This is a genomic window from Pantoea phytostimulans, from assembly GCF_046118715.1.
In the GTDB taxonomy this organism is placed as follows: Bacteria; Pseudomonadota; Gammaproteobacteria; order Enterobacterales; family Enterobacteriaceae; genus Pantoea; species Pantoea phytostimulans.
The window spans coordinates 1-57,671 of the sequence record NZ_CP173701.1 but is presented as its reverse complement, the minus strand read 5'-3'; the positions used below and the strand labels follow the sequence as shown (position 1 = coordinate 57,671).

55 protein-coding genes and 1 pseudogene (1 of these 56 running past the window's edge) are annotated in these 57,671 nt (G+C 46.7%); 33 read left to right on the top strand and 23 right to left on the bottom strand.

Annotated elements, in window-relative coordinates:
* Nucleotides 1–328 (top strand): annotated as a pseudogene (locus ACF2G4_RS22690) (Glu/Leu/Phe/Val family dehydrogenase); it begins 945 nt to the left of the window's first position.
* Nucleotides 329–384: 56 nt separating this feature from the next.
* Here ACF2G4_RS22690 and ACF2G4_RS22685 read toward each other — a convergent pair.
* Nucleotides 385–1,284 carry a LysR family transcriptional regulator gene (locus tag ACF2G4_RS22685; RefSeq protein WP_409076618.1) on the bottom strand — a complete coding sequence of 300 codons (900 nt, stop codon included), beginning with the start codon at nt 1,282–1,284 and terminating at the stop codon, nt 385–387.
* A 92-nt stretch (nt 1,285–1,376) separates the two neighbouring features.
* Between ACF2G4_RS22685 and ACF2G4_RS22680 the strand changes: the two genes are divergently transcribed.
* Entirely contained in the window at nt 1,377–2,636 is a 1,260-nt protein-coding gene (locus tag ACF2G4_RS22680) for an MFS transporter (protein ID WP_409076575.1), read from the top strand.
* Nucleotides 2,637–2,677: 41 nt separating this feature from the next.
* Here ACF2G4_RS22680 and ACF2G4_RS22675 read toward each other — a convergent pair whose 3' ends face one another.
* Nucleotides 2,678–3,004: a gamma-glutamylcyclotransferase family protein gene (locus tag ACF2G4_RS22675; RefSeq protein ID WP_409076574.1), complete on the bottom strand. Its 327-nt coding sequence runs from the start codon at nt 3,002–3,004 to the stop codon at nt 2,678–2,680.
* Between the two features lie 115 nt (nt 3,005–3,119).
* On the bottom strand, nt 3,120–4,028 hold the full coding sequence (locus ACF2G4_RS22670) for a LysR family transcriptional regulator (protein ID WP_409076573.1): 909 nt from the start codon (nt 4,026–4,028) through the stop codon (nt 3,120–3,122).
* 106 nt (nt 4,029–4,134) lie between these two features.
* Between ACF2G4_RS22670 and ACF2G4_RS22665 the strand changes: the two genes are divergently transcribed.
* The 4 genes from ACF2G4_RS22665 to ACF2G4_RS22650 are packed head-to-tail and all read left to right on the top strand — an operon-like array spanning nt 4,135 to nt 7,301.
* Complete coding sequence (locus ACF2G4_RS22665; RefSeq protein ID WP_409076572.1) at nt 4,135–4,806, top strand: RraA family protein; 672 nt, start codon at nt 4,135–4,137, stop codon at nt 4,804–4,806.
* On the top strand, nt 4,799–5,461 hold the full coding sequence (locus ACF2G4_RS22660; protein WP_409076571.1) for an RraA family protein: 663 nt from the start codon (nt 4,799–4,801) through the stop codon (nt 5,459–5,461). Before ACF2G4_RS22665 ends, ACF2G4_RS22660 begins: the two co-directional genes overlap by 8 nt.
* Nucleotides 5,461–6,090 (top strand): RraA family protein, encoded by a 630-nt coding sequence (locus ACF2G4_RS22655; protein WP_409076570.1) that lies wholly within the window; start codon nt 5,461–5,463, stop codon nt 6,088–6,090. The genes ACF2G4_RS22660 and ACF2G4_RS22655 overlap by 1 nt, the downstream gene beginning before the upstream one ends.
* The gene (locus ACF2G4_RS22650; RefSeq protein ID WP_409076569.1) at nt 6,087–7,301 is read left to right on the top strand and encodes a pyridoxal phosphate-dependent aminotransferase; all 1,215 of its coding nucleotides are present in this window, start codon (nt 6,087–6,089) and stop codon (nt 7,299–7,301) included. The genes ACF2G4_RS22655 and ACF2G4_RS22650 overlap by 4 nt, the downstream gene beginning before the upstream one ends.
* Nucleotides 7,302–7,374: 73 nt before the next feature.
* On the opposite strand, the gene ACF2G4_RS22645 is transcribed toward ACF2G4_RS22650, so the two are convergent.
* The 10 genes from ACF2G4_RS22645 to ACF2G4_RS22600 all read right to left on the bottom strand — a co-directional run bounded on the left by ACF2G4_RS22645 (nt 7,375) and on the right by ACF2G4_RS22600 (nt 16,567).
* A complete protein-coding gene (locus tag ACF2G4_RS22645; RefSeq protein WP_409076568.1) occupies nt 7,375–7,797 on the bottom strand; it encodes a hypothetical protein in 423 nt (140 codons plus the stop codon).
* Nucleotides 7,794–9,161 carry an acetyl-CoA carboxylase biotin carboxylase subunit gene (gene accC / locus ACF2G4_RS22640; RefSeq protein WP_409076617.1) on the bottom strand — a complete coding sequence of 456 codons (1,368 nt, stop codon included), beginning with the start codon at nt 9,159–9,161 and terminating at the stop codon, nt 7,794–7,796. Before accC (ACF2G4_RS22640) ends, ACF2G4_RS22645 begins: the two co-directional genes overlap by 4 nt.
* Nucleotides 9,161–9,628 (bottom strand): acetyl-CoA carboxylase biotin carboxyl carrier protein, encoded by a 468-nt coding sequence (locus ACF2G4_RS22635; protein WP_409076567.1) that lies wholly within the window; start codon nt 9,626–9,628, stop codon nt 9,161–9,163. Before ACF2G4_RS22635 ends, accC (ACF2G4_RS22640) begins: the two co-directional genes overlap by 1 nt.
* Nucleotides 9,629–9,630: 2 nt before the next feature.
* Entirely contained in the window at nt 9,631–10,410 is a 780-nt protein-coding gene (locus ACF2G4_RS22630; RefSeq protein ID WP_409076566.1) for a LamB/YcsF family protein, read from the bottom strand.
* 20 nt (nt 10,411–10,430) lie between these two features.
* Nucleotides 10,431–11,396 carry a biotin-dependent carboxyltransferase family protein gene (locus ACF2G4_RS22625; RefSeq protein ID WP_409076565.1) on the bottom strand — a complete coding sequence of 322 codons (966 nt, stop codon included), beginning with the start codon at nt 11,394–11,396 and terminating at the stop codon, nt 10,431–10,433.
* Nucleotides 11,393–12,103 (bottom strand): 5-oxoprolinase subunit PxpB, encoded by a 711-nt coding sequence (pxpB, locus tag ACF2G4_RS22620; protein WP_409076564.1) that lies wholly within the window; start codon nt 12,101–12,103, stop codon nt 11,393–11,395. The genes ACF2G4_RS22625 and pxpB overlap by 4 nt, the downstream gene beginning before the upstream one ends.
* 19 nt (nt 12,104–12,122) lie before the next feature.
* Nucleotides 12,123–13,442, bottom strand: a complete 1,320-nt coding sequence (locus tag ACF2G4_RS22615) for an MFS transporter (protein WP_409076563.1) — start codon at nt 13,440–13,442, stop codon at nt 12,123–12,125.
* A complete protein-coding gene (locus ACF2G4_RS22610) occupies nt 13,442–14,095 on the bottom strand; it encodes a hypothetical protein (RefSeq protein ID WP_409076562.1) in 654 nt (217 codons plus the stop codon). The genes ACF2G4_RS22615 and ACF2G4_RS22610 overlap by 1 nt, the downstream gene beginning before the upstream one ends.
* Before the next feature lie 365 nt (nt 14,096–14,460).
* Complete coding sequence (locus ACF2G4_RS22605; protein WP_409076561.1) at nt 14,461–15,372, bottom strand: LysR family transcriptional regulator; 912 nt, start codon at nt 15,370–15,372, stop codon at nt 14,461–14,463.
* Nucleotides 15,373–15,511: 139 nt separating this feature from the next.
* Nucleotides 15,512–16,567, bottom strand: a complete 1,056-nt coding sequence (locus ACF2G4_RS22600) for an AraC family transcriptional regulator ligand-binding domain-containing protein (RefSeq protein WP_409076560.1) — start codon at nt 16,565–16,567, stop codon at nt 15,512–15,514.
* 163 nt (nt 16,568–16,730) lie between these two features.
* Here ACF2G4_RS22600 and ACF2G4_RS22595 point away from each other — a divergent pair, with 163 nt between their 5' ends.
* From ACF2G4_RS22595 to ACF2G4_RS22580, 4 genes are all read left to right on the top strand, one after another.
* Complete coding sequence (locus ACF2G4_RS22595) at nt 16,731–17,465, top strand: acetoacetate decarboxylase (RefSeq protein WP_409076559.1); 735 nt, start codon at nt 16,731–16,733, stop codon at nt 17,463–17,465.
* Between the two features lie 14 nt (nt 17,466–17,479).
* Nucleotides 17,480–18,415 carry a 3-hydroxyacyl-CoA dehydrogenase NAD-binding domain-containing protein gene (locus ACF2G4_RS22590; protein WP_409076558.1) on the top strand — a complete coding sequence of 312 codons (936 nt, stop codon included), beginning with the start codon at nt 17,480–17,482 and terminating at the stop codon, nt 18,413–18,415.
* 309 nt (nt 18,416–18,724) lie between these two features.
* Nucleotides 18,725–19,246, top strand: a complete 522-nt coding sequence (locus tag ACF2G4_RS22585) for a LysR substrate-binding domain-containing protein (RefSeq protein ID WP_409076557.1) — start codon at nt 18,725–18,727, stop codon at nt 19,244–19,246.
* Nucleotides 19,247–19,445: 199 nt separating this feature from the next.
* Nucleotides 19,446–19,829 carry a YbfB/YjiJ family MFS transporter gene (locus ACF2G4_RS22580; protein WP_409076556.1) on the top strand — a complete coding sequence of 128 codons (384 nt, stop codon included), beginning with the start codon at nt 19,446–19,448 and terminating at the stop codon, nt 19,827–19,829.
* Between the two features lie 215 nt (nt 19,830–20,044).
* Here ACF2G4_RS22580 and ACF2G4_RS22575 read toward each other — a convergent pair whose 3' ends face one another.
* Entirely contained in the window at nt 20,045–21,274 is a 1,230-nt protein-coding gene (locus ACF2G4_RS22575; RefSeq protein ID WP_409076555.1) for a LysR substrate-binding domain-containing protein, read from the bottom strand.
* Nucleotides 21,275–21,759: 485 nt separating this feature from the next.
* Between ACF2G4_RS22575 and ACF2G4_RS22570 the strand changes: the two genes are divergently transcribed.
* The 17 genes from ACF2G4_RS22570 to ACF2G4_RS22490 all read left to right on the top strand — a co-directional run bounded on the left by ACF2G4_RS22570 (nt 21,760) and on the right by ACF2G4_RS22490 (nt 39,144).
* Nucleotides 21,760–22,515, top strand: a complete 756-nt coding sequence (locus ACF2G4_RS22570; RefSeq protein WP_409076554.1) for a 5-oxoprolinase subunit B family protein — start codon at nt 21,760–21,762, stop codon at nt 22,513–22,515.
* Nucleotides 22,512–23,504 carry a biotin-dependent carboxyltransferase family protein gene (locus ACF2G4_RS22565; RefSeq protein WP_409076553.1) on the top strand — a complete coding sequence of 331 codons (993 nt, stop codon included), beginning with the start codon at nt 22,512–22,514 and terminating at the stop codon, nt 23,502–23,504. The genes ACF2G4_RS22570 and ACF2G4_RS22565 overlap by 4 nt, the downstream gene beginning before the upstream one ends.
* A 62-nt stretch (nt 23,505–23,566) precedes the next feature.
* Nucleotides 23,567–24,334, top strand: a complete 768-nt coding sequence (locus tag ACF2G4_RS22560; RefSeq protein ID WP_409076552.1) for a LamB/YcsF family protein — start codon at nt 23,567–23,569, stop codon at nt 24,332–24,334.
* 31 nt (nt 24,335–24,365) lie between these two features.
* Entirely contained in the window at nt 24,366–25,316 is a 951-nt protein-coding gene (locus ACF2G4_RS22555) for an ABC transporter permease (RefSeq protein WP_409076551.1), read from the top strand.
* Nucleotides 25,313–26,107, top strand: coding sequence for an ABC transporter permease (locus tag ACF2G4_RS22550; RefSeq protein WP_409076550.1), 795 nt, complete (start codon nt 25,313–25,315; stop codon nt 26,105–26,107). Before ACF2G4_RS22555 ends, ACF2G4_RS22550 begins: the two co-directional genes overlap by 4 nt.
* A 49-nt stretch (nt 26,108–26,156) precedes the next feature.
* Nucleotides 26,157–27,257: an extracellular solute-binding protein gene (locus ACF2G4_RS22545; protein ID WP_409076549.1), complete on the top strand. Its 1,101-nt coding sequence runs from the start codon at nt 26,157–26,159 to the stop codon at nt 27,255–27,257.
* Nucleotides 27,258–27,265: 8 nt separating this feature from the next.
* On the top strand, nt 27,266–28,360 hold the full coding sequence (locus ACF2G4_RS22540) for an ABC transporter ATP-binding protein (RefSeq protein WP_409076548.1): 1,095 nt from the start codon (nt 27,266–27,268) through the stop codon (nt 28,358–28,360).
* A gap of 56 nt (nt 28,361–28,416) precedes the next feature.
* Complete coding sequence (locus tag ACF2G4_RS22535; protein WP_409076547.1) at nt 28,417–30,831, top strand: MFS transporter; 2,415 nt, start codon at nt 28,417–28,419, stop codon at nt 30,829–30,831.
* Nucleotides 30,832–30,918: 87 nt separating this feature from the next.
* The gene (accB, locus tag ACF2G4_RS22530) at nt 30,919–31,392 is read left to right on the top strand and encodes an acetyl-CoA carboxylase biotin carboxyl carrier protein (RefSeq protein ID WP_409076546.1); all 474 of its coding nucleotides are present in this window, start codon (nt 30,919–30,921) and stop codon (nt 31,390–31,392) included.
* Between the two features lie 14 nt (nt 31,393–31,406).
* Nucleotides 31,407–32,750: an acetyl-CoA carboxylase biotin carboxylase subunit gene (gene accC / locus ACF2G4_RS22525; RefSeq protein ID WP_409076545.1), complete on the top strand. Its 1,344-nt coding sequence runs from the start codon at nt 31,407–31,409 to the stop codon at nt 32,748–32,750.
* 209 nt (nt 32,751–32,959) lie between these two features.
* Nucleotides 32,960–34,162, top strand: a complete 1,203-nt coding sequence (locus ACF2G4_RS22520) for an aminotransferase class I/II-fold pyridoxal phosphate-dependent enzyme (RefSeq protein WP_409076544.1) — start codon at nt 32,960–32,962, stop codon at nt 34,160–34,162.
* A gap of 221 nt (nt 34,163–34,383) precedes the next feature.
* Nucleotides 34,384–35,463: a porin gene (locus ACF2G4_RS22515; RefSeq protein WP_409076543.1), complete on the top strand. Its 1,080-nt coding sequence runs from the start codon at nt 34,384–34,386 to the stop codon at nt 35,461–35,463.
* Nucleotides 35,464–35,896: 433 nt separating this feature from the next.
* On the top strand, nt 35,897–36,766 hold the full coding sequence (locus ACF2G4_RS22510) for a transporter substrate-binding domain-containing protein (protein WP_409076542.1): 870 nt from the start codon (nt 35,897–35,899) through the stop codon (nt 36,764–36,766).
* 108 nt (nt 36,767–36,874) lie between these two features.
* Nucleotides 36,875–37,573, top strand: a complete 699-nt coding sequence (locus tag ACF2G4_RS22505) for an amino acid ABC transporter permease (RefSeq protein WP_409076541.1) — start codon at nt 36,875–36,877, stop codon at nt 37,571–37,573.
* Nucleotides 37,570–38,271, top strand: a complete 702-nt coding sequence (locus ACF2G4_RS22500; protein ID WP_409076540.1) for an amino acid ABC transporter permease — start codon at nt 37,570–37,572, stop codon at nt 38,269–38,271. The genes ACF2G4_RS22505 and ACF2G4_RS22500 overlap by 4 nt, the downstream gene beginning before the upstream one ends.
* Nucleotides 38,272–38,280: 9 nt before the next feature.
* The gene (locus tag ACF2G4_RS22495) at nt 38,281–39,006 is read left to right on the top strand and encodes an amino acid ABC transporter ATP-binding protein (RefSeq protein WP_409076539.1); all 726 of its coding nucleotides are present in this window, start codon (nt 38,281–38,283) and stop codon (nt 39,004–39,006) included.
* Between the two features lie 12 nt (nt 39,007–39,018).
* Complete coding sequence (locus ACF2G4_RS22490) at nt 39,019–39,144, top strand: hypothetical protein (protein WP_409076538.1); 126 nt, start codon at nt 39,019–39,021, stop codon at nt 39,142–39,144.
* Nucleotides 39,145–39,531: 387 nt separating this feature from the next.
* Here the strand turns inward: ACF2G4_RS22490 and ACF2G4_RS22485 are convergent, their stop codons facing one another.
* The 6 genes from ACF2G4_RS22485 to xylF all read right to left on the bottom strand — a co-directional run bounded on the left by ACF2G4_RS22485 (nt 39,532) and on the right by xylF (nt 46,665).
* Complete coding sequence (locus tag ACF2G4_RS22485; RefSeq protein WP_409076537.1) at nt 39,532–40,470, bottom strand: methyl-accepting chemotaxis protein; 939 nt, start codon at nt 40,468–40,470, stop codon at nt 39,532–39,534.
* 26 nt (nt 40,471–40,496) lie between these two features.
* Nucleotides 40,497–41,213 (bottom strand): MCP four helix bundle domain-containing protein, encoded by a 717-nt coding sequence (locus ACF2G4_RS22480; protein ID WP_409076536.1) that lies wholly within the window; start codon nt 41,211–41,213, stop codon nt 40,497–40,499.
* Nucleotides 41,214–41,664: 451 nt separating this feature from the next.
* On the bottom strand, nt 41,665–42,843 hold the full coding sequence (xylR, locus tag ACF2G4_RS22475; protein WP_215845198.1) for a D-xylose utilization transcriptional activator XylR: 1,179 nt from the start codon (nt 42,841–42,843) through the stop codon (nt 41,665–41,667).
* A gap of 83 nt (nt 42,844–42,926) precedes the next feature.
* Complete coding sequence (gene xylH, locus ACF2G4_RS22470; RefSeq protein ID WP_215845074.1) at nt 42,927–44,102, bottom strand: xylose ABC transporter permease XylH; 1,176 nt, start codon at nt 44,100–44,102, stop codon at nt 42,927–42,929.
* Nucleotides 44,095–45,621, bottom strand: coding sequence for a xylose ABC transporter ATP-binding protein (locus ACF2G4_RS22465; protein ID WP_409076535.1), 1,527 nt, complete (start codon nt 45,619–45,621; stop codon nt 44,095–44,097). The genes xylH and ACF2G4_RS22465 overlap by 8 nt, the downstream gene beginning before the upstream one ends.
* Before the next feature lie 57 nt (nt 45,622–45,678).
* Nucleotides 45,679–46,665 carry a D-xylose ABC transporter substrate-binding protein gene (gene xylF / locus ACF2G4_RS22460; RefSeq protein WP_332625065.1) on the bottom strand — a complete coding sequence of 329 codons (987 nt, stop codon included), beginning with the start codon at nt 46,663–46,665 and terminating at the stop codon, nt 45,679–45,681.
* A gap of 379 nt (nt 46,666–47,044) precedes the next feature.
* Here xylF and xylA point away from each other — a divergent pair, with 379 nt between their 5' ends.
* The 6 genes from xylA (at nt 47,045) to ACF2G4_RS22430 (ending at nt 53,820) form a co-directional block, all read left to right on the top strand.
* Complete coding sequence (gene xylA, locus ACF2G4_RS22455) at nt 47,045–48,367, top strand: xylose isomerase (RefSeq protein WP_215845072.1); 1,323 nt, start codon at nt 47,045–47,047, stop codon at nt 48,365–48,367.
* 13 nt (nt 48,368–48,380) lie between these two features.
* Entirely contained in the window at nt 48,381–49,841 is a 1,461-nt protein-coding gene (gene xylB, locus ACF2G4_RS22450) for a xylulokinase (RefSeq protein WP_409076534.1), read from the top strand.
* 39 nt (nt 49,842–49,880) lie between these two features.
* On the top strand, nt 49,881–50,168 hold the full coding sequence (locus ACF2G4_RS22445; protein WP_409076533.1) for a hypothetical protein: 288 nt from the start codon (nt 49,881–49,883) through the stop codon (nt 50,166–50,168).
* Nucleotides 50,169–51,100: 932 nt separating this feature from the next.
* Nucleotides 51,101–52,129, top strand: a complete 1,029-nt coding sequence (locus ACF2G4_RS22440; RefSeq protein WP_409076532.1) for a tyrosine-type recombinase/integrase — start codon at nt 51,101–51,103, stop codon at nt 52,127–52,129.
* 296 nt (nt 52,130–52,425) lie between these two features.
* Nucleotides 52,426–52,857, top strand: a complete 432-nt coding sequence (locus ACF2G4_RS22435; protein ID WP_215845061.1) for a DUF2382 domain-containing protein — start codon at nt 52,426–52,428, stop codon at nt 52,855–52,857.
* Nucleotides 52,858–52,860: 3 nt separating this feature from the next.
* Nucleotides 52,861–53,820, top strand: a complete 960-nt coding sequence (locus tag ACF2G4_RS22430; RefSeq protein WP_409076531.1) for a YsnF/AvaK domain-containing protein — start codon at nt 52,861–52,863, stop codon at nt 53,818–53,820.
* A gap of 245 nt (nt 53,821–54,065) precedes the next feature.
* Here the strand turns inward: ACF2G4_RS22430 and ACF2G4_RS22425 are convergent, their stop codons facing one another.
* The 3 genes from ACF2G4_RS22425 to ACF2G4_RS22415 all read right to left on the bottom strand — a co-directional run bounded on the left by ACF2G4_RS22425 (nt 54,066) and on the right by ACF2G4_RS22415 (nt 57,605).
* Nucleotides 54,066–55,214, bottom strand: a complete 1,149-nt coding sequence (locus tag ACF2G4_RS22425; protein ID WP_409076530.1) for a Fic family protein — start codon at nt 55,212–55,214, stop codon at nt 54,066–54,068.
* A 500-nt stretch (nt 55,215–55,714) separates the two neighbouring features.
* Complete coding sequence (locus ACF2G4_RS22420) at nt 55,715–56,455, bottom strand: SDR family oxidoreductase (protein ID WP_215845059.1); 741 nt, start codon at nt 56,453–56,455, stop codon at nt 55,715–55,717.
* 19 nt (nt 56,456–56,474) lie between these two features.
* Nucleotides 56,475–57,605, bottom strand: coding sequence for an alkene reductase (locus tag ACF2G4_RS22415; protein ID WP_409076529.1), 1,131 nt, complete (start codon nt 57,603–57,605; stop codon nt 56,475–56,477).
* Nucleotides 57,606–57,671 lie beyond the last annotated feature (66 nt).

Sequence of the window (57,671 nt, the reverse complement as noted above, 5' to 3'; positions counted from 1 at the left end):
CAAACTGATTCTGGAGGGTGCAAATGGTCCTACTTATCCCGATGCAGATGATATATTAAAACGCCGTGAAATCACTGTTGTACCGGACGTGATCTGTAATGCAGGAGGGGTAACTGTCAGTTACTTTGAGTGGGTTCAGGACATTGCCAGCTATTTCTGGACAGAAGATGAGATTAACAGCCGCCTCGATCATATAATGCGGCAGGCTATCCGCTCTGTGTGGGAAAAGGCCGGCCAGAAAGATTGCTCTCTGCGTACTGCTGCATTCATTATTGCCTGCGAGCGTATTCTTAATGCACGTAAAGAACGCGGGATCTATCCGGGTTAAGCATCACCATGAACTCAATATGCCCGCAAGGTGTTAAATTCTGCTGGTGGGCGTGTTTATCTATTGTCACGAATATGCGACCTGGCTTCTGTAAGGAAGTTTTCGATGACAGAGTTTTTGTTATTCTCATTCCAGGCTGCTGCTAAGCCGATCGTCGGGACCGGCATTTTCACCTGGCGAAAGCTTACTCCTGTAAGATTAAACTGGGTCAGTGATTCTGGCACCAATGAAACTCCTAATTCAGCGGCAACAACTGAAAGAATGGAGACGATATGAGGCGCTTTTTGTCCTTCAATAACGTCGAAACCAGCCTGGCGGCAGGCCTGTATTGACGCTTCACGGAGACTAACACCAGCATCGCCGGGAGTGAGAATGAATGGGTCATACTTGAGTAAGCTCAGGTCAATTTTGCCACGTTGCCGGGCTAAAGGATGACTGCTTGGCAGGGCTACCACCAACTTTTCATCCCTTAAATCTGATACACAAATTCCTGCAGGAACGCTAGCGGTAGGACGAAGCAGCGCCACGTCCAGCTTTTTTGCAATAAGAGCATCAATCAGAGCAATTGAGTTTGCTTCGGTGACCTTTAACTCAACTTCAGGGAAGGTACGTTTGAAGGCTCGTATGGTCACGGGGATTAAAGGATTAACACCCGCAGTCCCGGTAAATCCAAGGTGCAATAGCCCAATTTCCCCACGGCCAGCGCGCTGGGCAGCTTTTACTGCCTCTTCAGCTATAGCCGTCATAGGTTTTACCGCGTCATAAAAGGCCTTACCGGCTTCGGTTAATTGCGTGCTTTGGCTACTACGAATAAACAGTGATACCTTTAGCTCTCTTTCGAGATCGCGAATCTGCATGCTTAAGGGAGGTTGTCCTATTCCCAAACGCGCCGCAGCACGTGTGAAATTTTTCTCCTCCGCTACCATCAAAAAATAGCGTATATGTCGCAACTCCATATATTTTATATATTGCATTAAGTTAGTTCATATATTGGACAGATAATACGCTGTGCAGTAATTTTTTCCTATGTTTTTAATTAGGAACTTACATGAGTAACGTTGTCACAAACTCCACCATTACGCCTCAATCAGTATCAGTAGACACTTTAGAGTCCAGTAATGTAAAAACGTCCATTAAACGTGGTACGCGTGAGTACCGATGCGCGGGACTTTCTTTGTTTCTGCTTGGTTTCGCCAGCTTCTCACTCATTTACTGCGTACAACCTCTACTGCCCGCCTTTGCTAATGCCTTCGGTATCTCTCCTGCCCAGAGCTCACTTGCGTTGTCGTTAACAACAGGTTTGCTTGCTTTGTCGATTTTGTTATCTGGAGCATTCTCACAAGCACTGGGAAGAAAAGGACTTATGTTTGCATCTATGGTACTGGCATCCCTCTGCAATATTGTGGCAGCCGTGGTGCCTGAATGGCATCAGTTGCTGATTGCACGTGCTGTTGAAGGCGTTGTATTAGGAGGTGTTCCTGCCGTGGCAATGGCGTGGCTGGCAGAAGAGATAGACCCAGCGCATCTTGGTAAAACCATGGGATTATATGTTGGAGGAACGGCCTTCGGTGCCATGATGGGGCGAGTGGGGATGGGACTAATCACTGAATTCACATCATGGCGTGATGCCATGTGGATACTTGGTCTGCTTTGTTTAGTTTCAGCTATTGGGTTCTATCTCTTGCTGCCTGCGTCGAGAAATTTTCAGCGGAAACCAGGCCTTAATGCTCAGTTCCATCTCAAAACGTGGGGTTTACACCTTAGTAGCCCGGGGCTTATCCGTCTGTATATTACCGGGTTCTTTCTAACCAGTATTTTTGTCACACTATTTAATTACGCGACATTTCGGTTGGCGGATGCACCTTTTCATTTTAACCAAACCCAGATCAGTCTGATCTTCTGTGCCTTTGCTTTTGGGATTGTCTCGTCATCTGTAGCAGGAAGCCTGGCAGATAAAGTCGGTAAAAAACCGCTGCTTATTGTCGGATTCTGCCTGATGTTGGTTGGGACATTCTGCACGTTGCCCGCTTCACTGATCGGTATCATCGTTGGCATCATTTTAGTGACGACAGGATTCTTTGTTTCCCACTCGGTGGCCAGTGGAGCCGTGGGGCCATTGGCTGGTATGACGCGCGGACATGCGTCATCGCTTTATCTGCTGTTTTATTACATGGGCTCAAGCATTACAGGTTCAATGGGTGGCTGGTTTTGGCAGCATGGTGGCTGGCATGCGATCGTTGCACTTACAGGAGGTGTAGCGGCGGCTGGTATTATATTGTCGCTGTTTGCTCCGAAGAAAGTAAAATGATATCACCCTGGCAATGTCAGGGTGATGGCTCTAGATATAAATTACGCTTTCACTGCATACACTGATGCGAGCACAACAGAGCCTTCCCGGGTCATAACTTCAACAGGTACGCGTTCATATCCTTCGCCTTCAAATTTGTCCAGAGCTTCCCAATGGTTGGCCAGATTTTCTGAGGTGAATATAAAACCATTCACTTGTTCGCCATTATGGTTCAGCCTGATGCCAGGGTAACCCATCTCAGCGCCCCAGCCCTTGTTCAACAAGTTTCCTCGTACGAACCCTTCTTGCCATGTTCCGCCAATACGCTCAAGAACATGCGCGTTTGGACGGCCTGGGCCGAGCGTACCGTAAACAAATAAGCTTAACATGACGAATCCTTACTTTTCTTACTCATAAAAATATCGAATCTACAAGTTGAGGCGGACCGGATCCAATATCTATCAAGAGAGTTGCTGATAGCTTTTTTATATCGAAGCAAATCAATTATTTTTGAGTTGGCCGATCGGGTGATTGAATCAGCGCGATAAATTTCTCGACCAATATATTACTACGCGAGCGTGACCAAGCAACAGCGGTGGTGACTACTTCTATTTTGTGTTTCAGGGGGATGGTGATGACATTAGCTGGGGAGAGGCGTTCGAGAGAGGAGGGCACCAGTGCAACGCCTTGTCCGCAACTGACGAAAGCAATTTGTGAAGCAACAGAACGTACTTCGTGAATGATACGGGGTGAAAAGCCCTCCGCGCGACATGCGGTAATCATACTGTCAAAAAAGACCGGGCTAAGATGGCGAGAGAACATGATCCACTCTTCGTTACTTAGCGAGAGAAGTTCAATCTTACTCTGACCTGCCAGCTTGTGGTTATGAGGCAAGGCCACCACCAAATTATCGCTCGACAGTGGAAGTGAGCCAATATCATCTCCCAGAGTTCCTGTGAGGCGTGCAAAGGCTAAATCAAGCTCACCATTTTGTAAGGCAGGAATAGCTTCCGAGCTGTCTATTTCTTTAATGGCGATTGTAAGTTGCGGCATGAGCACTTTCATTCTTGCAATATAGCCAGGCAATACATCCAGCATGGCAGTACTGATTGCACCGATCGTCAACACGCCAGTTTGACCGGCCACTGCTTCGTGGATAGCCAGCTCAAGCCGCTCAACATGTTCCGCAAACTTTTTTACCGCTGGCAGAATTGCGAGCCCTGCAGGCGTCAGTTGAACACCTCTACGTGAGCGGTCGAACAGTTGCACTTTCAATGACTGTTCCAGCACTTGAATTTGTTGGGTAAGTGGGGGTTGAGTCATACCAAGGCGTTTTGCTGCCCGACCAAAATGCCTCTCTTCCGCCACAGCCAAAAACAACCACATGTGCCGAATAATACGAAAATTAATCATAGTTCCCCGATATCTTTTTTATATCAAAATCATTCTTAATGAGGATTTTACCTATCAGACTATACGTTTAATAGTGAGTCGAACTCAACTCACTTTGGATACCGTTATGACTTCAGATGCATTGCTGAATCGTCTGGCGAAACTGGATACCAACACCGTATCGGATGCATTAGATTTTCTTTCACTGCTAGGTGCGACCTACGGCCTTCGTCCTTTGTGGGACTGCCCTAAGGTGGTTGGACGAGCCAGCACCATACAGCTGGGTGAGAAAATTGATGCAAAACCTACGGTTCATTTGATCTCCCCGGTAATTGATGCCGTGACAACCAATGACCGCATATTAGTCATTGCGGGCGGTAAAGACGGTATTTCTTGCTGGGGCGATATTCTGGCGAATGCCGCAAAAGGCAAACATATTCGCGGATCGGTAATTGATGGTCTGAGCCGGGATATTGAAGGCAGTGAGTCCATTAATTATCCGGTTTTCGGGAGAGGAGTCACGATGATAAGCGCCAGAAATCGTGTCATCCAAATTTCATCAGGCGAGGTCATTAGCGTAGCGGGCGTGCAGGTTAAACAGGATGATTATGTGATAGCAGATCGTTGCGGCACGGTATTTATTCCAGCCGCGCATATTCAGGAAGTTATCTCACTGGGCGAAAAAATCGCTCACCGTCAGGACAGTATGGTTCAAGCCGTGCGGTCTGGTCGTTCTGTTGCCGAAGTCATGCACGACAGTGCTTTTGAAGCCATCAATGCAGGAAGTAATCATGAATAACGAAGATAAAAAGCTGGTTGCCCTGTTTGCAGGACTTGATACGGCGGGGATCTCCGACGCGCTCGATAAATTAGGTCTTGTAGGGCAGTGTTTTGATGTAATGCCACTGGATAACTACAAACAAAGCATCGTGGGGCTGGCTTACACCGTGCGTTATGAACCAGCTTCGAATCCACCCGGCACGGTCGGTGATTTTATTGATGACGTGCCTGCTGGTTATGTCGTTGTCATTGATAATAATGGACGGACAGATTGTACTGTCTGGGGAGATATCATGACCCAACTGGCAAGTACCAAAGGGATTGCCGCCACGGTCATTGATGGGGTCTGCCGTGACGTTCATAAAGCGTTGGCCGATGGTTATCCATTATTTACAAAAGGTCGGTTCATGCGAACTGGTAAAGACAGAGTGCAAGTCGCCGGGATTAACCAGCCAGTATCAATAGGAACTGCCAGGGTAGAGGCACGTGATATCGTTATTGCTGATGCCAGCGGCGTAGTGATTGTTCCACGCGAGCGCGCAGAAACTGTTGCTAGGATTGCGTATGAGATAGAAGTAACGGAATCGGCCATCCGCGATGCACTGGCACAGGGGAAAACGCTGCGCGCTGCGCGCGAAGAGCTTGGTTATCATCTGTTACAGAGGAAAGGATAATGCCAACATTTACCGAAAAACAGGCATTCCAGGCTCTAAAATTAGGTAGCTCGACCCTTTATGAAGCATCAGGACTTGATTGTGCAATCGATCCTTCGATTAGCAATATCTGGCGCGGTATGACTGTTGCTGCGCCAGCTTATCCGCTGGCATGCTCCCCGGGCGATAACCTTGCACTGCACATCGCGCTTGAAAAGGTGCCTCGCGGTTGCGTGCTGGTGGTATCAACTGACAACTTTATTGCTGGCTACTGGGGAGAAGTGCTGACCGTCGCTGCTATTGCCGCAGGCGTTAAGGGTTTGATCATTGATGGCGGAGTGAGAGATATCGCGGCCGTGTTGAAACACAACTTTCCCATTTTTGCGTGTGGCGTAGCAGTACGCGGGACAATCAAATCAAGCTACCGCTCAATTGGCCAACCGATTTCCTTTACCGGTATTCCCGTTGCTGCAGGTGATTTGGTCGTGGGTGATGATGATGGCATCGTCATCATTCCTGCCGCAGAGGCTAATCGGGTCATCGCCGCAGGTGAACAGCGTGAGATTAAAGAGCGCGCAATGATGGAGAAATTGTCCCATGGTAGCTCCACGCTTGAACTAATGGGGCTGTCGCATTGGAGGGAGAAATGATTGATGCGCCGGTTCCATTAAACCGTAACCTCGCTAGCGTGAAAGGATCTGCAACCTATCGTATTATGGATAAGGTCGCTGAGCGTAAAGCGCAGGGGAAACCCATCATTTCTTTGAGTGCAGGAGAACCCGATTTTCCAACACCAAGGCATATCTGTGCCGCAGCTATGATGGCAATTCAGGATGGCCATACCCGTTATACTCAAGTGGCTGGACTGCGAGAATTACGACAGGCGGTTGCGCTAAAATTTCGTAATGAAAACGCCCTTGAGGTTTCCTGGCAAGAAACCTTAATTAGCAGTGGCGGTAAACAGGTTATATATAATGCGCTTGCTGCCACGCTAAATGACGGGGACGAAGTAATCATTCCGGCACCTTACTGGGTTAGTTACCCCGAAATGGTTCAGCTGTGTGGCGGAAAACCGGTTACAGTTAATTGTGAAAACGACACAGGGTTCAAACTGACGTCTGGTGCACTGGAAGCAGCAATTACTGAAAAAACCCGTTGGATCATTCTCAATTCTCCTTCAAATCCAACAGGCGCTGTTTACAGCGAGGCAGAGCTGAAAGCTCTGGGCGATGTACTGTTACGCTATCCACAAGTGTTAATACTTTCAGATGATATTTATGAACATCTGATCTTTGATAATGCAAAATTCAGCACTCTTGCTGCTGTGGTTCCGGCATTAAAATACCGTACCTTGACGATGAACGGTGTATCAAAAGCCTGGGCGATGACGGGATGGCGAATCGGTTTTTGTGCCGGGCCGTTATGGCTGATTAATGCGATGGAAAAATTACAGGGTCAACAGACTTCTGGTGCAAGCTCAATCTCTCAGCATGCGGCACTGGCAGCGTTGACTGGACCAAAAGATTTTCTTGCGACTTCACGCGAAGCATTCACCACCCGTCGTGACCTGATGATCAGGATGGTGAATTCAGCGCCAGGTCTTTTCTGCACAATGCCGCAAGGTGCCTTTTATGCCTTTGCAAATTGCAGTGCGCTGATCGGAAAAACCAGTGCGGGTGGAGCGCTTTTAAACAGTGATGAAGATGTGGCGACGGCGTTATTAAATGAAAAGGGCGTCTCTGTCGTGCACGGTAGTGCATTTGGTTTGGCACTATATATCCGCATTGCTTATGCCATTGACGAGGCTTCACTCGAAAAAGCGTGTCAGCTGATCATCGATTTTTGTACAGAAGTGATATGACCGCCATCGGGATGCCATTGTAGTGAAAAGGAAGAGGAAGAGGAAGAGGACTGCACCTCTTCCTGTATCTGACTTAGCTTATTGAATAAATTTTATCGCCATAACCCACTAACGCATTCTCAGCCACTAAGGTTGCATTAATTTTACCTGCCTGAGGTGATACGATCTCAGTCAATACTTCTTCAAACTTCAGATAACCTAATACCTGTCCCTGCGTCACAAAATGATTGACATGTTCGTAATTTATAAGGGGATGGCTTGACGTAAACAAGCCCATTCCAGGTGAGGTAATAAATTGCACGGTTGAAGTGTCAGATGACAGTGAGGTTGAGGGGGACACTCCAGAATTCGAGGCAGTAGGATTTGCTGCTTTGGTTTTATCGCGAAACGTAAGATGAAGTGATATTTCACCGTATTTCAGTTCTGCACTCGCCAGAGAAGTTTTCTCAAGATCAGAAATTAAAGTCTCAAGTTTTTCTAAATCGGAAAGGCTCATTTTTGACCCTCTTTACATTCTGAACGGTATGCCAGCAGATTTTCAAGAAATTGAATGGTGAACGCTCCCTTTCTGAAATCCTCTTGTTCAAGTAAGTTGAGATGCAATGGCACTGTGTGGTCTACACCGCTAATAACACATTCTTCCAGAGCAACACGCATACGATTGATCGCTTCCTCACGTGTTCTTCCCCAAGCAATGATTTTGGAAATCATTGAGTCGTAATAAGGTGGAATCACATACCCTGCATAAAGATGTGATTCGACGCGGATACCAGGACCGCCTGGTGCAATCCAGCTTGTAACCTTTCCCGGAGAAGGTTGAAATGTCCAGGGATGTTCTGCATTGATACGGCACTCAATAGCATGACCGGTTAATGACACATCGTCTTGCGAAAAGGAAAGCGGATAATCTTGTGCAATCCGCAGCTGCTCAGCAACGATATCTATACCACTCACCACCTCAGTTACAGGGTGTTCAACCTGAACGCGTGTGTTCATCTCAATGAAATAAAAGTGGTCATTTTCATAGAGGAATTCAAACGTTCCGGCACCGTGATATTCGAGAGTTCTGCAGGCTTCAGCACAAATCTGACCGATTTGTGACAAGCTTTCACGTGAAACATGTGGCGCAGGTGACTCTTCAATCAGCTTTTGATGCCGGCGCTGCATTGAGCAATCTCGTTCCCCTAACCAAATCGCATTTCCATGATGGTCTGCCAGCACCTGAATCTCAATATGGCGAGGATTTTCGAGATATTTCTCCAGATAAATCTCAGGATTGCCGAATGCGCGCTGCGCTTCTTCACGCGTGATGTTGACGGCATTAAGTAACTCCTCCGGCGCACGTACGATACGCATTCCTTTGCCACCGCCACCACCTGAGGCTTTCACAATGACAGGATAGCCAATACTTTCCGCAGTGGTGGTGAGAACATCAGGATCTTCTGACAGGGCACCAACTGAACCAGGCACGCAGGGTACACCTGCTTTCAGCATAGCTGCCTTAGCTCTGACTTTGTCGCCCATCTTACGAATTGTATCAGGGGATGGACCGATGAAAATCAGACCAGCATTTACCACTTTTTCAGCGAAAGAGGCGTTTTCAGATAAAAAACCGTAGCCGGGATGAATGGCGTCCGCCCCAGTTAATTTGGCAGCCATAATCAGGGCATCATGATTGAGGTAACTTTGCGCAGACGAGGCCGGACCAATACATAACGCGGTGCTGGCCAGCTGCACATGTCTGAGATCTTTATCTGCTTCGGAATAAACCGCCACGGTTTCCAGGCCTGTAGCATGACAAGCTCTAAGTATGCGCAGAGCAATTTCTCCACGGTTCGCGATTAACACCTTGCTGAACATCATAATTCCTCGATCTCAAACAGCGGAGTGCCAGGCATAACAACATCGGCATCTTTGACCAATGCCCGGACAATACGTCCTTTTTTACTGGCCTCGACGGCATTAAGCATTTTCATCGCCTCGATAATAGCGATCTGCTTTCCATCTTCTATTATGTCACCGGGCTGGACGAAAGGAGCCGCACCTGGCGAAGGGGAGTGATAAAAGACGCCATGCAATTCACATTGAATAAGGCTGGTGCTTGGTTCAGTAACAGGAGACGGGGCAACGCTATAATACATACTCGCGTTATCCGACGAATCATCAAGGATGCCTTGCTCCTGACTGTTTTCTGCAGCGATCTGATTCTGGCTTATCAAATGAACCTGCATATCTCCATATTTGAAAGCGATCTCAGACAAAGAAGTCGAAGACTCAAGTAAATTAAGTAATCGGCGAGTCAGAACAATACTTTCTTCCGTCGTCATGATCACAATCCTTGCGGTGAGGCAAACGAAGCCACTTTAACGCCATTTGCTTCCAGCAGACGGCGCACTTCTGACGCCATGGTGATCGCACCTGGGGTATCGCTGTGGACGCAAATGGTATCAATATGAACTGGCAGCATCTTTCCTGAAACGGTTTCAATACCACCACCTTGAATCATACGCAGCATACGTTCCGCAGCCTGAACTGGATCACGTAAGACGGCACCCGGAATCTTGCGGTGTACCAAATGACCTTCTTCGTCGTAAGCTCGATCTGCAAAAACTTCCGCTGCCGTCTTAATACCTTTGTCTTTGCAAACGCGTTCCATTACCGCGCCAGCAAATGTTACACATACCAGATTTTTATCTACAGCCTGAATGGCATTAGCAATGGCGATAGCAATATCTTCTTCAGTTTGAGTAAGATTACCTAGGGCACCATGCGCTTTCACGTAAGTGATTGGATGATCGGCATACGCTGAAAGCCCTTGAGCCGCTCCAATCTGATATGCCACTAAACGCTCGATTTCACCAGGAGTGTAAGGAATGATACGGCGGCCAAATCCCCAAAGATCGGGAAATCCAGGATGTGCTCCAACCATTACATTCTTAGTTTTAGCCAGGGAAAATGTCCGAGCCATGATTTCAGGATCACCGGCATGTAAGCCGCAGGCCACATTGGCCGAAGTCACAATGTCTAAAATGGCAGCATCATCTCCCATTTTGTATGCACCATAACCTTCGCCCATATCAGAATTAAGATCGACTTGAATAACAGACATACGTCCTCCTGTTTTAATGTTTAGGAATAAAGATGAAGTGTATTTTTAAGCGTGGTGTAATGGGTATTGAAACGCTTTAAATCAGCGATCGCCTCATCCAGACCAATGAATTCAAAACGTAACTGACAACCCACCGGGCACTGGGCAACTTTCCATAAATCACTTTCAATTATTGTGCCGATCTTAGGGTACCCGCCGCAGGTATTGGCATCAGCTAGTTGAATAATAGGTTGCCCATCTGGCGGCACTTGAATGGTTCCCGGCACGATGCCGTGTGAAAGTAACTCTTTCTTTTGTGAAAAGGTTAAAGGGTGTCCTTTAAGGCGATAACCCAGTCGGTTAGATTGCGGCGTAATGACATAACTGTAATGGCAAAATTGATGCAATGCTTCTGCCGTGAATTCATGATATTCAGCACCGGGAAGTACCTTAATTTTTACCTGCCCAGACGTTGCCTCTCGCCAAAATTCTGAAAGTCCCTTGGGAATGACACCTAAAGATTTTTTTTGCTGTGCGTGAGATGACGGTTTTAAACGTAAGATATCACCACGCTTCAAACCTCTACCATCAACACCGCCCATAGCACATTTGAGATCGGTCGAGGCTGATCCTAATATATGCGGGACGTCTATGCCGCCAGCAAAAGCTAAATAAACACGGGTGCCATTGCGTGGGCGTTCAATGATTAATACCTGCCCATTTGATGCCATTTTTCGCCACCAAGGAGCGACGATATTATCGTCAAGTTTTATCACACTATTGCCCCCGGTACATGCGAAACAAGTATCAGATAAAAAAGTAATACGAAAAGGGAAGATGTTTATTTCAATAACAGCAGAGGATTCAGGATTACCTAATAAAAGATTAGCCAGGGATAGTGCCATGGAATCCATTGCTCCTCCAGGGCTGATGCCTAATTTCATATAGCCTTTCCGGCCGGTATCCTGCACAAGATTCAGGGCGCCTCCAGACAAAATTTCAATCATAAATCGACACCTTCAACAATAAAACGAACTTTATCACCGGGACTTAGCAAACAAGGAATATTGGCATGCGGGTTAAAAATTTCTGTCCGCGTTTCTCCTAACAAATGCCAGCCAGAAGGGGCGGTGCAAGGCATTATTCCAGTTTGTTCTCCACCGATGATCACGGAGCCTTTTAAAATACCCATCCGCGGAGATTGTCGTCGAGGTATCGCAATTTCCGCTGGCAATCCAGTCATATAAGCAAAGCCAGGCATCGAACCCAGGCAGGCAACCGTGTAGATTGCTGTACTGTGCCGGCTAATAATCTGATCGATGGTTAAACCAGTGGAGGCTGCAATGTCCTGTAAATCGTCTTTAGCAAGACCGCCATAGGTAACACCTATCTCAAATTCGCGTCCTGTCAGGGTTTCACCCGATGTTTTTTCCCAGAAGCTGGCCAGAATTTCACGTGCCTTGACATGAGAAAGTGATAATGGGTCAAATATGATAAGTAAATTATTTACACCGATAATAATTTCCCGGATAAATAGCTCTTTTTTTAACTCAGAAAGGTATTTTTCAAGCAACCAAATTCTATTTTGAATTATACTGTCATATTTTCCTTGCGAGGCATCAAAGAGCAACCCCCCAACGCCAGCGAGATTAATTACAAAGTCTGCGCTTGAATGTGATGTTCTATCTATAAAAGATTCAAATACAGAAAGCATGTCAAGACCTTTGTTGTTATTATTCAGCCAGTGGTTTATTTGCAGTTTCTTTCGCACTAAATAGTGCTAACAGCGTTACTGTTAATCCTATACTGGCAAAAATAGAGATTGGCAGACTTTGATTATATTCCTTCAGTAAGAATGTCATAATTAACGGTGAGAATCCGCCGCCAATTATGCCGCCCAAAGTATAAGCCAATGAGGAGCCAGCGTAACGTACTCGAGTTGGAAACTGTTCGGTAATAAATGAGGCTTGCGGGCCATACATCATAGCCTGGAAAACCATGCCGACAACCACGGCAAAACAGATGTAAATGGGATTCAACGTATGGAGTAAAAAGAAGAAGACAAATACCCATATAATTGATCCTAACGCCCCCATGGCATAGACGACGCGACGACCAATTTTATCGGACAGGCTCCCGAAAAATGGTACAGCAAAAACATGGACGGCCGCGCCCAGCATTGTTGCTGTGAGGGCTTCTGATCGTGGTAATCCTAATATGGTTGTCACATAGGTAAGGGTAAAGACCATTAAAATGGCGTACATGATATCGGAGCCGATTCTGACGCTGCCTGAAATCAATAAGCGTGGCCAGTGTGCCACCATAACTTCTTTTAATGGCAAGTCTGCTTTGTTCTCAGATGTCTCAAGCGCTTTAAATACAGGCGTTTCATCAACACCTTTTCTTAACCATAACCCAAGGACGACCAACAATACGCTTGAAAAGAACGGAATACGCCATCCCCAATCCATAAACTGCTCGGCTGTAAGCACATAGGTGATTAACGCAATGAACCCGGCACCAAGAAGTGTTCCAAAAGAAGGGCCAATTTGGGTAAATGAGGCGTTACGGCCCCGCTGATCCTGTCGACCATGTTCCATAGTTAATAAAACCGAACCGGCCCACTCTCCGCCAATGGCCGCTCCCTGGAGAAAACGCAGCGTCACTAATGCTACAGGGCTCAAGATGCCCCACTGGAAATAGGTAGGCAAAAGTCCCATCGCTGCGGTTACCACGCCCATTAACATCAACGTAGCAATAAGTACCCAGCGACGCCCCAATTTATCACCCAGATGACCAAAGATAACGCCGCCAAAAGGACGTGATATGTAACCAACGGCATAGGTCGAAAAGGCCAGAATCGTGCCTACCAATGGCGAAAAAGATGGGAAAAAGATATGGTTGAAAACCAGCGCTGCCATAAGGTTATAAACAGTAAAATCGTACCATTCAAGGGTGGTACCAATCGAGCTGGCCGCTGCCAGCCTGCCCATTTTATTATTTTTAGCCTCGCTCTGGCCTGGCTTGCCTGCGGTAAGCGTTGTCTCATTCATTACATTAGCTCCGAAGACGCAAGCTTCCAGCTTAATGAATATCGTGCAGCTTCCTGCGGCACACAGGGAAGGTTAGCTGTGGCAAAACGGAGGGCTATACCATTTGCCACGCTGTCGCTGCTTTCAATGATGAACAGTGGCGACATGATGCGTTTACTAAGATCTTCCTGAGGTAACGGGCGACTTAATGTGTCATCAGGGAAAATGACATAGCTGCGCACAAACGTAGCATCATCAGATAAGTACTGACCGGCTTCTTTGCACAGATGCATAATGTGACTGCATTCTCTATCCAACTGTAGCGGTAATACGGCAACATACGCACCACTACCCTGACCGACACTGGCTTCCACCGTACCGATACGACGATACGGACGTATCATGCGTTTAATAGTTTTTATTGACCATTCAGTCTGGTTAACAAAAGCTTTTGAGTAGGCAGCACCTGCAAATACTTCTGTAGAATCTGCCCAATAAAGGCTCAGATATTTTGGATTACCATCAAGTGACTGATAGCGTGCAGCGGAAATAACCCCATTCATCCGAACACGTTCTTCAATGTGTTCGCGATCGTACCAACGATTGAAATCGGCCTCATCGGTCGGCTCAATATCAGATGCAACAAATAGCATACCGTTTGGAAACGTAGACATGATTGGCTCTCATTAACAGTGGGTGTGTCTGGATAGTCTCTGAGCAGCTCGATCATTTCCAACGGGTTTTTATAGGGAGAAGTGATAACTTTTTATTTGCAAAGCATTGATTTAACGATCAATTTTGGTGAGGGGTTTCACCATAACAGTGCAGATGATGAAAAGCTTTTATGCCATTTTTGATCAAATAATGAGATAAAATAATCATGCGTGAATAAAGGCTCATAATTCAGTAGGTTATTTAAAATTTAAAGGTACACAAATTTTTTAAAACCGTTTTTTAACGGATGGTTTAACTAAGATGATTTTTATGTGCTTGCATCAAAATGGCGCAACGTTTAATTAGCACTAATTCTTTAAGCCATTCAGGAAGGAGAATATGGACGGGGGCTATTGGCCATAAATTTATTGGCATGCTCAACGGCTAAGGATGCAACAAAACGGATTGCGTCCGACGCATTACTTTCCAGATAACTGATAACAAATCCCTGCTGCGGTAGGTCAAGTTCACAATTTATATAGCGTAATTCACCAGCCTCAATTTGCTCGCGTACTGGAGCCAAAGGAAGAAAAGCCTGGCCGAACCCATTTTTGACTAAGCGAACAATAGTGGCAATTGAATTCACACAGTGAATTTTCCCTATCGGAATTGATGCTCGGCGATAAAGATCTTTCAGCGCCAGATGTGGGTGGGACCCCTTACTCATAGTAATAGCCGGTTGTCGCAGAAGATCGATTAATACGTTGTCGGCAAATGTGGTATTCGATGCTGAGCAAACCCATCCCATTGCCATCGGCAGACAAGGAAGACTCGTCATTCCTTCACCAATTAACTGATCGGTTTGAAACGCGATATCCACGTCCCCGTTACACAGACTACGATGCAGTCTTTCTGTCGCTTCAGAGCTGAGCTGAATTTCAATGCCTGGGTAGCTATTTTGCAAATGATGTAAAAATTCCACCAACCAGGTATGAACAATGCTGTCGATCACTCCAATTCGCACTATGCCAAGCATCTGCTGGTTAGTCTGACCCAGTTGCATAATCTCGCGATGAATCTCAAGCATACGTTCGCTATAATCCACCAGCCGAGCCCCGGTGGGGGTAAGTCTAAGAATGCTTGAGTCGCGAATAAAAAGTTGTGTACCAATATCTTCTTCCAGAGACCCAATACGGTTTGATATAGCAGCTTGTGTGAGATGCAATTTATCCGCTGCAGCACGGAAACTCCCTAACCTGACCACACAAATAAAAGTTTCAAGAAACCGGGTGTTCATAAATTTTCCTGCCATTAGCTTGATGCCATCGTCTTATCAGACCATCAAAAAGGCTAGGGATCACTTAAAATATGTTTCTTACTCTCTGTGCTCTTCATTACCGGATAGCCTGTCTGTGTTGAGATGGCTGAATGTATGTTTAGGTGGCGGATAAGCTGACTTTATTATGTCTTGCACGAAAGGCCGCTGGGGATGTTCCTGTCCGACGTTGAAAGGCGCGACTAAAACCGGAATAAGCCTGATAACCCAATCGTTCAATGATCATATCTAAACTCATTGATGATTGCTCAAGATAGCCTACTGCTACCTGATGACGAATGTCATCCATCAAATTGCTGTAATTCGTTCCTTCTTTACTGAGCCTACGCCGCAATGTGCGGCTGGTCATACCCAGTCTTTCAGCCATAGTTTCCATATCCAAATTAAATTTTTTCTCGGTAAGTAATATATTCCGTACCTGCTCTGAATAGCGCTTGACGGACTGAGTTACTGCTAATAACTGATCACATATTGTTGTAAGACTTTTTACCGCAATTTTACTGGCCAAAACAGGTGAAAGCTTTTTAATCGAATCGTGATACCAGAGCCTGGTATGACTGGCATTAAACTGGCATTCACAACCCAGGCAACTTTCATAGATTGCTCCATTATCGGGGCAGGAATAGGCGAATGTTGCCAGAAAAGGAGAACATTGTTGACCAAACGCATCTTTAAAATGGGTTATATGTTGGCTGACCTGCTGTTCCATCAAAAAGCGTTGTAATGATGATGAGGGATGGGAAAGCGCAGTTATGGAAAATTGCCATGCAACACATCCATTCTTTTCAATCCAGTCAAGCTTTACAAGCGGCGTCGCCAGTTGGTGATAACGTAAAGCTAGCGCTAAAAATTCACTAAATGACAGACTGGCGAGTAGGGTATGACCATAGGGGCCATATGCGGAAAGATGTAGTTTTGCGCCTGCTCTGAAGGCTATATCATTTTTGCATGTTAAAGACTGAGTACGAATAAAAAATGCAATCAGCTGATTAATAGATATTTTTTGACTTCCATCGTAAATTTTTAAAGCGCTAATGCCTGATTCTCGCAGCACCCCGAAAGTGTTGACGCCTTCTTCTTCAAGCACTTCATTTAGTGCAGCAATTTTATAGGCAGGGAAATGCTGATTATCGTGAGGATGGGGAATTCTCTTCATGCAAACTGTCCTCATAAGCTTTCTAAAACGTCCTGTCAGGATCTTCGAAAAATTTTACTGCAAATTTAAACTTACTTTTACTGAACTGCGCGTTTGAGCAATGCAATTTTAGATTAGCAGAAGTTCAATGCCAGGTGTAATCCACTACAAGAGGTGAGTTGTTGTGACAGAAGATGAAATCAGAAAAAATGCATTTTCAGGGCCTTTCACATCTCCTGGATTTCCGCGTCCGCCATTCCGCTTTAAAAACCGTGAAATTCTTATCATCAGTTACCGCACCGATCCTGAAGCATTACGTAAAGTTGTTCCCGAACCGCTGACATTTGATGAACCCGTTGTGAAATATGAATTTATTAAAATGCCAGACTCCAGTGGGCTAGGTTCTTACACTGAATCTGGCCAAATTATTCCGGTCAGTTATCAGGGTAATGAGGGAAGTTATACCCATGCTATGTATCTGAACAGTTTTCCAGGCGTTACTTCAGGCCGGGAAATGTATGGCTATCCAAAAAAGTTAGCTGAGCCTTTGCTTGAAGTAAGAAGTGACACATTAGTAGGGACGCTAGACTACCAGGGCATTAGGGTCGCAACAGCGACGATGGGGTACAAGTATCAACCACTTGATGTGGCTGAAATTAAGGCATCTTTATTAAAGCCAGGTTATTTATTGAAAACAATTCCTGATCCAGACGGTACGGCTCGTATATGTGAACTTGTAGTGTTTACGGCCTCGGAAATCAATGTTAAGGAAGCTTGGTCAGGGCCGGCATCACTTGAACTTCATCCCCATTGCTTTGCACCGGTATCTTCACTTCCTGTGCTTGAGATCCTTTCAGCAGTATACATTATCACTGACCTGACGCTTGATAACGCCAGAATTATCCATAATTATCTTTGAGCAGGAATTCACACATGAAAGATATTAAAACCATAATGGTTATTGGCACTGGTGTAATTGGTGCCAGCTGGACAGCACTATTTCTGGCCCAGGGATATCAGGTGATTGCTTATGATATTGAGGCAAGCGCAGAGTATAAGCTCAAAGAGTACATCGTTGATGCATGGCCAATTTTGGTCAAAATTCATGGCATTGATGGTGAAGCACCTTTGGACAAGCTCCAGTTTACCACCTCCCTGGAAAAAAGTGTCGGTTTGGCTGATTTGGTGCAGGAAAATGGTCCCGAAAATCTGGCATTTAAACAGAAGCTTTATCATCAACTTGATCAAATGCTGGATGAGGATGTGATAATTATTTCCAGCTCATCCGGACTTAAAATGAGCGATATCCAAATTGCCTGTGAGCGTTTTCCACAGCGTTGTGTTGTTGGTCATCCGTTTAACCCACCTCATTTAATTCCTTTAGTCGAAATAGTTGGTGGCAAGCTTACTTCGGATGAAACGGTGAATGCGGTCAGTAATTTTTATAGAAGTTTGGGCAAAGAGACTGTTACGTTATGCAGGGAGATAGCCGGGCACGTAGCTAATCGGCTGCAATCTGCCCTTTGGCGGGAGATTATCTATCTGGTGAGCGAAAATGTCATCACACTCAATGATGCAGACAAAGCCGTGACTTGGGGACCGGGTTTACGTTGGGGAGTTATGGGGCCAAGCCTTCTTTTTCATCTCGGCGGTGGTAATAAAGGTATGCAAGGTTACCTTGACAAATTTGCAGATTCTCATGTTGCCTGGTGGAACACATTGGGGCAGCCAAAATTGGATGATAATGTTAAAAATATGTTGATTACACAAATGGATTCGGAAGTTGCTGGTCACACTCAAGCAGAGCTTGAAGCAAGACGTGATACCTTATTGTCTTCTTTGATAGCATTAAAGAAAGAAAGGCAATAAATATTTTGGCTGGTTTCTTGCTAGAGCGAATGGCTTAGCGTTACGTTCTGTATATTCTCCTGAAATAATGAAGGTAAATTAGCGTTAAGTCCGGGAAGTTTTGATCTTCATTGATTGCGGCTTTTTCTTCTGGCAGCTGAATCAGGGAGCCTAGCAAAAGCGGCCGGTCAGGCCAATATTACGTTATCCGGTGCTAGCAAACGTCTTGGAACGAAATATTGAATGTCGGCTATTTATCCGATAGCCCAGAGGACTGGAATTGACCGCTGCCGGGCATGGCATGATACGGCATGCCCGCAGATGAACCAAATGGCCAGCGAAATCAGTGATTTCTCATCCGGGTGTTGGGCCATATCTGTATTGCTGCAAATCTCTGCAATAATCCAGTTTCTTCCGCAAGATCTTGCTGCTTTTCACCAACAGCATCCCAGGCTACGTATACTGCTGGAGGAAGCACTAAGCGAAAATATTGTCGAGCAAGTGGACGCAGGACGCGTTGATATCGCAATATTTGCAGATAATGCTGCAGCACCCGGCATCAGAACCTTCCCTTACCGACGCGATCAGCTGGTGCTTCTTGTCCCATTGGGGCATCCATTAGCAACTCTCTCTTCCATTAATTTTTCTGAAACGCTCGGTTATGACTATGTGGGACTCAATCAGAGAAGCTCACTGCTCAGATGTATCTCAGCTGCCGCGTTAAGTACGAGGAAAATCCTTCGGGTTAATATCCAAATCACCAGTTTTGACGCCTTATGCCGCATGATCCAGGCTGGGTTAGGTATCGGTATTTTGCTTTCAGGTGTCATCAGTCATACATTGCATGGCTAGTCCCTTGTTACAATTGCATTTCAAGATAAATGGGCAAAAAGAACATTAAATATCGGTGTTCATGCTGAACATTCTCTACAACCTGAAGCAGAAAAATTGCTCAGCTTCCTGTGTAGTGGCACACAATATTTTTCATAACGCTGTACAGGCTTCTTTGTTTTGGCCTGTATTCGGCGCAGCGGCTATTGCTGGTGTTTAGGTGTTAATATTTTTGCCGAAAAGTTTTGAGACTAAACGCTGTCTGGCTACGATGATGTTCCGCCAGGTAGTAGGCGTTGCATCGATCATCGTAAAGCCGACCGCTACAGGCTTATTATTCTCAACTTTTTTAACCGGTCTGGGCTTCCTCTTATTCATGCAGTTTACTATGCGGTTAGCGCGAGAGATCAACTCAGATAATATATCTCGGATAGCAGGATTATTGATGTCCGGCTATGCGACAGGGCAATTGATTGGTCTACTGATCTCCTTGTTTAGTGTTGTCATTTGGAGAATGCTCAATCCCGCTCTACTTATGGCGGCGATTGGGTTGTGGATTGATAATATCGTGACTATTTTACTGAGTGCAATTAATACGAAATAAAATTCCGTGGCTATTAATTTTAATGTGGAAGTTACTATTATCGATATTTTATTAGGGTGGCTTCGCCATCAGCGCAGCCTTAAGCGAAGATTATTGATTAGTATCTTAGCGGATAACCTTCCTCATCATTATGTATTTTTATGATCAGGTTAACTATGGAGGTAAAATGTATTATATTTTTCCAATCTTGATATTTTTAATAAAGTTAATTATATTTATAATTCTATTATCGTCATAGCATTTAAAGTATTGCATACCGATTTTAATATTTTTTTAAAGCTACTTTGAAAGTGAGTAGGCTTAAAGTCTTTACGATGAATCAGCCAGATAGGGCGTGGATCACCAAATGTTATTCCCTTCAGATAAACCATTCCGAATGGTGGCTTATCTTGGTTTAACTGAGTGGTATTGCATAAGAGAAGATAATTACTCCGCATCACGAGATCCTGAGTCCATTCCGTTGCAAAGGTTTCTATGGCAAATGCTGGGGGTATCATACCATGTAATTCAAACAGCTGACGAAAAGCAAAAGCTGCACCAGTAACACCTGGAGGGCCCACCCATGGAAATTCCAATAAATCGTCTAGCTGGATTTCCTTGCGGGCCAAAGGATGATTAGCAGAACACATTACACGTAATTGTGAGCTGGCGAGTACTTCACCAGTTAGCCCTGATGACAGTTTTGGCCGAATAGTGGTACAGACATAATCAAGCTTAGCTGCCTCCAGTGCATCCATCATCACATCGTAACTCTCGCGAATAACACTAAATTTTCCAAAAGGATATTGCTCATTTAGTCTCAGTATGGCTTCAGGGATTAAATGGGAGGCTGTAGCTCGAACGCTACCAATAACTACTGTTCCGTCAATCTGGCTATCCATTTCACGTATTTCTGTGCGTAATGCACGTATCTCGCATACCGCTTGTGACATTAGCTGACCAACTTGCAGTCCTTTTTCCGTCATTGAGATACTGGTTTCATCACTCGCCATAATTGCGAACCCCAACCAGCCTTCAAGCGTCAGAATCGTTCTTTTTAATGACTGAGGTTGCATCCTAAGATCGGCAGCGGCGGCAACAAAGTTATGTGAATTGCGCAATGCTGTCATTGCCTGAAGTTGTGCAGTAGTCAGTCCAATGAGTTTTCTAGAAATAAGTGCATCGTTTGCGGATTCTCCACAGGCTAGCGTCATGGCTTGGGTCAGGAAACTAAATGCCCGGATTCCTCGCTCATTTAACACTCTGGCATATTGCGTTGCCATAAGACCTCGAGGAGCGCGTTCAAACAGGGTGACTCCAAGTAGATCTTCTAAGGAGCTGATTGCCAGAGAGGCTGCGGGTTGCGTCATATTGCAGATACGGGCCGCCGTTCGCAAGCTGGACCCCGCCAATATAGTAAGTGCTAGGTTTAAATGTCTCAGATTCGGTAACGTCGATTTTTGCACGCCGTGACTCCCATTAATTTAGTTATAAATGGTCAATGAGATTTCCCTGTCTCGCATGAGCCAGCTACAGGAATTTACCCAGCTCAAAAATAAAGAACATTTTAACGTATGCAATAACCGCTCCAGTCTGATTACGCTAAATCAGTATTTTTAATTAATTGAGGTATTAAAAAGAGTGATGACCACTTTTAATAGATAAGAGGATCTATTTATTCCATTGAAAAATAAAGAATAAATTTTACTAAAATTATCTTCTCAGTAAAAAACTTATCACTTATAGCAAATTTGAAATCTTGGAGAGCATTGCTGGGAAAAGTATAAGTGAATGCAAGTACAGCCGGGTGACTGGCTTAGTTTTTGACATCGGGTAGTTCATTGTCCGCACCAAGATGTGACAGAAAAATGTCTTTCGCACCGGGATGGGAAGCGATTTTTCAACTGACCATTGACCTAAACTGCAAGGCCAGAGCGGAGAGGTGAACGTAATGTTTTCGACTAGCTCAAGTTATACCCAAACTTTTAAATCAGATAAGACTGCGATAGTAAGAGATAAAAATGGTCTGTTAGCCCAGCCCAGGCTGACCGTATGCGGTAGTGCTGGTTTTCTCTTTGAAGCCGAGGGAGAGATGTGCCTTGCGACGCAAGAAAGGATCTGGAAATTAACCCGAACGTTACTTGAACTCGACGGCGTTATCGATGCTCAACCAGGCATGAATAATCTGCTGGTGATAACCAAGCAGCATGATGAGGCCTTCGATTTCCCTGCTTTTATCCTCAACCGTTGGTCGGTAATCAAACCCGGCTGGGATGTGCATAAAACTTTGGAAATTCCCGTTATTTATGGTGGGGAATATGGTTGTGATCTGGAAAACCTTGCTGCCATTCATGGCATGACCCCCGCTGACGTCGCTAAAGTCCATGCATCTTCAGAGTATATCGTCTTTGCACCAGGCACTATCCCTGGGTTTGGCTACTTATTTGGGCTTGATCCTCGCCTCGCGACTCCACGACGAGACGTACCGGTCACGCGTAAATCAAACGCCACCCTATTGATAGGCGGCGCGCAAACCAATATCGGACCGCCGAAAAAAAAAGGTCGTTCTGAAACCACGGTTACTGGTTGGCATGCCATTGGACATTCTCCTTCAGCACCTGACCCGTTTGACCTTTCGCGGCAACCTCCCAATCTGGTCTCGCCGGGTGACCGGATTCGTTTTCTCCTGACGGACGTACTCGCATGATCGAAATTCTTTCCACTCCGCCTTTCACTTCTGTTCAGGATCTTGGGCGAGAGGGGTATCGCAGCTTAGGCATTGTTAGAGGTGGTGCTATGGATCGGCTGGCATTAGCAGCGGCGAACCTGCTGGTAGGTAATGCGATGGGTGAAGCCTGCCTCGAAATCGAAATGCCACCAGTAAAAATTCGCATCAATCATCCGATGCGCATAGCAGTTACTGGTGCCTATTGCGAAGTACTGCTTGATGACACGCGTTTGGCACCCTGGTCCAGCTTTCCAGTCAAAGCAGGGCAGGTGTTACACATTACGCCTGGGCGATCGGGACTGCGCTGTTATCTGGCGTTTTCAGGAGGAGGCCTCGATGTTCCTGAAGTGCTCAACTCCCGTTCGACACACTTACGCGTGGGTTTTGGTGGATACGAGGGGCGAGCGCTCAAAGCTGGTGATCGTATCGCTGTTCGTAATGCTATTGAAAACCGCAAACCCGTGAAACCACGCTTTGGCATCGTTCCGGCACAGCGTTTCTTACGTAATGCTCGTCACCCAACGGCGCAACCGGGTGATGTGGTTTTACGGGTGATACCCGCAGCGGAATTTTCACTGTTTACTTCGGAATCGCGAGAACAATTTTTCGAAGAAGGATGGAAGGTGACCACCTTAAGCAACCGTCAAGGAGCAAGACTGGAAGGGGTGTTTCTGGAAATAAAACAAAAAACAGAAATGCGCTCCCACGGTATTGCAACCGGTGTCATTCAGGTACCGCCATCAGGCAAACCGATGATACAGCTGGCTGATGCTAACTCGGCAGGGGGCTATCCAAAAATGGGTGTGGTCATTGAAGCCGATCTGTGGCGTCTGGCGCAGGCTCGTCCTGGTACCGTGCTGCGTTTTAGTTACGCTACCAATGAAGATGCGCATAGCGCGCAGCGTGAACAGGATCAATTTTTTAAAGGTATCAAATGGTTACTTGAATATCGGCAACTCATTAGTTAACGATTTAGCTGCAAAATTAACGCGATTAAATACCTAAACGTCTCAATAAATGGGAGAGAACGATGGACATTGATATCAACACAGATCTTGGTGAAGGTTACGGTAAATGGAAGCTGGGTGATGATGAAGCCATGATGGAGCTGGTCTCATCAGCCAACGTTGCCTGCGGTTTTCATGCTGGCGATCCAATCATTATGCATCGAAATGCAGAGCTTGCTGTTAAACATGGGGTTGCACTGGGTGCCCACATTGGAGTGCCTGATCTCTGGGGCTTTGGTCGCGTATCTATGGATATTGATCCCGCCGTTATGGGTAAAGTCGCACTTTACCAAATAGGTGCATTAGCCGCGCTCGCCTCATCAGTTGGATGCAAAGTAACCCATGCCAGCGCGCATGGGGCCATTGGTATGATGCAACGTAAAACGCCTGCCTATATGGAGCATATCTATGGTGCCTTCCGCTCCTTCGACCCCGACATCATTGTCGCCCCGAGCGTAAACACCTCAGGCGAGCGCTATGCACATGATCACAATATGCGTTATGTCGGCAAAATCTTCGCTGACCGTTCATATGATGACAATGGCCTGTTAGTTAGCCGAAAACTACCTGACGCCATGATCACCGATGTCGGAGCTGTGCGCGAGCGGATGGAGCAATTCCTAAGTGATGGCACCATTACTGCATTGTCGGGAAAAGTCATTAGCGTCGACGCCAAATGCATTCTAATTCATAGCGACACAGATGGGGCAATCAACATTGCAAGGATGGTGCGTGACACCATTGAAAAAAATGGCCACCGCGTCGTACCACTCGACAAAATGTTCAGCTGAAACTTGCGCAGCGCTTAATGAGGACTAACGAATGGATGCAATATCCACCATGCTAAAAAGCAGTACCGTGAATCCGCGCCGCCGAAAGCAGTGGCTGGCGCTTGTTATGGCGCTACCCTCAGTCAGCTTTCTGTTTTTCTTTATGGCGCTGCCGGCTGTCATTCTGCTCAGTTATAGCGTTATGACCCAGTCAGAAAGTGGGTCTATAGGTTTACCGTTAACGCTGGAGCATTATCACCGTTTGTTCACTGGCGACACCTATCTGGGCATTTTGTATCAGACAATGTTTATTGCGGTGGCCACGTCATTGCTTTCAATTCTGATGGCATATCCATTAGCTCTGACAATCATCGGTGGGTCAAAGCTAATGAGCCGTATTACGATCATTGTAGTGGTCGCGCCACTGATGGTGAGCGTAATTGTACGTACCTACGGTTGGGAGATTTTACTATCTAACGGCCCACAAGGCGGGGTTAACTACCTGATTCATCAACTGGGATTTAGCACATTACTACAACTGCTGAATACTAAATGGGCTGTCATCATCGCGTCTGCGCACGTGTTTCTTCCACTATTAGTGCTTCCTCTTGCGAGTTCGTTGGCGCGTATCAAGCCTGGCTATTTGGAAGCAGCGCGGATGTTAGGTGCGTCGTCGATTGTCACCTTTTTACGCATTACGGTGCCATTGAGTCTGCCTGGGCTTATGGCAGGCGTCACTATAGTGTTTACCCTGACTTCAGCGTCTTACATTACACCTGCCATGATCGGGGGACCAAACGGCATGATGCTCGGTGTATTACTCGAACAGCAGGTCAACACAGTCTATGACTGGCCGATGGGTGCCGCTATTGGATTTGTCATGGTTGCGATTGCGCTAACAGGTCACATTTGCGGCAATGCGCTAACCCAACGTTTTTCCAGCACCACCTCAGCGGTATCTCGCCAGCCCAGTCAAAAAATACCCGCAGGAGATGTTGCATGAGTACTGAATCTACCAGTCGTTTTGTCAAAATTGTGACGCCGTTTTTGCTGCTGTATATGTTGGCGCCGTTGCTGGTGGTGATTGCCATCTCAGTCTCTGACAATTTTCTGGCCACCTTTCCACCAAAAGGCTTCACGTTAAATTGGTACGTGCATGTGCTTGGCGATGCAAAATTTCAACATGCCTTCATGACCAGCTTGACGCTCGCGGTCATAGCCACGTTAGCCGCTTTGTTGCTCGGTGCCCCCGCAGCTATTGTGATTCATCGCGGCGATCTGCCGGGCTGTCAGTTGATTGAAACATTGTTGTTGTCACCAATGATTTTACCCATTTTGATCACTGGCCTCGCAATGCTGCAGTTCTTCTCTGTGGCGCAGATGTACTCCGTTCCTGTCAATTTGTTTGTTGGGCATACCATGATTATTTTGCCTTATATGCTTCGCACCTTACTGGCAAGTTTTAAACAGATTGATCACAGCCTTGAAGAAGCGGCCAGCACTCTTGGCGCATCGCCTGTGAGCGTGTTTTGCTTTGTGACTTTGCCGCAGATTATGCCGGGTGTGCTAGCTGGTTGCTTGTTCGCTTTTCTTGTTTCCTTTGATGATTTCCCAATCTCGTTTTGGTTGGCAGATGCGAGAACGGAACCTCTTCCTATTTACCTTCATCATGCGCTGGCTAGTATCTTCGACCCGTCGATTGCCGCGATTTCCAGCCTGATGATACTGACCAGTGTTGTCACTATTCTTGCACTTGAACGTTTTGTAGGAGTACGTAAAGCCATGGGTATTTAACCGTTAAACGTGCGCTTTGCTAAATGGTTTCCTTTTACTCTTAACCTGGATGTCTGATATGACTCACTCAAAAGTAGATGATAATACTGGGCTATCTCGCCGCAAATTTTTGATCGGGACCGGTGCGATTCTGGCTGCCCCGATGGTTCTACGTGGTAATGCCTGGGCAGCCGGAAAGTCTTTATATGTCAGCACATATGTTGGTGTGCAAGGTCAAGTTATCGCTGACGAAATTATTCCGCAATTTGAGAAAGATTATCGCTGCAAAGTATTTCAGACGCAGACCACAACGCTGCCGACTATTGCGACATTGCGTACCGAGAAAAATCATCCACGTCTGTCAGTAGCGATGATGGACGATGTAGCGATACCCATTGCGAAACGGGAAGGTTTGATTGCACAAATCCCCGCAGACCGTGTTCCCAATCTAACAAAAGTGTTCAAAAATTATGTTTACGAGGACGGATATGGTGCCGCGTTTTCCATATCGCGGATCACTCCTTGGTACAACACTCAGGCACTTGGCAGCGAGAAACCCACCAGCTGGCAAGATCTTTGGGATGATAAATTTAAGAAGCGTTTTATTATGGTCAGCCCAAAATGGACCAACTCTTTAGCTATCCTGACTATGGCTGCATCGCATGTTGATGGCAAACCGCCTCTACAGGCACAGTATGATATTGATAAAGCATGGGACCGTATGACCGAGCTGGTACCCAATGTGTTCAGTATTCATGAGAACTCAGGCGGCGCGGTCCTGCAGGTTGTTCAGAGCCAAGCGGACATTGCTGGACCCGACCACTCAAAATCCATCCTGCCCTACATCGTGAAAGGTGCCCCAATTGAATTGATGGATCCGAAAGAGGGTTCTTTTGCGGGTGTTAATGCCATCACGTTGGTCAATAACGCGCCTGAGCCTGAACTGGCTGCAGCATTTATTGATCGCATTCTGTCACCGGAAGTGCAGCAACGCCTGGCAGAGGCCACGTTAACTGCGCCAGTGCGAGAGGGCATCACATTGTCTGAAGCCGCTGCTAAATATGTGAAAACGGATGAAGAGAGTTTGGCATCGCTGATTAACCTCGATTGGACCTTCATCAATCCGAAACGCAGTGAAATTATCGACAAATTCAACCATACCTTTTTGTGAGTTTTCCTATGAACAATCAATCTGACCTAGCGTTGTCCGGACTGAAAAAAATTTATGGTTCAACCGTGGCGGTGGAGCATATTACTTTACGCGTTAAACAGGGTGAGCTAGTGGCGTTCTTAGGCCCCTCCGGCTGTGGCAAAACCACTACATTACGTATGATTGCCGGTTTAACTACGCCCTCAGAAGGTAATGTGCTGATAAATGGAGCCACAGTAACGGATAAGCCAGCTCATCAACGCAATATCGGCATGTTATTTCAGGGATATGCCCTTTTTCCTCACATGACCATTGCTGAAAATGTAGCGTTTGGTCTGAAGATGAAAAAGGTCAATGGCGCAATACGTGATAAGAAGGTGAAAGAAGCATTAGAGCTGGTGCAACTTGCTCACGTTGCTGATCGTAAACCCTCAGCCTTGTCAGGTGGTCAACAACAGCGTATAGCTCTGGCACGAGCATTAGTTATTGAACCCTCTTTATTACTGCTGGATGAACCCCTCGGCGCATTGGATAAAGAGTTGCGCGAGTCGATGCAGGTTGAAATCCGTCATTTGCAGCAACGCCTCGGCATCACCACCGTACTGGTTACACATGATCAAGAAGAAGCGTTGACTATGGCTGACCAAATCGTGGTGATGAATAATGGACGCGTTGAACAGGTTGGGACGCCAGAAGAGATTTACTCTCGTCCAGCCAATAGTTTTGTGGCGAACTTTATCGGTGCTTCTAATTTCCTCAAAGGCAAAACCACGAGCAATAACACGAACGCGGGATTCGTGGAACTCGAAGGTGGCGGTCAAATTTATCATCAAGGAAACACCGAGCGATCAGGTGCATTGACCTTCATCGTAAGACCAGAGGCAGTGGTGATTCGACCAAAGGGAACGCAGGAAGAAACTGATAACTGGACTAATGCGGTGATTGAGGATGTCATTTATCGTGGGCAGGTTACGCATATCAAAATGCGAAGGAATAATGGTCAACCCTTTTTAGCCTATCTACCTAACCGTACCGGCGGCAAAATGGAGGACGATCTGCAGCCTGGTAATACAATCACAGCAAGCTGGCATACAGAGGGTGCACATCTCTTACCAGATGCCTGATTAATATATCTGCCTGTTGGTGCGAATGTTAAATCGTGCCACATGAGTTTAAAAAAATGAAAGATCAAAATATGCATTCAAGCGGACACAATGATGTGCCCACGGACGGATTACGCCTGTACCCACGTATTCTGGTTATTTTTACTATTACGTTAGCGACGGCTGCATCTTCAATGAGTACCAGCATTGTTAATGTTGCTCTTCCTAATATGGCACAGGCGCTGAATATTGAGCCAGGCTATTCCGTAGCAATTGTCTCGGCCTTTCAAATCGCGATGATTGCCAGTTTATTACCCTTGGCCGGCTTGGGTGAAATCATCGGATACCGCAAGGTTTATCTGCCAGGATTGATTATTTTTGCTCTGGCGTCCTTTATGATTTCGGTTGCACATGGCGTTATTGATGCCATCCTGTGGCGCTTTGTCCAGGGGCTAGGTGCGGCCGGAGTGTTGAGTGTTAATACCGCCATTCTGCGTTTTGTATACCCTAAACGCCATTTTGGAAGAGGGCTTGGCCTGAATGCTTTTGTGGCTGGTACTTCCATGGCATTAGGGCCACCAGTTGCGGCTGCAATTCTTTCTTTTAGCAGTTGGCACTGGCTATTCCTGGTCAATGTCCCTTTATGCATTACTGCTTTTGCCATTGGGTTCTGGGCGATCCCAAACACTGCCAAAGGAATGCATAAATTATCTCTCGTCAGCATCACTTATCATGTAAGTGCTTTTACCCTAGTTACCTGCGGGCTTAATTTCAAAGCAATGAATATCAGTCTAGGTCATGCGTCAGCCATGGTAATGATAGGACTGTTTTTGGCTGTGCTGTATGTAAGACGGGAATTGCGGCGCAAAATCCCCCTAATTCCCATGGATTTATTTAAAATCCAGGATTTTCGCTCCTCAGTATTTGCTTCTATCTGTGCTTTCAGTGCCCAAATTCTGGTGTTAACTATATTGCCATTTTGGTTAGAGCATACAGCAGAACGTACAGCTGGAGAAATTGGTTGGCTATTGGCTGGGTGGCCAGCAAGTTCAATGTTTGCCGCACTGATATCAGGAGCGCTACTTGAACGGATACCAGCAACGCAGTTAAGCGTAATTGGGCAATGCCTGTTTGGTATTGGGGTGTCAATCCTGATCTTTCTTTCCCCGGAGAGTTCATCGTACGTAATCACTGCTGCTATGGTGCTTTGCGGTGTAGGTTTTGGCCTGTTTCAAACACCTAACAATCGCTTGATGCTTTCATCTGCGCCACCCAGCCGTTCAGGGTCGGCAAGCGGCAGCTTGGGCACAGCTAGAGTAGTCGGACAGTCATTAGGCAGTGCAGGTGCCGCAATATTACTGATGACCGATTTTAATCTGGCGTTACACCTTAGCGGGGCAATAGCGGCTGTATTGGCTTTGCTTACAGGAATGTTTTGTCTGCGTAAGCGAGTGATCCACCGTGATACGACAAATACTACCTCAATTCTCTCGGAGCTTAAGACCATGCATCAAAGTATAAAGCCTGAAGTGATCATGCTTCAGTACTCACCTAATTATCTGGCTTTACTCAAGCAATATGCCGTTGTTCATGATGCCTCCAAAGGACTCGATAAGTTGTCTAATGAAGTGCTAAGCCGGGTTAGGTATGTGGTAACAACCGGTTTTACCGGAGTTAGTGCCGCACAGATGAAACTGTTGCCATCATTACGCCTAATTTGCTGTTCTGGAACAGGGTTCGAGAACGTTGATCTTGAAGCAGCGCGTTCCCATGGTGTCTTCGTTTCTCATGGGGCCGGAAACAATGCTCCTGCAGTTGCCGACCAGGCGATCGCGTTATTGCTGAATGTTGTCAGAGGCATTACAGAGCAGGATGGGAAAGCGCGGGAAGGTGTCTGGCGCAGTTTATTAACGCCATACCCTATGGTCGCTGGGAAAAAAATTGGCATCTTTGGCATGGGGAAAATCGGTGAGGCAATTGCTAAAAGAGCGATCGGATTTGATCTTGAAGTTTATTACCACAGCCGGACTCAGAAACCACAACTTCCTTATGCTTTCAAATCATCGCTTGCCGCCCTGGCGGAAGAAGTCGATTTCCTCATCTGTTGTGCCCCGGGCGGTAAGGAGACATTTCACGCAGTTAACAGCAATATTCTTCAATTACTCGGTTCGGAAGGATATCTGGTCAATGTTGGCCGCGGTAGCCTTGTGGATACAGAAGCTCTTGTTATGGCACTGGAATCAAACACCATAAAAGGCGCAGCATTGGATGTATACGAAACTGAACCGACTATTCCAGAGGCGCTTCGTCAGTCAGACAAAACAGTGCTGACACTCCACACTGCGGGAGTCTCCCACGAAACCCAACGTTCAGGGATCGCGTTGATCATGCGCAATATCAGCGGCCTTGAACAGGATGGTGTGCCTGTTTCACCGATTCCGCCAATGGCCAAAGACTTGTTTTCAGCCATCAAACCTTCATCAGCCTTCTAATGCTGATATACGAATTAAGCAATTAATGAAGGCAGCAGCATGAAGCTCTGCCGCAACGGCAAAACGATTTAATCAGGAGCATCCTTAATGGATATTAATGAGATGAAAGAGTTAGCTAATCTACTAACGTCGCCCATGGTCAGTGAAATTGAAATTCAGGAAACCACGAAAGTGGTACGTATAATTCGCCAACGTACTGGAATTGAAACCCAATCGGAGATTTGTGCAAGTGACGCGCAGTCTTGTATACAAAAAGTGAATGCTGTGCCTGCTGAGCCGCTCCAAACCGTCCCGATTAACGATATTGTTCAGAGCACTAAAGACTCAGTTCACAATGTGGCTTCACCGATGATTGGAACGTTTTATCGCGCGCCTGTTCCGGATGCGCCACCGTTCATTGAAGTGGGGCAGCAGGTAAAGGCCGATGACATTGTGTGTATCATTGAAGCGATGAAGATGATGCATCAAGTTCCTGCCGGTAAAGCGGGAATAATTAAATCCATACTCTCTATTGATGGTGACATGGTTGAGTTTGACCAACCACTAGTAACAATTTCCTGAATGTTGGATGGGTTATGTTAGATAAAGTCCTGATCGCAAATCGTGGTGAAATCGCGCTACGTATTTTACGCGCGTGTAAATCGTTAGGAATTAAAACCGTTGCAGCTTATTCCAGCGCTGACAAGGATCTGCTACATGTTCGTTTAGCGGATCAATCGGTATGCATTGGACCGGCGGCTTCGGCGCGCTCCTATCTGGATATGCAGGCATTAATTACTGCGGCAAAACTTACTGGTGCCAATGCTATCCATCCAGGTTACGGTTTCCTCTCAGAAAATGCTGATTTTGCTGAACAGGTAGAACGCGCCGGTCTGGTATTTATTGGACCTAAACCTGATACCATTCGCTTGATGGGCGATAAAGTCAGCGCGATAGCGGCCATGATAAAAGCTGGCGTTCCGACAGTACCCGGATCAAACGGACCATTACCCGATGACAATAATAGCGCTGTTATAGCAGATTCAAGGCGCATTGGCTTTCCTGTCATTATCAAGGCTTCGGCAGGGGGGGGAGGAAGAGGAATGCGAGTTGCTCACCATGAAGCGGAGCTGCTTAGTGCGATTCAAATAACACGTGCAGAGGCCAATGCGGCATTCGGCAATGGTACCGTCTATATGGAAAAGTATCTAACTCAACCTCGCCATGTTGAAGTGCAAGTGATTGCTGATGGCCATGGCCACGTAGTGCATCTTTATGATCGAGATTGTTCACTGCAGCGACGTCATCAGAAGGTGCTGGAAGAGGCACCGGCACCGCATATTGATGAAGCAGTAAGAGAAAGGGTATTAAAAGCCTGTACCGATGCCTGCCTTGAGATTGGCTATCGTGGTGCTGGTACCTTTGAATTTCTTTATGAAAAAGGGCAATTTTTTTTCATTGAGATGAACACGCGATTGCAAGTTGAGCATCCTGTCACTGAGTTGGTTACAGGAGTTGATCTGGTGAAAGAGCAATTGCGTATAGCATCAGGGCTTGCATTGTCAGTTACTCAGCAAGATGTTCACTTAAAAGGCCATGCATTTGAATGTCGTATCAATGCTGAGGATGCACGTACTTTTATGCCTTCACCAGGTAAAGTTACCTTTTACTCTGCGCCAGGAGGCCCCAACGTTCGAGTCGACTCTCACTTATATACTGGTTATATCGTTCCGCCGCATTATGATTCACTAATTGGAAAACTAATTGTGTGGGATGAGAACCGCGAAAGTGCGTTAGTTCGTATGTCACAGGCGCTGGATGAAATGCAAGTAGAGGGTATTCAAACCAATATAGCATTGCATAAAGAATTAGTACGCGACAGCCATTTTAAAGAAGGTGGCGTCACTATTCATTATTTAACACAATTATTTGATGGCTAACTTTAAATAATAAAAACAGAATTTCAGCATGCAGTTTTATTTTGGCCGTGACTTTTTATGCACATTTAATCACGTAGCAAGCTCATTTCTTATCACTTTGAACAAACTTCTTATTTTTTAAAATGAATGCACTAGCTAATATTAATGAACACTGTGTCTGGTGAATTATTTTACCTAAACTCATTATAATTTTACTTAGGAGCGTTAAATTGAAATATACCAGCGATTTGGTTGACCAAATTGAAGCCTCAGCTTCAGTCATGGCCTCACAAAAAGCACGCGAAATGAAGGCATCAGGGATTAATGTTATTTCGTTGGCAGCGGGTGAACCTGACTTTCCTACGCCGCCGCATGTAGTTGAAGCTGCAAAAGCCGCCATTGACAAAGGTCAAACAAAATATGCCGATGTTCGTGGAACCCTTGTTCTAAGGCAGGCTATCCAGAGTAAGTTTGAGCGTGACAATAATTTACGTTTTAGCCTCGACGAAATTATGGTAGGCCCGGGAGCCAAAAGTCTGATTGCCACCGTGTTGATGGCATCGGTAAATCCAGGAGATGAAATTATTATTCCTGCCCCTTCCTGGGTTTCATATGTTGATATTGCCAGGTTAGTTAACGGATTACCTGTAGTAGTTGAGACCGTGCCAGAAAGTGGACTCAAACTCGACCCTGTTCGGTTAGAAGCTGCCATTACTGATAAGTCCCGTTGGCTGCTGCTCAACTCACCGGGCAATCCTACCGGCTCCGTTTACACAAAAGATGAGCTCGTAGCGCTAGCCACAGTGCTTGAGCGTCATCCTCACGTCATGGTGCTGAGTGACGAAATTTATGAATACCTAGTTTTCGACAACGTAAAATTTGTCTCTTTTCTGGAAGCTGCACCGCAACTCCGTGACCGCGTTGTGACGTTAAATGGTGCTTCTAAAGGTTATGCAATGACGGGCTGGCGTATTGGTTATTCAGCTGCTCCTGCCGCTTTAACCAAGGGAATGGCAAAAGTAGCTGGTCAGATGGTGGGATCAAGCAGCTCAATTAGCCAGGCAGCAGCCGTTGCAGCGATGGATGGCCCACAAGGTTATCTGGCAGAACGTGCAACGTCATATCAATCACGCCGCGACCGTGTTCTTGAATTGCTTTCTGCCATCCCTGGCCTGACAGCAATTCCACCGCAGGGTGCATTCTATTTGTACGTTAATTGTGGAGGTATACTTGGACGGGCCACACCGAAAGGTGAAGAGCTTAAGACGGATAGTGATGTAGTTAATTATCTGCTGGAAGCTGCGGCTGTGGTGACGGTAACGGGCGCAGCATATGGGCTTTCACCATATTTCAGAATTTCTATTGCAACTGATATTGAACAACTTGAAGAAGCTTGTCATCGTATCTCGATGGCGATTGAGGAGCTGCAATAATTGCAGAATTATCTTACTGCGGTAATCAGGATGGATTAATTACACGGACATAACAGGGAAGTTGCTAATCATTATTCTTTCTAATATGGACTATTCGGTATGCTACCTTCTAAATTAATTAGGCTGAAATTAATTGTTTTTGCATTGTGCGAAAAGATGTGCCCGCTGTCATTTTATAAAAATCCAATTAAATATTATTAAGACTATTGAACGAGGAATAGATGATGAAGTTTTTGTACAAGATAAGTATTTTAGGTGCATTCGTTTTTTCTGGGGGCAGTCACGCTGCCGATATTTATAATAAAGATGCCAATAAACTCGATCTTTATGGAAAGATTCAAGGGGAAAATTATTTATCCAATAATGACAGCCTTAAGGGCGATCAGTCTTATATCCGCTTTGGCTTTAAAGGACAAACGCAAATAAACGAGCTGATTACAGGATATGGTCAGTGGGAAAACCAAATTCAGATGAACAACAGCGAAGGTGCTGATGCTCAAAACAATAATAAAACCCGCCTTGGTTTTGCCGGAATTAAGGTTGGTCATTACGGTAGTTTCGACTATGGCCGTAATTTTGGTTTGGTGTATGACGCTATTTCCTATACTGACGTGTTGCCGGAATTCGGGGGCGTAAATGGCAGCGCTGATGGCTTTTTGCGCGGCCGTTCAACTGGAGTAGCAACCTACCGTAATCGAGACTTTTTTGGTTTGGTCGATGGCCTTAGCTTTGGCTTGCAATATCAAGGAAAAAATGACCGTAGTACCATTAGTAGGGCCAATGGCGATGGCTGGGCCAGTTCACTGGGTTATACTACCAATTTCGGTATTAGTTTCGTCGGCGGATATGCCAGCCTGGCTCGAACAGAATCTCAGAATGCTGATGGCGTCTATGGCCATGGAAATCGTGGCGAAAGCTGGGCAGTAGGGATAAAATACGATAACAATGATTGGTATTTTGGTACCTACTATGGGAAGGCACGAAATTCATATGCTATTAGTAACAGCCTGACCGGTGATAGTGGCTTTGCAAACGAAGCACAACTGTTTGAAGCAACTTTACAATATCAATTCCTTAACGGTCTGCGGCCTTCAATCGCTTGGGTGCAAACCAAAGCGAAAGATATTGAGGGGGTAGGTGATGAATATGTGCTTAAATTTTTCGAACCGGGAATTAGCTACTATTTTAATAAAAATATGAGGACGTTTGCAGCATGGAAAATGAATTTATTAGATGATGATAACAAACTGGGGTTGCCTAACGACGACCAGTTAGCATTAGGTATCGTCTATCAATTCTGAGAGCGGGCCGGAAATCCGGCCTTTAGGTTTTGTGCAATTTTTACGCTATTCAATATTTTTCTTACCATCTTAAAGAAATCTTGCTCCTTATTTTTTTATGTAACGCAGATTATTACAGGTTCCTTAATCCTGTCGCGATCTCATCACCATCTATCTTTTTCAGTCTTGGTAATGGCTATCCAAAATGGTGCGGTAAAAGTCATTTATGGATAATAATGGGGCGGCGTATAAGTTATATAATTTCGGCAATAAAAATACATTATATAAAAAATAAGCAAAATCAAATAGTTGTGTTACTTTTATTGATCCATATTTTTTGGTATTTAATATGCATGATGAATCTCATAATGCTTTTATGAAAATTTTACTAGCTGTGACCATGGCGATTTTCAATGAAGAGTTATCATAATTTTAACATCAATGAGGATATTTTATGCCTGTATATACATCATCTTATTTACCGAATTTTAACGGAAAAAAATCAATACACGTAATTGGTTTGATATGTGCTGTAGCAAGTGCAATTAATCCCGCAGTTGCCAACGAATTGAAAGATATTAAGGAAAAAGGAGAGCTAGTATGTGGAACGTTAGCTACCAGTGATCCTATGGGATATACCGATCCTAAAACGAGAAAAGTGACAGGTTTTGACATAGATATATGTAATGCAGTGGCAAAACAACTTGGTGTCAAAATGGTTCAGAAAACACTTACCGTCGATGCCCGTATTCCGGAATTACAAATTGGTCGTGTAAATATATTGTCCGCAGCATTGGGATATACTAATGACCGCGCTAAACAAATAGATTTTACTGACTCTCACTTTCAAAACCCTATTACTGTTTTGGTACCAGCATCAGCAAGTTATAAACGTCTCGACGATCTTGACGGTAAACGAGTAGGTATGTCTTCAGGTTCAACAGCAGAATATTGGCTTAGAAAAAAATTCCCTAAAATCAATGTCAGTACATTCCACGATTTTCCCTCCGCGTTTCTGGCTTTTCAACAAGGAAAAGTCAGTGGCGTAGCGGCTTCGCAGACTTCAGAACAACGATATTTGCAGGCCGGCAAAGGGAAGTTTGTGATTATGGAAGAACCAATTAACTGGGAGCCTCAAGCATTAGGAATTAAGAAAAATGAGCCTGAATTTCTTACTGCGGTCAATAACGCTTTGCAAATGTTGGAGCAGCAAGGGCAAATTGAGAAAATTTGGAACAAGTGGCTAGGTTCAGACAGCATGTACAAAATGGAACGTGTACATAAACTTGAGCATATCAAGAATATTCAGGCAAGCATGAATTAATCACTATTAACGCTACATAAACAGGGCGCTACGTTTGGCATGTGATTGTTTTTTCATGTTAACGCCGTGCATTAGTATTATCTAAAGTACTAAGGGGGTTTACCAATTATGGATTTTCAACCTTTGACGTTGTTGCAGGGTCAATATCTTGGATGGATAATTAAAGGTATCGAAAATACCCTTTCGCTTTTTTTCTTATGTTTGGTTACTGCCTTTGTTATTGCTCTAGCCTTAACAGCAATGCGATTGTCACGCATTGCTTTATTCAGATGGTTCGTTATTGTATTTGTGGAATACCACCGTAATGTTCCGGCTCTGGTACAACTCCTGCTTTGGTATTTTGGGATTTCGATGATTTTACCAGAAATACTATCAGCATGGATAAATAAACACAGCAGCGAATTTCTGTTCGCATATGTCGCACTTTCATTAAACTCTGCGGCATTTATGTCTGAAGATTTACGCAGCGGTGTACGATCAATTGCAAGCGGCCAAATGGAAGCCTGTAAGGCAATGGGCTTTAGTTTTATGCAGTCTATGATAGATATTATTTTACCGCAATCAGTCCGGGTATCGATTCCACCTTTGATTAGCCAAGCTTTGACACTTTATAAAGCTACCAGCCTTGCCATGGCAATCAGTGTAACTGAACTTACATACGCAGCTAAAGAAATAGATAATGAGACGTTCAGGACGTTTGAGTCCTATGCAATTATTTCCATGATCTATTTAATAGGTGCATTTATCATTGTGAGTGTAGGATTTTCTTATGAGCGGTTCAATTCGCGATCAGGAGTAAATGCATGAACGATGTTTACAACATCCTTGTCACTTATGAAGATTTAATTCTGGTAGGCGGTTATCCAGATGGCCCTATAGGTGGACTTGTTCTGACTTTATTTATTGCTATAGCGGGATTAGTTTGTGCCTTTCCATTATCAGTACTGGTTGGAATAGCCAGAACAAGTCGCTTTAGAGTGATCTTTATTCCTGTTACGATTTTTTCCAGCGTCATTCGCGGATTGCCGGTTCTGATGCTAGTGTTCTGGTCTTATTTTGCCGTCCCTCTTATATCAGGCCACTCAATTTCGGGCACCAAAACCTTAATTTTGGCATTAGTTATCTATGAAATGGCTTTTCTTGGCGAGGTTATTCGAGCAGGAATAAAGTCTGTTCCGCAGGGCCAAGTCGAAGCGTCGAGAACCCTTGGGATTAGCTATTCACGATCAATGCTGGAAATTATTTTGCCTCAAACAATTTATACCATGCTACCCAGCATTCTGAATCAGTTCATTAACCTTATAAAGAATACCTCATTAGGATATGTAATTGGCGTAGCCGAACTGACTTATTCGATGTATCAGGTCAATACCATCGAGTTAACAAAACCACTGCAGGTTTTCGCTGCACTTGCTTTCATCTACTTTGTGATTTGCTTCACGCTAACCCGACTGGTTGGTGTCGTCGAAAAAAACGTCACTCGCAAACGCCAGATTACTATCTAAGGAGTCTATATGTTAGTGCTTGAAAATGTTGAAAAATGGTATGGCAAACATAAAGTTCTTAATAGGGTAAATGAGCACATTGAGAAAGGAGAGGTAGTGGTGGTTTGTGGTCCCTCGGGTTCTGGTAAATCAACATTGATCAGAACAATTAACCGTCTGGAGGAAATCCAGGGAGGAAGAATTTTAGTCAATGGTACCGACAGTCGAGATCAAAAAATTGATATCAACCAGTTTCGCAGCAATATTGGTTTCGTATTCCAGCAGTTCAATCTCTTTTCTAATCTAACCGTTCTGGACAACGTCTCACTGGCACAGCGACGCGTAAGGAAAAGCACCAAGCGCGAAGCGGAGGAAATAGCTGAAGCCTTACTGGAAAAAGTAGGGCTTGGTACTAAATTTCGCGCCTATCCGCATCAACTATCCGGTGGTCAGCAGCAGCGTGTTGCCATCGCACGTGCATTAGCAATGAAGCCACCGGTGATGCTTTTTGACGAGCCTACAAGCGCTCTTGACCCAGAAATGGTAGGTGAAGTTCTTAACGTTATGAAGCAACTCGGTAATGAAGGCATGACAATGGTATGTGTTACCCATGAAATGGGATTTGCCAGAGAAGTTGCCGACCGGGTAATTTTTATGGATAAAGGCGAAATCCTTGAACGTTCAAAACCAGAAGTATTTTTTACCTCCCCACACCACCCGCGAGCACAAAAATTTGTCTCTGATATTCGTCATTAAGGATCTTAACGAATGAATATTCTGTCTGAAACCATTAATCGGGTAAAACCTTCCGCAAGCAATGCTGCCAGTCAACGCGCACGGGATATGAAAGCGCAAGGATTAGATAAGCCGGGAAACCCTGAAAAAGGACGATAAAGCGGACATCTCAATATAGCCAGAGGCGGACATCTGAATTTAGCCGCCATAAGCTAAAGTGCGCATAATGTAATTTATGTTAAATGTCTAATTAGATCATGCAATTGGCCGAAGACCCAGTGAAAAACACAACGGGCCTTCCCGGCAAAGGATTTGCGGTAAATCCCTAAACAGGTACTGACAGAGAAAAGACGGCCATAAATTATTGCTTCTTTGAAACGAACGAATGATTAATGTCAAAAGGAGCATGTCTGGCATGCTCCTTTTTTACAGGAAGGTAACAAAGAGCCAGTAATTTTAGACAGGCAGCTTTTGTTACAGGATTTTTAAACAAAGCATTCAAAACCCGCCGTCTGGCTCACTTCATTTTATGACGAAATCGTTCAATTAAAATGATTCCCAGCTTCCCTCTGTAGCGGCCGTTTTGCCAGGTAGTCGTGGTGCCTGACGGACAGTGCTAAATTGCTGCTGAGTGGCGACCGAGACAGGAACGCTGACCGTTTGCGTACGGTTTATAGTGCTTCCTTCATTTAAGCGAAACATGCTCACAATCTCCTGCAACACTTGGGTTTGTTCCTGCATGGAGGCTGCAGCAGCTGCAGACTGTTCTACCAGAGCAGCATTTTGCTGAGTAGTCGTATCGATTTGCTCCATGGCGCAGTTGATTTGCTCAATGCCATCATTCTGTTCCCGGCTGGCTTGAGCAATTTCGTTAATCAGTTGTTCCATGCTCTGCACGTTTCTAACGATGCTCGTCATGCCCTTATCAGCCTTGTCCACTAATGTGGTGCCTGCGTTAATGCGCGATACAGATTCATCTATCAGCGTTTTGATTTCACGTGCAGCGGAAGCACTGCGTTGGGCCAGTGTGCGTACTTCACCGGCGACCACAGCAAACCCCCGGCCAGATTCACCCGCGCGAGCAGCTTCCACAGCCGCATTGAGGGCCAGTATGTTGGTCTGGAAAGCAATGCCATCGATGACAGAAATAATATTAGACATTCTGGAGGAGGATTCATAAATCTCCTTCATCCGGGTGGACACATCATTCATCAGCTCGCCATTCTCTTTTACAATGCCAGCAGTTTCAGAAACAAACTGACGTGCCTGCGCCGTGTTTGCTGCGGTATTGCTGATGGTGGCGGTCAGTTCCTCGAGTGTTGCCGCTGTTTCTTCCACGCTCGCCGCCTGTTCTTCAGTGCGGGATGAGAGATCCTCGTTACCGGTGGCAATTTCATCAGCAGCCGAGGCTATGCTGTCTGATCCTGCACGCACTTTTTGCACAGTCTTACGTAGACTTTCAGTCATTTCACGCAGGGCGGCCATCAACTGCCCTAACTGATCATGAGAGTCTACCCGCAATCCACGGTTAGATTACCGGCTGCCACTTCGCGCGCTATACCCACAGCAGATATCAGTGGGCGCGTAATGCTACGCGTGATAAGCAATGCAAGAAGCGAGCCCATAATTAACGCAACAATACCTACCGCCACCAGTGTCCAAACGGCAGATGTACCTGCACTCTGGATATGACCACCATTCTCATTAATGAGCCTTTGCTGGTTGTTAGCCACAGCACGAACAGCATCGGAATAAGCGCGCATAGCAGGTAGCAACTGGCTACGAATAACTTCAGCGGTCGCGTTCACATCTCCCTGAGCACTGAGTTTCAGGGCAACATTGCGCGCTGCGGTATTCCCTTTACGTGCCTCACCCACTCCCTTCATTAATTCTTTGCCGTGATCAGACGTGATCATATTTTCCAGCTTTTTTTGTACCGCGCTGGCTCGCTCAGAGTTCTTCTTCATTTCCTCTGAAGCATATTGTTTAATACTTTCAGCGGGTGAGGTCATTACGACAAGGGCCAGAGCGGCGTTAGTGTCAATGATGGATAACCATTCGGTCGATAAGCGCTCCCGCACTAAATAATCATGCGTAACACTTTTTGTGGCCTGCATCATGCCGCGCAGATGCCATCCTCCAGTAATGACCATTGCAATCATCAGAATAAGTACCAGTGAAAACCCTGCACCCAGACGGGTTCCTATTCCCAGGTTATTTATTTTCATTATTTATCTCATCTAAGCCAGTTTCGTGATAATGAAGCTGATAGCCATAAAGAGTTTAGGTAGCCACAGCGGCTCATTTAGCGCCGGACGACATTCTGTAATAAGTCTGATAACGCTATGTCCGATTATTGTTATCGGTTTATGCATGGATAAGTTTATGGTTGAAGTAGAAATAGACACTTTTGAGCAGGGGTTTGCTCGAGTTGCGCTGAATATTAGAGAGGGCTTCTCAATAAAGGAATTGGGATTGGTCAGCTGCCAGCAAACGACGCACTGATATAAGCGAAGCAGTCGAAAATATGTCGCTATTACGAATTAAGCTAATTGCCAGTTCGCTGTTACGGAACTTTTAGCGATGGCGGAGCAACTATGTGCATTAACATAAGCGCAGTTGAAAATGTTCAAATTATTGACAGGTAACACCTGTCAATAATAATAGAAAATATCGAGGTTAAACGGCCATTTCGCTATAACGCTCCCGGTACTCTTTCGGTGTAAAAGCGTAGACTTTTTTAAAGACCGAATAAAAGTACTGCAAAGAGGGATAGCCGCACACCTGCGATATTTCATTGATCGAAAGCGATGTTGAAACCAGCAGCGATCGTGCTTTTTCAAGCTTTTCTGTATGAATTACCGCGTGGATGGTTTCTCCTGTTTCATCCTTAAAGCGTTTCTCCAGGTTAGAGCGCGACATACCCACTGCATCCAGCACTTGCTCTACCTTGATTCCTTTGCAGGCATTGTAGCGAATAAAGTGCATCGCCTGGATTACCGCCGGATCAAGTAGAGAACGATAATCTGTTGAGCGTCGTTCAATAACCTTCACAGGAGGAACCAGCACGCGCTGAAGAGGAAGTTGGCGTTGGCCCAGCAGGCGATGCAGCAGTTTAGCCGCCTGATATCCCATCTGACGCGAGCCTTGAGCCACGGATGACAGCGCTACCCGCGAAAGAAAGCGCGTCAGCTCTTCATTATCTATACCGATCACGCAGAGCTTTTCCGGCACCGGAATATTGAGGTGTTCACAAACCTGTAACAGATGGCGCGCTCGGGCATCAGTAACGGCAATAATCCCGGTTTGTGGCGGTAATGTTTGTACCCAATCGGCCAGCCGATTTTGTGCGTGCTGCCAGTTATCTGGCGCAGTTTCCATTCCCTGATAAACCACGCCCTGATAACGCTCTTCAGCGACCAATTGGCGAAAAGCGTACTCGCGTTCCTGTGCCCAACGTTTGCCGCTGGAAACGGGCAAGCCGTAAAAGGCAAAACGGTGCACACCTTTTTCTTTCAAGTGTAAGAAGGCACTTTTAACCAACGCGTGGTTGTCGGTGGCGATGTAATGCACTGCCGGATAATCTTCTTCCCGGTGATACGAGCCGCCGACACCGACGATAGGCACTTCAACATTTTTAAGTAACTGTTCGATCTCCCTGTCGTCAAAATCAGCAATCACACCATCGCCCAGCCACTCTTTGATATTGTCGATACGGCAACGAAAATCTTCTTCGATAAAAATATCCCAGTCGCTTTGCGAAGCTTGCAAATATTCGCCCACGCCTTCGACGACCTGTCGGTCATAAACCTTATTCGCATTGAAGAGCAGAGTGATCCGATAACGTTTCTCAAACATGGCTGTTTCCCACTGTTTATTCTGCTTTTTGAATAGCACAGTGCGCTTGTCACCAGGAATAAATTCGTCGGACATGTGATCCTCTACACGCGACGCTTGGTGGCAGAGTCCATCCAGACTGCCAACAGCAGTATCGTGCCTTTAACGATGTACTGCCAAAAGGTGGGGACATCCATCATGCTCATACCGTTATCCAGCGAAGCCATAATAAAGGCACCCATTACCGCACCGGCCACACTCCCTATTCCACCCGCGAGACTGGTTCCCCCGATAACGCATGCAGCGATAGCATCCAGTTCTGCAATATTACCCGCCGATGGCGAACCTGCACCCAACCGTGAACTGAGGATTAACCCAGCAATGGCTACCATTAATCCGTTAATCGCAAAGACCGCTAGCTTGGTTCGCGCCACGTTAATGCCGGAAAGCCTTGCGGCATCAATGTTGCCGCCGATAGCGTAAATGCGGCGACCGAAAGCAGTACGTGTGGCAATAAACAGCCCGCCCAGCATCAGTAATGTCAAAATCAATACTGGCGTAGGCACGCCACGGTAATCGTTGAGCATCCAGATGGCACCGAGCACAATGACCGCGGTTAACGCCTGGCGTATCAGCGTGCCGGAAGCAGCAGGAAGCGATAAGCCAAGTTTTTGCCGGCGCTGACGAAGTCGCCATTGCCAAAGAACGAACAGCACCAGCCCTACCACACCAAAACCGAAGCCGATGCCTGATGGCAAATAGCTTTGCCCAATTTGCGACATTCCCGGACTGATAGGTGACACCGTTGTACCATTAGTGATGCCGACCAGAATGCCGCGGAAGGCCAGCATTCCGGCCAGAGTAACAATAAAAGAGGGAACCTTACGATAGGCGACCCACCAGCCATTCCATGCACCCAGTAACAGCCCCATCACCAGCGTTACCGCAATGGTCAAGGGCAAAGGCCAGCCGAACCAGACATCAAAAATAGCCGCCGCGCCGCCCAACAGCCCCATCATGGAGCCAACGGAAAGATCGATCTCCGCAGAGATAATGACAAATACCATGCCCACCGCCAGAATGCCGGTGATTGCTGTTTGTCTCAGCAGGTTTGAAATATTGCGTGCGCTAAGGTAAGAGCCGTCAGTGGTCCAGGTGAAAAAAGCCACAATTAACACGATGGCGAGAATCATCACGCCAACTTGTAGATTAAGCCGCGCACCCGCCCATTTTCGCGTAGGCAACGGCGTAGCGGGTTGTGTTGAATCGGTTTTAAGCATGATGTTCACTCCTGAGTGCCGCTTCCATAATTTTTTCCTGGGTCAGGTCCTGGTTTAAAAGGTCAGCTTTAATCTGCCCCTGATGCATCACCAGAACGCGATCGCTAAGGCCTAACACTTCGGGAAGTTCGGATGAGATCACAATGATGGCAATCCCTTGTTGCGCCAGTTGATTGATCAGCTTGTAGATTTCATATTTTGCGCCGATATCAATACCGCGCGTTGGTTCATCAAGGATGAGAATGCGTGGGTTGAGCAACAGACATTTTGCCAGTACAGCCTTTTGCTGGTTACCGCCACTTAGCCGACCAATGGCCAACTCGGGTGAGGCGGTTTTGACCTTAAGGCGAGCCAGCGCATCCTTAATGACCTGTTGCTCTTGCGCTTCATCCAGCACTGAAAACACGCTACTGAATTGAGCCAGCGACGCGAGAGTGATGTTTTTTCCAACGCCCATCACCGGCACGATACCATCCCTTTTACGATCTTCCGGTACCATCGCAATACCGTGCGCAATGGCCTGCTGGCAGTCATTGAGGCTGACGGGTTTTCCATCAATCCAGACTTTACCTTCCCAGCGGCCTGGCCAGACACCAAACAGACACTGAACCGCTTCGGTGCGCCCGGCACCGACTAAGCCAGCAATGCCAAGAATTTCCCCGCGCCGCAGGCTAAAAGAAAGGTTATCCACCCGTTTGATGCTGCGATTGATCGGATGCCAGGCTGTCAGGTTCTCTACCCGTAAGATCTCGTCGCCGACCGGGTGCGGTTCGACGGGATAAAGCGAGGTCAACTCGCGGCCTACCATCATGGTAATGATGTCATCCTCACTCATCGCATCTGCGCGGCGTGTGCCAATATGCTGCCCGTCACGGATCACGCAGATGGTGTCAGAGATATCCTTTACTTCGTTGAGCTTGTGCGAGATGTAGACGCAGGCGATACCGTGATTGCGCAGATTACGGATAATTTCCAGCAGTACCTCTGTTTCCTGTTCGGTTAACGAAGAGGTAGGTTCATCCAGAATCAGTAGGCGAACCTGCTTGTTTAGCGCCCGGGCTATCTCAACTAACTGTTGCTGACCCAGCCCCAGTTCACCCACGCGTGTCTCTGGCGAGACGTTGAGCCGCACCTGTTGCAACAGGGTCTGGCAGCGCAGCGTCATGCTGTCTACATCTAAAACGCCGCGTTGTGTCAGTTCGCTGCCGAGAAAGATGTTCTCCATTACCGTCATCTGCCGCACCAGTGCCAACTCCTGATGAATGATGACAATGCCTTTGCGTTCGGTGTCGCGGATATTAGTCGCACGCAGTTCTTCTCCGGCAAAAAAAATATGACCCTGATATTCACCGGCGGGATAAAGGCCACACAGCACCTTCATTAAGGTTGATTTGCCAGAGCCATTTTCACCACAGAGCGAAATCACTTCGCCTGGCTCCAGCGTCAGCGAAATGTTATCAACGGCCTTCACAGCGCCGAAAAGTTTGGTGATGTTTTTCATTTCAAGCAGTTTGGTCATGACATCTCTCCAGGCTGCCCTGAGGAAAATCCGCCGTGTTTACGGCGGTTAACAGGATCAGAGCTCGCTCTTTTTATGGAAGCCGTCTGCGACCACCGTGCTTTCAATATTGGCTTTATCAACGGCAATTGGCTCAAGTAGCCAGGCAGGAACCTCTTTGGTGCCGTTGTTCAGCGTTGCATTGGACTTTGGTTGCTTCCCTTCTCCCAACTCCACAGCGATATTCGCCGCATTATCAGCGAGTTTGCTGATCGGTTTATAAACCGTCATGGTTTGCGTGCCGTTATTAATACGCTTGATGGCGGCGAGATCGGCATCCTGACCAGAAATTGCGACTTTACCGGCCAGCCCTTGCGCGCTTAGTGCCTGTATTGCACCGCCTGCGGTGGCGTCATTTGAAGCGACAACAGCATCTATTTTATTGCCGTTGGCGGTCAGGGCATTTTCCATGATTTTCAACGCGTTTTCTGGCAGCCAGGCATCAACCCATTGATCACCCACAACCTTGATTTTTTTGCTATCGATCAGCGGTTTCAGCACCTTCATTTGCCCATCACGGAACAGACGTGCGTTATTATCGACCGGTGAACCACCCATCAAAAAATAATTACCTTGCGGCACGCGCTTAACCAAGCTTTGCGCCTGCATTTCACCCACTTTTTCATTATCAAATGAGATATAAAAATCGATATCAGCATTATTTATCATGCGGTCATAGGCCAGCACTTTAATTCCTTCACGTTTAGCCTCAGCAATAACGTTGCTTAATACCTGACCGTTGTAGGGAATAATAACTAATACATCTACGCCGCGATTAATCATATTTTCAATCTGCGCCATTTGCGTTTCTTCATTGCCATTAGCGGACTGAACAAAAACTTTCGCACCAAGCGATTCCGCTTTCTTGACGAATATATCGCGATCTTTCTGCCAGCGTTCGAGACGTAAATCATCAATCGCCATGCCAATCTTCACCTCTTTTGCGAAGCCAGCATGGCTGAACAGACTGAGTGCGGCACACATCGCCAGTATGGTTTTTTTCATTTTTTATGGCCTTGTAGGTTGAAGTAAGGGTAAAACCTGCCAATGCGCTAATAGGCTGATGAATTGTTATCTTTCAGTTTCATATCAGCAATTATAGATTTTCGTCTTTCTATTATGTTTTTTAGTTTATTTAAGAAAGTATGAAGTGGATCTTATTTTTCCCTTTTTCAGGTAAATTACTTCTCTTATTTTTTCGAGGTGAATCAGAAAGTGAAAAGGTATTTTCCGCCTGTATTTTGCGAGCTGACGCACATTTAATAATTATCTCAATGGCAGTGTTAAATAACGTAATTGAGCGTCAGGGATTCACTCATCACAATCATCTTCACATACCGCTGAGTATTCAGCTGTCCTATGGGTAAGGTTAAAGGAGTTACACATGCAATCCTGGTTCGATCAGCTCGATCGCGTCCGCTATGAAGGAACGCAAAGCACTAATCCTCTGGCTTTCCGCCATTACAATCCCGAGGAACTTATTCACGGAAAACGCATGGAAGATCACCTGCGTTTCGCGGCCTGCTATTGGCATACTTTCTGCTGGAACGGGGCTGATATGTTTGGCAGTGGGGCTTTTAACCGCCCATGGCAGGGGCCGGGAGATGCGCTGGAGCAGGCGAAGCGCAAAGCCGATATCGCCTTTGAGTTTTTTCACAAGCTGAATGTGCCGTGGTACTGCTTTCATGACGTTGATGTTTCACCCGAAGGCGATTCGCTGAAAAGCTATATCGATAACTTTTCGACCATGACCGATGTGCTGGAAGAGAAGCAGGCACAGAGCGGCGTCAAACTGTTATGGGGCACCGCTAATTGTTTTACCCACCCACGCTATGCTGCTGGGGCAGCGACTAATCCCGATCCAGAGATTTTTGCCTGGGCCGCCACGCAGGTTTTTACCGCCATGAATGCGACACATCGGCTTGGCGGCGAGAACTATGTGCTGTGGGGCGGACGTGAAGGCTATGAAACCTTGCTCAACACCGATCTGCGCCAGGAGCGTGAGCAGATTGGCCGCTTTATGCAGATGGTCGTGGAGCATAAACACAAGATTGGCTTCCGGGGCACGCTGTTGATTGAGCCCAAGCCGCAGGAGCCAACTAAGCATCAGTATGATTACGATGTTGCTACGGTATACGGCTTCCTGAAGCAGTATGGCCTTGAAAAAGAGATCAAAGTTAACGTTGAGGCAAATCATGCCACGCTGGCTGGCCACTCTTTTCATCATGAGATCGCCAGTGCTATTGCTCTGGGTATTTTTGGCTCAGTCGATGCTAACCGTGGTGATCCACAGCTCGGTTGGGATACTGATCAGTTCCCTAACAGCGTGGAAGAAAATGCGCTGGTGATGTATGAAATTCTTAAGGCGGGTGGCTTCACGACGGGTGGATTGAATTTTGATGCGAAGATTCGTCGTCAGAGCATTGATAAGTATGATCTCTTTTACGGTCATATTGGTGCTATGGATACGATGGCGTTAGCACTTAAGGTGGCTGCTCGCATGATTGACGATGGCGAACTGGACCGCCGTGTAGCCCGTCGATACAGCGGCTGGAATGATGAAGTGGGCCAGAAAATCTTAAAAGGCGAGTTTTCGCTCGCTTCGCTGGCGCAATTTGCTTCGGAACATAGCCTGAATCCGCAGCCGCAAAGTGGTCGTCAGGAACAACTGGAAAATTTGGTCAATAACTATCTTTTTGCACAATAACGGAGTCGCCATCATGTACATCGGGATAGATTTAGGCACTTCAGGCGTCAAGACCGTGCTGCTGGATAACGCTGGGCAACTGATTGGCAGCCAAAGCCAGAAGCTTACTGTTTCACGACCAAAGCCGCTGTGGAGTGAGCAGGATCCCGAAAGCTGGTGGCAGGCAACCGATAGCGTTATGCGCGCACTGGCGAGTCAATATGATTTAAGCAAGGTGCGCGCCATTGGCCTCAGCGGGCAAATGCATGGTGCTACGCTGCTCGACAATGTGTGTGATGTGTTGCGCCCCGCCATCCTTTGGAACGATGGGCGCAGTGCAGAGCAGTGCCAACTACTGGAAAAGCGGGTTCCTGATTCGCGAGCCATTACTGGCAACCTGATGATGCCGGGCTTTACTGCACCGAAGCTGTTATGGGTCAAACAGCATGAGCCTGAAATTTTTGCTCAGATTAGCAAAGTGTTGCTACCCAAAGATTATTTGCGCTGGCGAATGAATGGCGTCTTCGCCACTGATATGTCCGACGCGGCGGGTACGATGTGGCTGGATGTGGCAAAGCGAGACTGGAATGATGAACTTCTCTCCGCTTGCGGATTGACGCGCCAGCAGATGCCGCAACTGTATGAAGGCAATCAGTTCACCGGCACCGTGCATCCGGAAATTGCGGCGGGCTGGGGACTTAAAGATGTGCAGGTCGTGGCGGGCGGCGGTGATAATGCGGCGGGCGCAGTCGGCGTCGGTATGGTTAATGTCGGACAAGGCATGCTCTCACTCGGTACTTCTGGCGTTTATTTTCTGGTGAGCGACGGCTTTATGGCAAATCCAACCTCGGCGGTTCATAGTTTTTGTCACGCATTGCCACAACGCTGGCACTTGATGTCAGTGATGTTGAGTGCGGCTTCCTGTCTTGATTGGGCGGCAAAACTGACCGGCTGTAATGACGTTCAGCATCTTCTCGACGAAGCAGAACTGGCGCAGGAGGATCTGCCACCCGTCTGGTTTTTGCCTTATCTTTCTGGTGAGCGTACCCCGCATAATAATCCTGAAGCAAAGGGCGTATTTTTTGGTTTGACCCACCAGCATGGTCGCGCAGAACTGGCAAAATCGGTGCTGGAGGGAGTCGGCTATGCTTTGGCGCAAGGTATGGACGCGGTACACAATTGTGGCATTGCGCCGCAGAGCATTATGCTTATTGGCGGCGGCGCCCGCAGTGCCAGGTGGCGACAAATGTTGGCAGATATCAGCGGACAGACGCTCGACTTCTGCTCAGGCGGTGATGTCGGCCCCGCGTTGGGCGCGGCGCGCCTGGCGATGTTAGCGATGTCACCCGAGCGCGATGTGGCAGAGCTTTTACCCACATTGCCACTTGAACAACGCCATGAACCGAATGCCGCGCAACATGATGCATATCGCCTAAAACGAGAGGTATTCGCGGAATTATATAGACGACTCGTACCGATGATGGGGCGCAGTTAAAAGAGCCACTATTTTAACGTTAACCGCTGGAGCCAGCGCATGGTAGAGCTCGATTCTCATGTTGTGGCCGCCAGCTACTTCGATAACGTGCTGCTGGCATTTATTTGCCACTTCCTGCCGCGCCTGCTTAAAGAACAGGCGGTCTGCAAAGACATCTACCAGCGCCCAGAACTCGTCGCGCGCGCGACCGGGATAGGTTTTCAATACAAGTTAATTAATGCGATGCGTCGTAAAGACGCCGCTCAGGTTGAAAACACCATGCGCCAGCATAGGCAGTACGCAGATGAGGCAATGCTGAAGCTGGAAGAGTTTTTTATGAACGAGTGAATACAGAATAACGACTGAGAAATAAAATAAGTGATTGATTTTGAGGCCGTTGTGCTGGCTAGTTTTGAATTTACTTATTATTTTAAACAAGGTGTCTGATTACACACCTCGTACTGAATTATGTTTTAACCTGCCTGTACTCTTCTTTTATAACGAAACATCCTTCACCCGTTGGATTAACAAAGATAATGACTCATCTATAAGTCATTAACCTCCTTTATGACTCATACAAAAGCCATGCGTACAGCCAAACCTTAGCACCTTCGCTATAGTGAGTTATCTATAATACATAAAGCATCCTAACGGCCTTTAAGGCGGTCAAAATGGCAGACCATTACAGAGAGTATATTCAATTGGTGTATAGGAAAAATAAAATCCAGATAATGCGATTAAAATTATGGATGCGAGCACAATGTCTAAATAAGAATATTCCTCAATGAATCGTCCCAAGCTTGATCCAAGTTGTAGTTTATTATTTGGTTTCTCTAGTTGTAATTCATCGAGTATTATATTCCCATCCAATTCTTTAACAAATTTCGTCATAATATACTCTCTTAAATTTAGTTGTTAGCGCGCACTCTTAAATTTTCCAACTTGAATAAATAGCACCTAAAAATAATTGCTGCTAATTACCCTGAGGAGAAAACTCATATTTTTCTCCCGCTTCATTTTGCAAGGTGAGTGTTATCCAACCTTATATAATTACATTTGTACCATCCCAGTTCCCTTCCTACCGATTAAGTCACTAACTTCGTATAATTATACTTATACGAAGTTAGGACAAAGGTAGGCTCGTTGCGATAAGATGGGCGCATTCAGGCGGCGCAGAAAACCGGCAGCGCTACGTGAATTCTGGCGGGTTATCCCCCGTCTTTCTTTCCAGAATTCACGTAGCGCGATCAACAACAGTTTCGTTCATTAAACAGGCAAACATGACAAAAATGACTCAGCTGGCGGCGCTTAGCGCCACCGGCGATGCTGACATCCGGGAGCGGTTAAGGGAGTTTGTTCAGGACAGGGAGGCGTTTTCGCCCAATACCTGGCGACAGCTGCTGAGCGTCATGCGCACCTGCAGCCGGTGGGCGGATGATAACCAGAGGACCTTTTTGCCGATGTCTTCCGCCGATCTGCGCGATTACCTGACGTTCCTCCAGGCAAACGGGCGGGCTTCATCAACCGTTAATGCACATGCCGCGCTGATTTCGATGTTACACCGTAACGCCGGACTGACGCCGCCTAACTCTTCGCCGCTGGTTTTCCGCACGATAAAGAAGATAAATCGTACGGCCGTCATCGCGGGCGAGCGCGCCGGGCAGGCCGTTCCCTTCCGCCTGCCCGATCTGCTGGCGCTGGATGCGCAGTGGTCAGGCTCAGCACGGCTACAGGAAGTCCGCGACCTGGCGTTTCTGCATGTGGCTTACGCCACGCTTCTGCGTATCAGCGAGCTATCGCGCCTGCGCGTGAGGGATGTTACGCGGGCGCCGGACGGTCGCATCATTCTAGATGTGGCGTGGACCAAAACCATCGTACAGACCGGCGGACTGATCAAGGCGCTGAGTACCCTGCCTACGCAGCGGCTGGCAGAGTGGATCAGCGCGTCTGGCCTGGCGGCCGAGCCGGATGCGTTTTTATTCAGTCGTGTGCACCGTTCAAACCGGGCGCAGCTTTCATCTGAGGCACCGTTAAGCACGCGCGCCCTTGAAGATATCTTTGCTCGGGCCTGGCGCACGTCGGGTTCAAGCGAGCAGTTTAGAGCGAACAACAAGAATCGCTACAGCGGCTGGAGCGGACACAGCGCACGCGTCGGCGCCGCACAGGACATGGCCGGACAGGGCTATCCGGTTGCGCAGATCATGCAGGAAGGAACGTGGAAAAAGCCGGAAACCCTGATGCGCTACATCCGCCATGTTGACGCGCACAAAGGCGCCATGGTGGACTTCATGGAAAAGCACTCAGGCTAAATGTATAGCAATGGCATTCTGAAGCGCTAAACTGACTCGCTTAACGACCCGACTTATCCACAGAAAAAGTGGACAGCCTGTGTACAGACATGTACAGATTCTGCTCATCACTTATCTGTCAGCATACCGCCCTTCCTCTGGCGTCTGTATAAATCCAGCCCTCGTGCTTTTTATCGCCCGGCAGTGTAAATCCCTATTAATGTGCCATGATTAATTTGTCAGCCAGCTTATTACACTTAAGCATGTCTTAAGTCTGGCTGTTTATATCAGTTGGTCACACAGGTGAGCGGGCAATTATGAGCAATCAGCCTTCAGGCGAGTTACCAGAGAAAAATGACGAGGTTACTTTCAGCCTTGCGGAAGAAGAACTTCAGGTTACGCGGGAGCAGTCTGTAAAAAGCCGGGTCAAGGTGACGCGCTCAACTTCAGTGCATGACGAAACGGTAAGCATGCTGTTACGGCGCGAAAAGGTGAAGGTTACTCATGTTGCTAAAAATCAGCGCGTTAGTGCTGTACCTGAAATCAGGGAGGAAAATGGCGTGCTCATCGTGCCGGTTGTGGAAGAAGAGGTTGAGATTATACGAAGGCTGGTGCTCAAAGAGGAACTTCATATTCACAAAGCTGAGGAGGAAATTCCCTTTGAAGAAACCGTTTCCCTTCGCCGTCAACAGGTAAGTGTCCAGCGGGAAGATGGTGACGTTACAAATCCGGAAAAAACCGAGGAATAATCCATGGCACATGAAAAAATCGTAACAATGTTCAGTAATACTGCTGATGCAGAAGGTGCAAAACGAAGCCTGCTTAAGGCTGGCTTTGATGACAATGATATTGATGTGATTTCAGGTGACAGGCTCAATAAAGAGGAACACGAAGCTCGCCATCCCGGACTCTGGCAGCGTTTGTTTGGCGATACGGTCGATGAAGAGCAGGCTGAAGTTTATGAAGATGCACTGCGTACCGGTGGTGTGGTGCTGACGCTCAGAGCAGATGAAGAACAGCTTCCACGTGCCTTAAGCATTATTGACGCACATGACTCAGGAAATATGCAGCAGTATGGCGAACCGGGCCTGAGAAACGATACTGATATTCAGTCATCCGCCGGCGTGCCCACTGACGAACTTTATACCGGCGAGGTTCAGCCGACTGGCGTCACGCCTGTCAGGACTTCCCTGACCGGAGATGAAACCGAAGAGGAAGTGCTCCGCCTGGCTGAAGAAAGGCTTGAAGTCGGTAAGCGTCTGGTCAGTGAAGGATCGACGCGTGTAAGGCGTTATACCGTTACTGACGATGTATCAAAAGAAGTCTCCCTGCATGAACAACATGCAGATATTTTTCGCCGACCACTGACTCAGCACGCTTCCCCGGATGATGTGGACTGGTCTGAAAAAACAGTCGAAGTCGCTGAAACACATGAGTTACCCGTGATAAATAAAACCGTACAGGTGAAAGAAGAAGTCGTGGTCCGTACAGACCAGAGCGAGCGGGTGGAAACGGTCAATGATTCGGTTCGCCGTCAGGAAGTCGATATTGACCATGCCGGAGCTGTAAAAGAAGGAGAGGAAAGTCCCCTGCCAGACACAGTCTCAACACCCGTCAGCCCGGCTAAAGACGCCGAGCAAAATAAAGTACAGACAATTAAGCCCGGTGACGAACTGACCATTCAGAAAAACAAGTTCGATGAGAAGTTTTAGCAACGAAAAGCTCTGCCCTGTCGGCCAGGGTACGGCTCGGCAGAGCGTTTATCGGCCTCGGTTTATAAAAATACGGATACGACTTCTGCACAACGCGTAAGAAAAATGCTGTTCAGCAGGTCGATAAGGACATTCAGGAAGGCACATATACATGCTTGAAGCACACTCATGGGTGGGCTAATGGAAGACAATGCTGGCCGGACTGACCCGCTTCTTTTTAGCTGCGTTGTCAGTCCGTATGCGGATCAGTCGCGAAGAAGCTCAACGTACCGGCTGTAAACGTAGCTCCTGTGCCGCGCCCTGCCTGACGTTTCAACAAGTACACCGGCTTCTACCAGACTTTTGACGGCGTTGTTCGCTGTCGGATAGGTTACCTCCAGCAGCTCAACGGCACGCTCAACGGTCAGCTTTGGCATCGTCGGCAGGAATTCAAACAGACGGATGGTGTGTACCGACGTTGAGCTCATTGAGAGGATTTTTTTTCTGTCGTCGGCAAACAAGGTCGCAATTCTGATTATTCCTTGCTGCGCCTCTTCTGCTGAAAAAGTGACCGCCTCAAGGAAAAATGCCACCCACTGTTCCCAGTCACCCTTTGTCCTGATATCAGTTAGGCACTGATAGTAGTACCTCTGATGCTGTTTCAGGTAGCCGGAAACGTAAAGCAGCGGTTCTTTCAGCAGCTGCCATTCTTCCAGCAGCATGGCTATCAGCAGACGGCCGATGCGCCCGTTACCATCCAGGAAAGGGTGAATGGTTTCGAACTGCGCATGTACCAGTGCGATACGTACCAGAGGTGGCAGCGAGGGTTCCGGCTCATGTATGAATTTTTCCAGATCGGACAGTAGCTCACCTACCTCTTCCGGTGGGGGTGGTACATAGGAGGCGTTGCCCGGTCTCGTCCCGCCAATCCAGTTCTGTGTCGATCTCACTTCGCCCGGTTGTTTTACGGCGCCGCGGGCGCCGGATAAAAGCACCTGATGCGCATTTTTCAGCAGGCGTACGCAGACCGGAAGGCCTGAGGGAGAGTTCATCTGATCGTGCACGAATTTATAAGCCCGCAGATAGTTAGTCACTTCCTCCACATCTTCAACGTTCGTCACTGAAAGCCCCGCTTCTTCATCGAAGATATCTGTTAACGTTGCCTGGGTTCCCTCCAGCTGTGAGGTGAGCAATGCTTCCTTTCGGATAGCACTGTAAACAAGCCATTCGCTTGAAGAGACCAGGCCTGACATACCGGACAATCGGGCAAGCGACTTTTCCGCCTTTTCATTGAGTTGCTGATAAGAGACAGGGTCGAGAACGGGTGCAGCAGGAGGCAAAGGTGCAGGTATAAATGCACGAACCGTTTCATCATAGCTGGCGGTTTCGGTAAATTGTCCTGACACACGTTTCATTAAAAAATCCTTTGATTACTACAGGTGTTATTAAAAATTATTTTAATTATGCCACGCCTTATTAAAGGATACTTTAATAACGGCGAAGCTAAGGTAAATTTCTTTTAATACGATCACGGCTGTGGAGGTGGCCTGTAAGCGGGGTTCGGGAGCCAATGGAACGAAAACGTACGCTAAGCATCATGGCCTTCATTACCCAGTTTAAGCAGGTATGACAGGCAGTTTTGAGCGAAAGGCGAACATAAAAGATTTGGCTTATGCTGCTGCCCTTACTGGCAGAATTTTGACCCGAGATGCTCGAAAGTTGGCCTTTAGGACATAGTAGGGTTACCCGATAATCACTACAATTTATTATCGGGCCATAGTTGCCGTGGCTCTTACCGATTTTAAGAGCATTCGGGAGGACACGCTGTTCGCTTCTGGCACATAGCGGCCCCCTATTTAACTGCTGAAAAAAGCACGTTACTCGGGGCCTGCTAATATTGTTGAATACCTAAGGCTCAGAATTCTTGACGAGTCGGACGTAGAACGATTTCATTAATATCAACATCTGCCGGTTGTTCAATGGCAAAAGCGATTGCGCGGGCAACAGAAGCTGCAGGTATAGCCTGTTTATAAAACTCCAGGACAGTTTCTGATGCCGTACCGGACGTTGAATACTTCAGATCACTTTCTACTGCGCCTGGCTCGATTGACGTCACGCGCACTTTATCTCCAACCTCTTGCCTTAAACCTTCTGAAATTGCCCTCACGGCAAATTTGGTGCCCGAATAGACCGTACCGCCGGGTGCAAATACCTTAATACCTGCGACTGAACTCAGATTAATGATGTGCCCACTCTCTTGTGCCAGGAAGCGAGGCAACACGGCAGCGATACCATAAAGTGTGCCTTTCAAGTTGACATCAATCATGGCGTCCCATTCGTCAGTATTGACCTCTGACATAGGACGGATTGGCATCAGACCTGCATTGTTAATAAGAACGTCAAGTCTTCCAAAATCTCTTATAACGGCTGAAACTACGGACTCAACTTGATGCTTATCAGTTACATCGAGCGAATAACCTCTGACATTCCCACCGGCGCGGGTAATTTCCTCAATTACTTGCTCTGTTTTTGATTGTCTGCGTGCTGCGATTGCAACCTTAGCACCACGACTGGCAAGGAGTCGAGCAACCTCAGCACCGATCCCTGTATTACCGCCGGTGATTAAAATAACTTTATTTTCAATTCCATTGTTCATGATATGCCCCTTAAATTTTTTAACGCTGCGCGTTGTAAATCGGATAATCAGTAAAACCTTCACCCGCCCCGCCATACAGCGTGGTGGCGTTAAGATCGTTAAATGCCCAACCATTCGCAATGCGTTCAGGGAGATCAGGGTTGGCGATAAATGGACGACCAAATGCTATGAGATCAGCCAACTGTTCCTCGACCATCCGGGCACCACGTTCTGCTGTGTATCGACCGGCATAGATGATGCGTCCACTAAATATCGTGCGGATTTCACGGCGGAACGCTTCGGGCAAGTCCGGAGCATTTTCCCAGTCGGCTTCGGCTATAGACACATAGGCAACACCGGCGTTTTCCAGGATTTTTACAGCTTCTACGTAGGTCTTATGCGGATCACTTTCAACCAAGCCGATATAGACGCGGTCTTCATCTGTGCTGGAAAATAAAGGCGTGAAGCGAACGCCTAGACGGTCTGCCCCTATTGCATTAGTGATAGCCTGAACAATTTCATCCAGAAACCGCAGTCGATTTTCAATAGAACCGCCGTATTCATCCTTACGCTGGTTTGCATGCTCTGAAATGAACTGATTAACCAAATAGCCATTCGCAGCATGGATCTCGACCCCGTCAAAACCTGCACTGATGGCATTTTTCGCCGCCTGGGCATATAAATTGACGAGATCTTTAATTTCTGACCGAGTCAGTTCGCGGGGAATCGAAGGGATAACCAACGTGCCCGTACCTGGCCCTGTCTCAATAAAAGCCTTTGCTTGTTCAGCCTGAATTGCTGAAGGCGCAACGGGAGCATTTTCTTCTGGTTGCAGTGCAGAATGAGAAACGCGTCCCACATGCCAAAGTTGTGCAAAAATAATCCCCCCTTCGGCATGGACCGCGCGGGTCACTTTTTTACAACCCTCAATTTGTTGCTCAGTATAAATTCCCGGTGTCCAGGCATAACCTTGTCCACGGGGCTCAATCTGAGTGCCTTCAGTGATCATGAAACCTGCACCCGCGCGTTGACGGTAATATTCGGCCATGAGGTCGGTGGGTACATTACCGGGTTGTTCACTTCTTTGGCGCGTCAGTGGTGGGAATACAATGCGATTTTTAAGGGTATAAGGACCAAGCTTGGTTGGCTCGAATAATGCTTTATGATTCATAAGGATTTTCCATGAGTGATCAGCGTAAGAGGTGACAGGTGGGCATCCTGTCACCTTACCTTCGTC

Bases quoted from the DNA above. Each gene is read 5' to 3' on its own strand.
- ACF2G4_RS22465 (WP_409076535.1), bottom strand. From the start codon at position 45,621: ATGACCAAACTGCTTGAAATGAAAAACATCACCAAACTTTTCGGCGCT.
- ACF2G4_RS22635 (WP_409076567.1), bottom strand. From the start codon at position 9,628: ATGACGACGGAAGAAAGTATTGTTCTGACTCGCCGATTACTTAATTTA.
- accC (WP_409076617.1), bottom strand. From the start codon at position 9,161: ATGTTCAGCAAGGTGTTAATCGCGAACCGTGGAGAAATTGCTCTGCGC.
- ACF2G4_RS22480 (WP_409076536.1), bottom strand. From the start codon at position 41,213: ATGAAAATAAATAACCTGGGAATAGGAACCCGTCTGGGTGCAGGGTTT.
- ACF2G4_RS22585 (WP_409076557.1), top strand. From the start codon at position 18,725: ATGGCCAGCGAAATCAGTGATTTCTCATCCGGGTGTTGGGCCATATCT.
- ACF2G4_RS22660 (WP_409076571.1), top strand. From the start codon at position 4,799: ATGAATAACGAAGATAAAAAGCTGGTTGCCCTGTTTGCAGGACTTGAT.
- xylA (WP_215845072.1), top strand. From the start codon at position 47,045: ATGCAATCCTGGTTCGATCAGCTCGATCGCGTCCGCTATGAAGGAACG.
- accB (WP_409076546.1), top strand. From the start codon at position 30,919: ATGGATATTAATGAGATGAAAGAGTTAGCTAATCTACTAACGTCGCCC.
- ACF2G4_RS22670 (WP_409076573.1), bottom strand. From the start codon at position 4,028: ATGATTAATTTTCGTATTATTCGGCACATGTGGTTGTTTTTGGCTGTG.
- ACF2G4_RS22545 (WP_409076549.1), top strand. From the start codon at position 26,157: ATGTCTGATATGACTCACTCAAAAGTAGATGATAATACTGGGCTATCT.
- accC (WP_409076545.1), top strand. From the start codon at position 31,407: ATGTTAGATAAAGTCCTGATCGCAAATCGTGGTGAAATCGCGCTACGT.
- ACF2G4_RS22590 (WP_409076558.1), top strand. From the start codon at position 17,480: ATGAAAGATATTAAAACCATAATGGTTATTGGCACTGGTGTAATTGGT.
- ACF2G4_RS22560 (WP_409076552.1), top strand. From the start codon at position 23,567: ATGGACATTGATATCAACACAGATCTTGGTGAAGGTTACGGTAAATGG.
- ACF2G4_RS22425 (WP_409076530.1), bottom strand. From the start codon at position 55,214: ATGAAACGTGTGTCAGGACAATTTACCGAAACCGCCAGCTATGATGAA.
- pxpB (WP_409076564.1), bottom strand. From the start codon at position 12,103: ATGCTTTCTGTATTTGAATCTTTTATAGATAGAACATCACATTCAAGC.
- ACF2G4_RS22420 (WP_215845059.1), bottom strand. From the start codon at position 56,455: ATGAACAATGGAATTGAAAATAAAGTTATTTTAATCACCGGCGGTAAT.
- ACF2G4_RS22445 (WP_409076533.1), top strand. From the start codon at position 49,881: ATGGTAGAGCTCGATTCTCATGTTGTGGCCGCCAGCTACTTCGATAAC.
- ACF2G4_RS22610 (WP_409076562.1), bottom strand. From the start codon at position 14,095: ATGTCTACGTTTCCAAACGGTATGCTATTTGTTGCATCTGATATTGAG.
- ACF2G4_RS22605 (WP_409076561.1), bottom strand. From the start codon at position 15,372: ATGAACACCCGGTTTCTTGAAACTTTTATTTGTGTGGTCAGGTTAGGG.
- ACF2G4_RS22565 (WP_409076553.1), top strand. From the start codon at position 22,512: ATGATCGAAATTCTTTCCACTCCGCCTTTCACTTCTGTTCAGGATCTT.
- xylR (WP_215845198.1), bottom strand. From the start codon at position 42,843: ATGTTTGAGAAACGTTATCGGATCACTCTGCTCTTCAATGCGAATAAG.
- ACF2G4_RS22500 (WP_409076540.1), top strand. From the start codon at position 37,570: ATGAACGATGTTTACAACATCCTTGTCACTTATGAAGATTTAATTCTG.
- xylF (WP_332625065.1), bottom strand. From the start codon at position 46,665: ATGAAAAAAACCATACTGGCGATGTGTGCCGCACTCAGTCTGTTCAGC.
- ACF2G4_RS22650 (WP_409076569.1), top strand. From the start codon at position 6,087: ATGATTGATGCGCCGGTTCCATTAAACCGTAACCTCGCTAGCGTGAAA.
- ACF2G4_RS22430 (WP_409076531.1), top strand. From the start codon at position 52,861: ATGGCACATGAAAAAATCGTAACAATGTTCAGTAATACTGCTGATGCA.
- ACF2G4_RS22655 (WP_409076570.1), top strand. From the start codon at position 5,461: ATGCCAACATTTACCGAAAAACAGGCATTCCAGGCTCTAAAATTAGGT.
- ACF2G4_RS22675 (WP_409076574.1), bottom strand. From the start codon at position 3,004: ATGTTAAGCTTATTTGTTTACGGTACGCTCGGCCCAGGCCGTCCAAAC.
- ACF2G4_RS22600 (WP_409076560.1), bottom strand. From the start codon at position 16,567: ATGAAGAGAATTCCCCATCCTCACGATAATCAGCATTTCCCTGCCTAT.
- ACF2G4_RS22415 (WP_409076529.1), bottom strand. From the start codon at position 57,605: ATGAATCATAAAGCATTATTCGAGCCAACCAAGCTTGGTCCTTATACC.
- xylH (WP_215845074.1), bottom strand. From the start codon at position 44,102: ATGCTTAAAACCGATTCAACACAACCCGCTACGCCGTTGCCTACGCGA.
- ACF2G4_RS22570 (WP_409076554.1), top strand. From the start codon at position 21,760: ATGTTTTCGACTAGCTCAAGTTATACCCAAACTTTTAAATCAGATAAG.
- ACF2G4_RS22540 (WP_409076548.1), top strand. From the start codon at position 27,266: ATGAACAATCAATCTGACCTAGCGTTGTCCGGACTGAAAAAAATTTAT.
- ACF2G4_RS22630 (WP_409076566.1), bottom strand. From the start codon at position 10,410: ATGTCTGTTATTCAAGTCGATCTTAATTCTGATATGGGCGAAGGTTAT.
- ACF2G4_RS22550 (WP_409076550.1), top strand. From the start codon at position 25,313: ATGAGTACTGAATCTACCAGTCGTTTTGTCAAAATTGTGACGCCGTTT.
- ACF2G4_RS22515 (WP_409076543.1), top strand. From the start codon at position 34,384: ATGATGAAGTTTTTGTACAAGATAAGTATTTTAGGTGCATTCGTTTTT.
- ACF2G4_RS22665 (WP_409076572.1), top strand. From the start codon at position 4,135: ATGACTTCAGATGCATTGCTGAATCGTCTGGCGAAACTGGATACCAAC.
- xylB (WP_409076534.1), top strand. From the start codon at position 48,381: ATGTACATCGGGATAGATTTAGGCACTTCAGGCGTCAAGACCGTGCTG.
- ACF2G4_RS22535 (WP_409076547.1), top strand. From the start codon at position 28,417: ATGAAAGATCAAAATATGCATTCAAGCGGACACAATGATGTGCCCACG.
- ACF2G4_RS22685 (WP_409076618.1), bottom strand. From the start codon at position 1,284: ATGGAGTTGCGACATATACGCTATTTTTTGATGGTAGCGGAGGAGAAA.
- ACF2G4_RS22440 (WP_409076532.1), top strand. From the start codon at position 51,101: ATGACAAAAATGACTCAGCTGGCGGCGCTTAGCGCCACCGGCGATGCT.
- ACF2G4_RS22555 (WP_409076551.1), top strand. From the start codon at position 24,366: ATGGATGCAATATCCACCATGCTAAAAAGCAGTACCGTGAATCCGCGC.
- ACF2G4_RS22495 (WP_409076539.1), top strand. From the start codon at position 38,281: ATGTTAGTGCTTGAAAATGTTGAAAAATGGTATGGCAAACATAAAGTT.
- ACF2G4_RS22435 (WP_215845061.1), top strand. From the start codon at position 52,426: ATGAGCAATCAGCCTTCAGGCGAGTTACCAGAGAAAAATGACGAGGTT.
- ACF2G4_RS22680 (WP_409076575.1), top strand. From the start codon at position 1,377: ATGAGTAACGTTGTCACAAACTCCACCATTACGCCTCAATCAGTATCA.
- ACF2G4_RS22490 (WP_409076538.1), top strand. From the start codon at position 39,019: ATGAATATTCTGTCTGAAACCATTAATCGGGTAAAACCTTCCGCAAGC.
- ACF2G4_RS22505 (WP_409076541.1), top strand. From the start codon at position 36,875: ATGGATTTTCAACCTTTGACGTTGTTGCAGGGTCAATATCTTGGATGG.
- ACF2G4_RS22625 (WP_409076565.1), bottom strand. From the start codon at position 11,396: ATGATTGAAATTTTGTCTGGAGGCGCCCTGAATCTTGTGCAGGATACC.
- ACF2G4_RS22645 (WP_409076568.1), bottom strand. From the start codon at position 7,797: ATGAGCCTTTCCGATTTAGAAAAACTTGAGACTTTAATTTCTGATCTT.
- ACF2G4_RS22485 (WP_409076537.1), bottom strand. From the start codon at position 40,470: ATGGCCGCCCTGCGTGAAATGACTGAAAGTCTACGTAAGACTGTGCAA.
- ACF2G4_RS22615 (WP_409076563.1), bottom strand. From the start codon at position 13,442: ATGAATGAGACAACGCTTACCGCAGGCAAGCCAGGCCAGAGCGAGGCT.
- ACF2G4_RS22510 (WP_409076542.1), top strand. From the start codon at position 35,897: ATGCCTGTATATACATCATCTTATTTACCGAATTTTAACGGAAAAAAA.